Raw genomic sequence first — 57116 nt, 5'->3', positions numbered from 1 at the left:
CAGCGACTTGTCGTGGCCATTGCCCGATTGCTTCACCCCGCCAAGCGGCACCGTATTGTCGGCGCCACCATAGGTGTTGACGTGGACGACGCCGGCCCGGATGGAGCGCACCATGCGATGCGCCCGCGACAGGTTCGCCGTCCAGACGGCCGACGCAAGCCCGTATTCGGTTCCGTTGGCGATGCGGAGCGCGTCAGTCTCGTCATCGAAGGGAATGATCGACAGGATCGGCCCGAAGACCTCCTCTTTGGCGAGTGTCATGCCGGGCTCGACGTCGAAGACCGTCGGCTGCATGTAGAAGCCGCCCGTCTGTTCAAGGATACGCTTGCCGCCGACCCTCAGTCGCGCGCCTTCGTTTATCGCCTGCTCGGCGAAACCGAGGTTTTTTTCGAGCTGGATTTGGCTGGCGATCGCGCCGGCTTCCGTCGACAGCATCAGAGGATCGCCCACCTTTATGTTTGCCGCGATCGCGGCAACCTTCTCGGCGAAGGCTTCGTGGATCGACCGCTCCACCAGCAGGCGCGAGCCGGCGACACAGACCTGGCCGGAGTTGCGGAAGATGCCATAGGCAGACACCTTGACCGCCTGGTCCAAATCCGGCGTATCGGCAAAGACGATGTTCGGCGACTTGCCACCCAGTTCCAGGTAGACGCGTTTGAGATTGGAGCGTGCGGAATATTCCAGCAGTCGACGCCCGACGCCGCCCGAACCGGTGAAAGCGAGCACGTCGATTTCGGCATGGAGACCGATCGCCTCGCCGGTCATGGCGCCCCTGCCCGTCACGACGTTCAGAACGCCCTCGGGTAGCCCGGCCTCGGCACAGAGTTCAGCCAGCCGCAGCAGGGTCAGCGACGCGCCCTCGGCCGGCTTCAGGATGACCGAATTGCCGGCCGCAAGCGCTGGCGCGATCTTCCAGGCGCCGATCATCAGCGGAAAATTCCAGGGAACGATGGCGGCGACGACGCCGACCGGCTCGCGATGGATGAGGCCGAGCACGTTGCCAGCGGTCGGCGCGATCTCGCCATAGATCTTGTCGATCGCCTCGGCATAGTAGCGAAAGGTGCCAGCGGCACTGCCGGGCTCCGCTTTCAGCGCCATCGAAATCTCGGTACCATTGTCGCGCACGCCGAGAACGGCAAGCTCGAGCGCGTTTTTCTCGATGAGTTCGGCGACGCGCAGAAGCACTTTCTTGCGCTCCGCCGGTGCGGCCCTCGACCACGTGCCTTTTTCGAAGGCCGCCCGGGCGGCAAGCGCAGCGGCATCGACGTCGTCGACATCGGCATCGGCGATGGTCGTCAGCCGCGTCCCGTCGATCGGCGAGATGACATCGAGCGTCCTGCCGGACCGGGCCTCGCGCCAATTGCCGCCAATGAAGAGCTTTTGCGGCGGCACCAGATCGTAGCGCAACTGGTCGATTTTTTCCTGCATGTTTCCCGTTCCATTTGTCAGGCGAAGGGGCGGCCGATTGCTCGGCCGCCCCTATCGGATCAGATCTCCTGGCCGGCGCCAAGCCGGGCAAATTCGAGCGGTCGGCCCGATTTGAGCATCGCCGCCAGCGCAAGTCCGATGACGCCGGCAATCACGACAAGTCCGGGCAGGAAGACGGCGAGCAAGCCCGTCGCTCCGGCGAGATCACCGAAGTTGATTGTTATGGCGATGATCACCGCAATCAGGATGACGCCTGTCACGACCGGGATGATCTTGGTCACGAGCGTATTCGATTCCAGCCCCGGATTGCGGTTGAAGAAGGCGACGATGGCAAAGGCGGTAAAGGCCATCAGCACCATGACGGCGAGCGTGCCGACATTGGTGAGCCACGAGAACAGCGCCAGCACCGGATCCTGTCCCGTTGCTGCAAACAGCGCAACGACGAGCGCTGCAGTGATCGTCTGGATGACCGAACCGGCATGCGGGCTATGATAGACCGGATGGGTGACGCCAACGGACGCCGGCAGCAGGCGCTCACGACCGGCCACATAGAGATACCGGGCGACACCATTGTGAAACGCCAGCACGCCGGCAAACAGGCTGGTGACGAAGAGTACATTCATGATCGGCGGCAGCCAGCCGCCGGCATAGCGCTCCGCCAGGCCGAAGAGGAAGGTCGTCGGGTCGGCCAAACCCTGCAGTTCCGGCACCAGCTCGTCGGCACCGGCCGCATTCACCATCAGCCAGGATGTCAGCATGTAGAACACGCCGATGATCAGCACGGAGATATAGGTCGCACGCGGCACGGTTCTGTGGGGATCGCGGGCTTCCTCGCTGTAGATCGTCGTCGCTTCGAAGCCGATGAAGGCTGCAAAGCAGAACAGGATGCCGATCGAGGGAGACCCGGACATGAGGGCCGAAGGCGTGAAGGACGTCATCGTCAGACCGCTGTCGCCGCCCTTGGCGATGATCGCCACGTCGATGGCCAGCACGACGAGATATTCGAGAATGACCAGCACGGTCAGCACCTTCGCCGACAGGTCGACACGGCGGTAACCGAGAACGCCGACGATGGCGATACCGATAAAGGTCCAGACCCACCAGGGCAGGTCGATACCGAGGCCGGCAAAGAGGCCTGCGGTTGCGGCACCGAACAGGCCGAAGACGCCGATCTGCATGGCGTTGTAGGCAAGGATCGCGATCATCGCCGCAGCACCGCCCATCAACCCACCCAGCCCTTGCGCGGTATAGGCGTAGAAGGCGCCGGCGTTGCGGATATGCCGCGCCATGGCCACGTAGCCGATCGAAAACATCAAAAGGATCAGCGTGACCAGCAGAAACGTGCCGGGAATGCCGGCGCCGTTACCGAGCAGCATTGCCAGCGGCACGCCGCCGGCAACCGCCGTCAGCGGCGCTGCGGCCGATACCACGAGAAATGTGACGGCACCGACCCCGAGCGCATTCTTGCGCAGCTGGTTCGCGCCGGTTACGGGCGACGATTGATTGTCCATAGCTTCTTAGCTCCCCTTTTTTTTGCACTATTTGCCTTTGCCTCAGGTCCATCTCTCCAAAGGCATCCTCCGCGAAGCTGCTGCGGACCGCGTTGCTTTTTGTTCTTGGCCGCGCGCAATATTCGGTTCAATATTCAAACCGTTGCTTCAAATATAGACTTGCAAATGGCACGGCAACCTGTCAAGTTATTTCGCATGTTAAGTATCTCTGCCGGATAAAGACACGATACGGGCGGTTAAACCGCCCGGAAATCAGGGGAACAGGCATCGGGATCACTTGCGGCGGCGCTCGGCGACGGAGGACTGGATGAGCACCATCGGTAAGGCACTGACCCTCTTGGACGCGATCTCGCGGCTGGACAAAGAAGTGGGCTTGAGCGACATCGCCAGGCATTGCGCGCTCGACAAGGCGACGGCGCGGCGCTTTCTCGTCGAGCTTGAAAGACATGGATTCGTCGAACAGGATCCGGACACCAAGCGTTATCGCATCGGCGGCGCGCCGGTCCGGCTTGCCCGCATTCGGGAAGCGCGCTTTCCCTTTCTCAAGCTCGCGATTCCGTTTGTAAAAGAGCTTGCCAACGCATCAGGCGAGACCGTGCATCTCTCGGAATTCGTCGCCGGCCGACTGTCGACCGTTCACGTGGAAGATTCGCCGCGGGCGCACCGGGTTATCGTCGATGTCGGAAGCGCGCTGCCCTTCCATGCGACCGCCTCCGGCCACGCCTTCCTCGCCTTCTGCCCGCCAAAACAGGTCGAGGATATCTTGTCGGGGCCGCTTGAAGCCTTCACCGACAACACGATCACGTCGAGAACGGAGCTTCGCCGTCTGCTCGCGGAGACCGCCCAACGCGGCTATTCCATCAGCCAGCAGGGGCTTGAGAGCGGGGTCATCAGCGTCGCCGCCCCCATCCGCGCGCCGAACAGCATGCCGATCGGCGCGATCGCTGTCGCGGCACCGCAGGTGCGCGCAAATGCCGATACGATCGCTGAACTCGGGCCGGCAACGGCAGCGATCGCCAAACGCATCTCTGAGAAATTCTTTGGGTTGGAGCAGGCGACTGCCAATCCGCTGGCAAGGAGGGCCGGCTGATGAATGCGATGAACCGTCTACCCAATATCCTCGTCGTGGGAACGGGAGACACGAAATGCGAAGAGTTGCAATTCATGGCGTCGGTCATCCGCGAGGCAGGCGGCCTGCCTGTCATGATGGACGTCAGCATTCTCGGTGACCCACCCTATGCACCGGAATATTCGCGCCACGATATCGCCGAGGCGGCCGGCACGTCGATTACAGCGATTGCCGCGAGCGGCGACGAAAACAGCGCGATGGCGCTGATGGCCAAGGGTGCCGCAACCCTTGCCCGCACTCTCCACGATGCGGGGCAGGCCGATGGCGTCATCATCCTCGGCGGTTCGATGGGCACCGATCTGGCGCTCGATGTTGCGGCAGCCCTGCCGCTCGGCGTGCCGAAATTCGTCGTCTCGACAATCGCCTATTCGCATCTGCTGCCGCCCGAGCGCATCGCGCCTGATCTGATGATGATCCTGTGGGCCGGGGGGCTTTACGGGCTCAACGGCATTTGCCGGTCGGTGCTTTCGCAGGCCTGTGGCGCCGTGGTCGGGGCCGCGCGTTTCGGCACCAGGCCGGACAAGGATCGTCCGCTGATCGGCATGACCTCGCTCGGGTCAAGCTGCCTCAAATACATGAAATACCTGAAGCCCGAGCTGGAACGACGCGGCTATGACGTCGCGGTGTTTCACGCGACCGGCATGGGCGGCCGCGCCTTCGAGGCGATTGCCGCACAAAACGGCTTCACCGCCGTCTTCGACTTCTGCATCCAGGAGGTCAGCAACCATCACCATGGCACCGTCGTCACCTCCGGTCCCGATCGCCTGGAAAATGCCGGACGCGCCGGAATTCCGCAACTCGTTGCGCCGGGAGCAGTCGACATGGTCGACCTGCCCGCCTGGCAGGCGCTGCCCGCTGCTTTCGCGGATCGGCCTTACCATGCCCACAACCGGCTGCTCGGTTCGGTGACGACATCTCCGGAAGGCCGGCGCGAGATCGCGCGCATCATCGGCGGCAAACTCGCCGACACGAGCGCCGAAGTCGCTTTCATCCTGCCGCTCAAGGGCATTCAGGAATGGGACAAGCCGGAAGAGCCGCTGCACGAACCGGAGGCACTCGACGCCTTTATCGACGAGATGCGCCGCGCCGTGCCGCCATCCGTCAGCCTTCACGAAATCGACAGCCACATCAACGCACCTGAGTTCTCCGCGATGGCGCTCGCCATCTTCGACGACTGGATCGCCCGCGGTGTCATCCCCGGAGGCCGCCCGTGACGGACCGGGCCCTCATCCTCGACTTCGGCGGCGTCGTCACCCGCACCCTGTTTGAAACCCACGACGTCACCGAGCGCGCGCTCGGCCTTGCCCCAGGCAGCCTGACCTGGCGGGGACCGTTCGACACGGCGTCCGATCCGCTCTGGGTCTCGATGCAAAAACGCGAAATCACCGAACGCGACTACTGGATGGAGCGCACACGTGAGGTCGGGCTCCTCGTCGGCGAAGACTGGAGGGATATGAAGACCTTCGTCCAGCGCGCCCGCGGCGCCGAGCCGGAGCTGGTGCTGCGCCCGGAAGCGCGCCATGCGATCCTGCGGGCGCAGAATGCCGGCATCAGGCTCGCCATTCTCTCCAACGAACTCGACCTCTTCTACGGCGTGGAGTTTCGCAAACGTTTCCCGCTGATCGAGCTTTTCGACGTCATCGTCGATGCCACCTACACCGGAATATTGAAGCCGGATCCACAGGCCTACGAACTCGTGCTTTCCGAACTCGGCCTGCCGCGAGAGGCCTGTGTCTTCGTCGACGACCAGAAGAAGAACATCGAGGGCGCCGAGGCAGTGTCTCTTCCCAATGTGCATTTCGATGTCACCAGACCCGCAGAAAGCTACGCCAGAGCCCTCCGGATGCTCGGCATTTGAACTGACCAGGAGCAAGACATGCGCGAAACCAACTTCCTCATCGAGAACAACGCCCGCCACCTCTGGCACCCGATGGCGCACCCCGCCGAAATGCACGCAACGCCGCCGCGCATCATCAATGCCGGCGAGGGCGTGGAGATCGTCGACATCCACGGCAAGAAGGTACTCGATGCGGTCGGCGGCCTGTGGAACGTCAATCTCGGCTATTCCTGCGAGCCGGTGAAAAAGGCGATCCGCGACCAGCTCGACGAGCTGCCCTATTATTCGACGTTCCGCGGTACCACCAATTCGCCGCTGATCGAGCTTTCCTACGAACTCGCCGAATGGTTCAAGGAGGATGGCCTCAGCCGCTCGTTCTTCACCTCGGGCGGATCGGATTCGGTCGAGACCTGCCTTCGTCTCGCCCGCCAGTACCACAAGCTCAACGGCCAGCCGGAACGCACAAAATTCGTCGCGCTGAAGAAGGGCTATCACGGCACCCATTTCGGCGGCGCTTCGGTCAACGGCAATTCCAATTTCCGCCGCAACTACGAGCCGCTGCTGCCGGGCGTCTATCACCTTCCCGCGCCCTATACCTACCGCAACCCGTTCGCGACCACGGACGGCGCCGAGATCGCCCAGGGCATTGCCCGCCTGTTCGAGGACGAGATCGCCTTCCAGGGCGCCGACACCATCGCCGCGCTGATCATGGAGCCGGTGCTCGGTGCCGGCGGCGTGATCGTTCCGCACGAAACCTTCATGCCGCTGATGCGAGAAATCTGCGACCGTCACGGCATTCTGTTGATCGCCGACGAGGTGATCACCGCCTTCGGCCGCACCGGCGCCTGGACCGGTTCGCGCCTCTGGGGCGTCAAGCCGGACCTGATGTCGACCGCCAAGGCGATCACCAACGGCTATTACCCCTTCGGTGCGGTGATGATCTCGGACAAGGTTGCCGAGGCTTTCGAAAGCAATAAAACAGCAGCCGGATCGATCGGCCATGGCTACACCTATTCCGGTCACCCGGTCGGCGCGGCTGCAGCCCTTGCCACGCTCAAAGAAACGAAACGCCTCGATGTCGCGGCCAATGCCGGCGCGCGCGGCGATGAGCTGATCGCCGGTCTGCTGGCATTGAAGGCCAGCCACGAGATCATCGGCGATGTGCGCGGCAAGGGTCTGATGTGCGCGCTCGAGCTGGTGTCGGACCGCGAGAAAAAGTCGCCGGCTGCCAAGGACGTGGTGCAGAAGGTCCAGGATGTGGCCTATGAGGCCGGCGTCATGGTCCGCACATCCGGCCCGAACGTGATCATGTCGCCGCCGCTCGTGATCACCGCCGCGGATGTCACGCGCATTCTTTCGGCTCTCGATGCAGGCCTGAGCGCTGCCGAGGGCAAGTAACATGAGCGATACGGCAGCCCTGCTGGCACGCCGCGAACGGCTGCTCGGCAAAAACATGTCGCTGTTTTACAGCGACCCGGTCCATATCATCAGGGGAGAAGGCGTCTGGCTCTTTGACGCCGACGGCAGACGCTATCTCGACTGCTACAACAATGTGCCGCATGTCGGCCATTGCCATCCGCGCGTGGTCGAGGCGATTACCCGGCAGGCATCGACGCTGAACACCCACACGCGCTACCTGCATGAGGGGATTCTCGACTATGTCGAGCGGTTGACGGCGACCTTCGATGACGGCCTCGACACGGCAATCCTCACCTGCACCGGCAGCGAGGCCAACGACATTGCACTGCGCATGGCCCAGGCCGTCACCGGCAAGACCGGGGTCATCGCAACCGACCACACCTATCATGGCAACACCGCTGCCGTTTCGCAGCTTTCCACCCGGATGCCGCCGGTCGGCGGCTTCGGCGGCCATGTGCGCCACGTGCCGGCACCCGACAGCTACCGGCCGCTCGGCGGTGTTTCCGGCGAAGCCTTTTCGATCGCGTTTGCCGCCGAGGTGGAAAAGGCGATCGCCGATCTGCAGGAAAGCCCGTTTGGCTTTTCCGCCCTGATCATCGACCCGTTCTTCGCCAATGAAGGTTTTCCCGATCTGCCGTCGGGCTTCCTTGACGCGACGGTTGCTGCAGTGCGGAAAGCCGGTGGCGTCGTGATTGCCGACGAAGTGCAACCCGGCTTCGGCCGCACGGGCGAGCATATGTGGGGCCACCAGAAGGCCGGCATCGTTCCCGATATCGTCACGCTCGGCAAGCCGATGGGCAACGGCCACCCGATCGGTGGCGTCGTTGCCGGCAGCGATACGTTGAATGCGTTCCGCAAGGCCTTCCGCTACTTCAACACCTTCGGCGGCAATCCCGTGTCCTGCGCCGCGGCGATGGCGGTGCTCGACGTCATCGACGACGAAAAGCTCATCGACAACGCCTGCGAGATCGGCGCCTATGCCAAGGCCGGCATCGACAGGCTCAGCCACAAGCACGACATCATCGGTGACGTGCGCGGCAGCGGATTGTTTTTTGGAGCGGAGCTTGTGCTCGATCGGGACAAAAAGACCCCGGCCGCCGACCTCGCCACCAAGGTTATCAACGACATGCGCGAGCGTGGCGTGCTGATGGGCAAGCTCGGCATTCATCAATGCGCGACGAAGATCCGCCCACCCATGCCGTTCTCGAAGGAGAACGCCGATCTGATGCTGTCCACCCTCGACGACGTTTTGTCGGGCTTGTGAGCGGACCATGGCCGAGCATCTGCCGCGACGTCTGCTGGAAGGACTTGAGGCCCGGGCGCAGAAGGCTATCGCCCATTGGGGACTTGAGAACGCGAAGCCGACGTTGCTGAAATATCGCGAGAACGCCGTCTTCCGCGTTACGCTTGCCGATGGCGAACCGGCAGCGCTCAGACTGCACCGTCCCGGTTATCACGACGAGTCCGCGTTACGCTCGGAGCTCCAATGGATGACGGCGCTGCGCGACGGCGGCCTTGCGGTGCCGAGCGCGATCGCGGCACTGGACGGCCGCCTTCTCGTGCGTCTCGCCCCGACCGACGATTCCGCCGGTCAGCATGCCGATATTGTCAGCTGGATGCATGGTGCTCCGCTTGGTGAAAGCGGCGTGCCGCTGGCGTATGGCGCTGAGCGGCAGGCGGTCATTTTTCATGCGCTTGGTGCCTTGATGGCCGACATGCACAATCTTGCCGATCGCTGGTCGGTGCCAACCGGCTTCAAACGTGCGTCGTGGGATGCCGAAGGTCTGCTCGGCGAAAGACCGGTTTGGGGACGCTTCTGGGATTGCCAGGGCCTGTCAGACGAACAGAAGCTTGGCCTTGCTGGATTGCGCGACCGGCTGCGACCCATCCTCGAACGAATGTCCGCTGGCGGGCATGATTACGGCCTGATCCATGCCGACCTGGTGCGCGAGAATGTGCTGGTGAGAGATGACGGCGTGGCCTTCATCGATTTCGACGATGCGGGTTTCGGCTTCCGGCTGTTCGATATCGCGACGGCGCTTTTGAAGAATCGCACCGAACCGAACTATGAGGCGATCGAAAGATCATTGGTCGGGGGATATCGGAGCAAGCGGCCGCTGAGCGATGCGGCGCTTTCGACCCTGCCGATTTTCATGACGCTTCGGAGCCTGACCTATATCGGTTGGTTTGCCGCGCGGCCCGAGCTTCCCGGCGCTAAAGCCCGCATCAAACGTTACGCAGATGAGAGCTTGCGCCTGGCGCAAACGCTACCGGTTCCCGCATGAGGTCGGAAAACACCTGCTCAGTCGCCGAGCGTTGCGAGTTCGTCCAGCATGTCGAGCAGCACTTCGACGCGCTCGTGGCCGTAACGCGCCTCGAGCTGATCATAGATCGCCCGGCTTTCCGGGCTGACATCGGCAATGACCCGCATGCCGGCGGGCGCTATCTCGAGCAGCACACGACGGCCGTCATCGGCGTCCTTGTGCTTGGTGATCAGCCCACGCTCCTCGAGCGAGCGGATGATGCGCGTGAGGCTCGGCGCCAGGATGAAAGCCTTGTCGGCCATTTCGGAGGCATCGACCTTGCCGGATTCGGCAAGAATCCGAATGACGCGCCATTGCTGCTCGGTGATTTCGTGACGTGCCAGCATCGGCCGAAAATGCCCCATCACCGCCTCGCGCGCGCGCAGGAGCGCAATCGGCAGCGACCGACGCGTATTGTGGGGAAGAAGGGCGTCCGGCCCAAGTTCGGTGGGGTTTTTCGCACGGCTCATGCCCGATCTATGGGCGATTTTTCGCCTTTTCGCAATTGCTGGCGAAAGTCCGGAGACAGCGAAAGTCGCTTGACACGGAACGACATATTGTTAACATGTTAATTAATAAATCGAAAGGCACTGGGGACGGAAATGCCGCACTTCACGATCGAACATTCCGCCAATCTCGACGAACACGTCGACTTCGATCGCCTGTGCCGCACGATCCACAAGACGATCCTCGACACCGGCCTTTTCGAAATCGGCGCCGTCCGCGTTCGTACCGTCCGCAGCATCCATTATGCCATTGCCGATCTCATGCCAGAGAACAGCTTCATCGACATGTCGTTCCGCATCGGCCTTGGTCGCTCTGACTCCGAAAAGCAGGCGACCGGCAAGGCCATCTTCGACGCCGTCACACAAGAACTCGCCGACCTTTTCGCCACGCCCCATTTCGCCCTCAGCCTGGAGATCCGCGAGATCGATCCTGACCTTAGCTGGAAGAAGAACGCGATCCACCCGCGCCTTCGCCAGAAGGGCAACTGACACCGGCAAAAGACGGCACGACATTTCTGCGCCCGCACGAGCGGCAGCGCACCACGATTGGAGAATGACATGTCCAGACTCGACGAGAACATCGCAAAGGCGGAAGCCTATCTCGCCCGCTTCCGCACGCACGGGGTCTTGAACCACATCAATGGCCAAGCCGTACCGGCGCTGGATGGCGACAGCTTCGAGACGATTTCTCCCGTCGACCTGAAGACGCTTGCCACCGTTTCGCGCGGCAAGGCCGCCGACATCGACCGCGCCGCCCGCGCCGCCAAGGAGGCTTTCCCGGCCTGGGCCGCCATGCCGGGCGACGCCCGCAAGAAGCTTCTGCACAAGATCGCCGACGCCATCGTCGCGCGCGCCGAAGAGATCGCCTTCGTCGAATGCATGGATACGGGACAGTCGCTGAAGTTCATGGCCAAGGCCGCGCTGCGTGGCGCGGAGAACTTTCGCTTCTTTGCCGATCGCGCACCTGAGGCCCGCGACGGCAAGGTGCTTCGCGCCGATAACCAGATCAACATGACCACGCGCGTGCCGATCGGTCCGGTCGGCATCATCACGCCGTGGAACACGCCGTTCATGCTGTCGACGTGGAAGATCGCGCCGGCGCTCGCCGCCGGCTGCACCATCGTCCACAAGCCGGCCGAGTTCTCGCCGCTGACCGCCCGCCTGCTTGTCGAGATTGCCGAGGAAGCCGGCCTTCCCAAGGGTGTCTGGAACCTCGTCAACGGTTTCGGCGAGGACGCCGGCAGGGCGCTCACCGAGCATCCCGCCATCAAGGCCATCGGCTTCGTCGGCGAAAGCCGCACTGGCTCGCTGATCATGAAGCAGGGCGCCGACACGCTGAAGCGGGTGCATTTCGAACTCGGCGGCAAGAACCCCGTCGTCGTCTTTGCCGATGCCGATCTGGAGCGCGCCGCCGATGCTGCGGTCTTCATGATCTATTCGCTGAACGGTGAACGCTGCACCTCCTCTTCCCGCCTGCTGGTCGAGGACAGCATCTACAACAGCTTTACCGCTCTGGTGGCCGAAAAAGCCAGGCGCATCAGGATCGGCCATCCGCTCGATCCGGAAACCGTCGTCGGGCCGCTGATCCACCCGGAGCACGAAAAGAAGGTGCTCGACTATATCGGCATCGGCCAGAAGGAAGGTGCGACGATTGCCGCCGGCGGCGCGAAATTCGAAGGCCCTGGTGGCGGCTGCTACGTCCAGCCGACGCTCTTTACCGGCGCTAACAATTCCATGCGGATCGCGCAGGAGGAAATCTTCGGGCCGGTCCTGACCGCCATTCCGTTTAGGGATGAGGCCGAGGCGCTGGCGCTCGCCAATGACGTTCAATACGGGCTCACCGGCTATCTCTGGACCTCCGACGTCACACGCGCTTTCCGCTTCACCGATCATCTCGAGGCCGGGATGATCTGGGTCAATTCGGAGAATGTCCGCCATCTGCTGACGCCCTTCGGCGGCGTCAAAAGCTCCGGCATCGGCCGCGACGGCGGCGACTGGTCGTTCGATTTTTACATGGAAACCAAGAACATCGCGTTTGCCAGTTCGGCGCATGCGATCGCCAAGCTCGGCGGCTGAGCGCGAGACACAACCGCGCCGCCCAAACCTGGAGGAGACAACATGCCCATACCGAAACCGAACCTCTACCCGCCCTTCAACATCGTGCGGCTGAGCCATGTCGAGCTCGCCGTTACCGATCTCGCCAAGTCGCGCGCCTTCTATGTCGACGTCCTGGGGCTGCAGGTGACCGACGAGACTGCCGACACGATCTACCTGCGCGCCATGGAAGAGCGCGGGCATCACTGCATCGTGCTGAAGAAGGCGGCAACCGCCGAGGCCCGTGACCTCGGCTTCAAGGTCTTTGGCGATGAGGACCTCGATAAGGCGGCGCATTTCTTCCGGCAGAAGGCGCTGCCGGTCGAATGGATCGAGCGCCCTTATCAGTCGCGCACTTTCCGCACCCGCGATCAGCAGGGCATTCCACTCGAATTCTATTCGAAGATGGACCGCCTGCCGCCGATCCATCAGAAATACGCGCTCTATCGCGGCGTGAAGCCGCTGCGCATCGACCACTTCAACTGCTTCTCGCCCAATGTCGACGACGCCGTCGCCTTCTACAACGAGATCGGCTTCCGGGTTACCGAATACACGGCCGACGAAGAGACCGGCCGTCTCTGGGCGGCCTGGACCCACCGCAAGGGCGGCGTGCACGACATCGCCTTTACCAATGGTCGCGGCCCGCGTCTGCATCATACTGCCTTCTGGGTGCCGACGCCGCTCAACATCATCGACCTGCTCGACCTGATGTCGACCTCCGGCTGGCTCGCCAATATCGAGCGCGGTCCCGGCCGTCACGGCATTTCCAATGCCTTCTTCCTCTATGTCCGCGATCCCGACAACCACCGCATCGAGATCTATTGCTCGGACTACCAGACTGTCGATCCGGATCTCGAGCCGATCAAATGGGATCTCAAGGACCCGCAGCGCCAGACGCTCTGGGGCGCCCCGGCGCCACGCTCCTGGTTCGAGGAAGGCAGCCAGTTTGCCGGCGCCGAGACGGTAGAGTCGGCGTTGAAGGCGCAACCTATCATCGCCCCGTAAATCGGGGCATGAAAGGTCGGACGCCGGCACAAGAGGACCGGCACCCAATGGTGTGAGGGGAGGAACGGAATGGACGAGAAGACTTTCGGGGAGTGGTCGCTGAAGGCGGCGGAATGGGGATCGGCCTATCGCGCGTCGTTGCGCGACAGGCCCGTTCGCGCCCAGACGGCACCCGGCGCAATCTCCGCCCAGATCCCGAGCAAACCGCCCCAGACCGGCGAGGACATGGCGGCGATCTTCGAGGATTTCGAAAACATCATCCTGCCGGGCATGACCCACTGGCAGCACCCGCGCTTCTTTGCCTATTTCCCCGCCAACGCCGCCCCCGTCTCCGTCATCGCTGAATATCTGGTGACGGCGATGGCTGCCCAATGCATGCTATGGCAGACCTCCCCCGCTGCAACCGAGCTTGAAACCAAGGTACTCGACTGGTTGCGCCAGGCGATCGGCCTTCCCGGCGGATTTTCCGGCGTCATCCAGGACTCGGCCTCCTCCGCCACACTGTCAGCCGTGCTCGTCATGCGTGAGCGCGCCTTGAACTGGAAAGGCAACAGCCAGGGCCTGAGCGCGCACGCTCCCTTGCGCATCTACTCCTCGGACCAGGTCCACACCTCGATCGACAGGGCGATCTGGGTGTCGGGCATCGGCGAGGAAAACCTCGTGCGCATACCGGCGACCGGGTCGCTGCAGGGCATGGACGTCGAAGCACTCGAAGTGGCAATTCTGCGGGACAAGAACGCGGGCCTCCTGCCAGCCGGCGTCATCGCCTGCACCGGCGGCACCAGCACCGGTGCCTGCGATGATATCGCCGAAGTCCTGCGCGTCGCCCACAAGCACGGCCTCTACGTCCATGTCGATGCGGCATGGGCGGGATCGGCGATGATCTGCGAAGAATTCCGCTCGCTCTGGGCTGGCGTCGAAGCGGCGGATTCGGTCGTCTTCAACCCGCACAAATGGCTGGGCGCCCAGTTCGACTGCTCCGCCCATTTCATCCGCAATCCTGATGATCTCGTCCGAACGCTGGCGATCCAGCCGGAGTATCTGAAGACCCACGGCCGCGACGGCATCATCAATTATTCCGAATGGACCATCCCACTCGGGAGGCGCTTCCGCGCCCTGAAGCTGTGGTTCCTGCTGCGCTTCCACGGGCTGGATGGTTTGAAGACGATGATCCGCAACCATGTCTCTTGGGCGAGCCGGCTTGCCGAGCGCCTTGGCGCAAACGAAAACTTCGAAATCGTCACGGCCCCGCGCTTCTCGCTGTTTTCGTTCCGCCATCGCGGCGGCGCCGACAGCGACGCCCACAACATCGCGCTCGTCAACGCGATCAACGACGATGGCCGGATCTACCTGACCCAGACACGGGTCGACGGCCGCGTCGCCATCCGCTTCCAGGCGGGCCAATTCGACATGACCGAGGACGATGCCGATGTCGCCTTCGACGTCATAACCGAGGTCGCGGCGGGGGGGTCAAACCGGTGATAGGCGGCATCCGGCACGCAAGCCACGTGGTTGCGATCCCGGATTACAGCACCGAAGCATTCAATGAGATCGAACATGTCTGCCCGTCGGCATCACCCGAACGGGACGGAGGATTGAAATGACATTTGCGAAATTCGCGACCTTTTCCGCGGCCGGCGGCCAGGGATATGGGCTTGTTACCGATCACGGCATCGTCGATCTATCTCGGCGCTACGGCTCGAAATGGCCGACGCTGCGCGAAGTCATCGCAGACGGCGCCTTGACCAGGCTTGCCGACGAAGCCGCCGCCCTCGCCCCGGATTGGTCACTCGCCGATATCCGCTTCGAAATCCCGATTCCCGCACCGGAAAAGATCATCTGCGTCGGCGTCAATTTTCCCGACCGCAACGAAGAGTACCGGGATGGCCAGGTAGCACCCTCCAACCCGTCGCTGTTCATTCGTTTCCCGCGCTCTTTCACCGGCCACGATCAGCCGCTGATCCGCCCGCCCGAAAGCCCGCAGCTCGACTACGAGGGCGAGATCGTCATCGTCATCGGCAAGGGCGGCCGGCGCATTCCCGAAGCCTCGGCGCTCGACCATATCGCGGCACTGTCGCTCTCTAACGAAGGCACGATCCGCGACTGGGTGCGACACGCCAAGTTCAACGTCACCCAGGGCAAGAACTTCGACCGCACGGGCTCAATCGGGCCATGGCTGGTTCCCTTCACCGACGAAGCGCAGCTGGCCGATATCAAGCTGGAGACCCGCGTCAACGGTGAACTCCGTCAGCAGGACCGCACCAGCCGGATGATCTTCTCCTTCCGCAAGATCATCAACTACGTCTCGACCTTCACGACGCTGGTGCCCGGCGACGTGATCGTGACGGGAACGCCGACCGGTGCCGGCGCCCGCTTCGACCCGCCGATCTGGCTGAAACCCGGGGACGTCGTCGAGGTCGAGGCCGATGGCATCGGCCTGCTTCGCAACCCGATTGCCGATGAGGCCTGAACCATGCTGAACGCCAACGAAGTTGCCGCTGCCGCAAGGACACTCGACGAGGCGGAAGCGAGCCGCCTCCAGACCGGCCTCTTCTCCCTGAAGCATCCAGGCATGACCATGGACGACGCCTATGCGGTGCAAGCGGCCTGGGTGAAGCAGAAGATCGCCCGTGGCCGCAGGGTCATCGGCTGGAAGATCGGGCTCACGTCAAAGGCAATGCAATATGCGCTGAACATCGATATTCCCGATTCCGGCGTGCTGTTCGACGACATGATGTTCGAGGACGGCGCGACGATCCCTGGGGATCGTTTCATTCAGCCGCGCATCGAGGCCGAGATCGCCTTCGTCATGAAGGCGCCGCTCGCCGGCCCCAATGTCAGCGTCTTCGATGTCCTCAACGCCACGGACTACGTCACCCCGGCGCTTGAGATCCTCGACACCCGCATATTGCGTGTCGATCCGGAAACGAAGTGGGCCCGAACCATCGTCGATACCATCTCCGACAACGCCGCCAATGCCGGCATCGTCATTGGCGGCCGTGCCATGCGGCCGCAGGATGTCGACATGCGCTGGATGGGCGCCATCGTCTCACGCAATGCCGAGGTTGAGGAGACCGGGCTTGGCGCAGGCGTCCTCAACCATCCGGCACGCGGCATCGCCTGGCTTGCCAACCGGCTTGCCAGCTACGGCGACCGTATCGATGCCGGGCAGATCGTACTTGCCGGCTCGTTCATCCGCCCCGTCGAGGCCCGCCATGGCGACACCATCGTCGCCGATTTCGGACCTCAGGGAACCGTCAGCTGCTTCTTCGAATAGGGTGCGCCCATGCCTGCTCCACGCAATATGTTCAAGCTTGCGCTTGCCGAAGGACGGCCGCAGATCGGTCTTTGGCTGGCACTCGCCAATCCCTACACGGCCGAAATCTGCGGTGGCGCCGGCTTCGACTGGCTGCTGATCGACGGCGAACATGCCCCGAATGACGTGCCGCTGATGATGGCACAGTTGCAGGCGCTCTCCGGTTCGAACAGCCATGCGATCATCCGGCCGCCGATGGGCGAGGCCTGGCTGATCAAGCAGCTCCTCGATATCGGCGCGCAAACGCTGCTGGTGCCGATGGTCGAGACCGGTGAACAGGCCCGCGCTTTGGTCCGGGCCGTGCGTTATCCGCCCCACGGCATGCGCGGCGTCGGTGCAGCACTGGCGCGTGCGTCCGCCTTCAACCGCATTGCGGATTATCTCCCGACCGCCAACGCCGAGATCTGCCTGCTGCTGCAGGTGGAAAGCCGTGCGGGACTGGCGGCGCTTGACGACATTGCTTCGACCGAAGGCGTCGATGGCGTCTTTATCGGCCCGGCGGACCTGGCCGCCGACATGGGCTTTCTCGGCCGGCCGGGCGCGCCGGACGTGCAGCAGGCGGTCGAGGCCGCGCTCGCGCGCATCCAGTCGCACGGCAAGGCTGCCGGTATCCTGACCTCAGACACCGCGCTCGCCAAACGCTACCTCGAACTCGGCGCGCTCTTCGTTGCAGTCGGCAACGATGTCAGTCTGCTCGTAGGAGCGACCAGCCGCCTGCGTGCGAGCTTTTCCGAGCACGTAGCAGTGCCGACTGCGGGAGCGAGTGCATCCGAAGTCGGCTATTGAGAGGCAACGACGCCCATTACAGCGCCGCGCGCCAAATACGGCGCGCTAAGGACGCTGTAACACTATAAATTTGCTGCATAATTCCTTAAATCAATTCCGATTTAAGGAATTATGCAGCAATCAATGCGCCTTCGATCGCAGATGGTCGAGCGTCCGCGCCACGCCCGCTTCAAGATCGATGTGCGGCGCAAGGCCGTAGGATGTCTGAAGCGCCGTGTCGCCGCAGCGGAAGAACACGCCCTCGGGTTTGTCCGACCGGCCGCTTATTTTCGGTTCCCAACCGATGCCTCGGCTAACCAGCCGGGCGAGTTCGATGAAAGAAGTGGCGATGCCGGTGGAGATGTTGAGACATGCACCGTTCTGCAGCCGGGAAAAGGTCTTCCAGACGAAGTCGACGCAGTCCGAGATATGGATGAAGTCACGGCTTTGCCGGCCGGAGCCCCAGACGAAAACCTCTTCCGCTCCGCGCTCTTCGATGAGACGTCTGCAGATCGCCGGAAACGGGTAGCTCAAGTCCTGATCCTCGCCGTACCCGCTGAACGGGCGATAGGCGACCGCCCGTCCACCATAGTTTTCGACATAAAGCTTCATCAGATATTCGCCGCTGAGCTTCGCCCAGCCATAGCTCAGATCTGGAACGCCGATCGTATGTTCGAAATCGATCATGTCCTCGCTGAGTTTGCGATACCCTTCCGGGCGCTGCAGACTCACGGGATAAGCGGCGCTGGAGCTGAAATATATGACAACTCCCGGGCGCGTGCGCGCAGCCCAGCGCCACATATCGGTATCCACCGCGAGATCCTCGGCGACGAGAAGCGTCTGGGTTTCCAGCATGACGCGGCCGCCGACCATTGCCGCCAGGTGAAACACCATGTCGAAACGATCATCAGTGCGATCGAAATACCGGCGGCAGTCCTCCTCGATGAGGGAGAAGCCGCCCTTTGGCGGGTTCGGCCAATCGGCGGGGCGCATTGCCCCGGTTCCGCGCGCAAGAGAATCGACGCAGACGACATCGACGCCCTCCGATATCAATCGGCCACAGAGATGGCGTCCTACAAATCCGGCTCCGCCGGTCACCAATGCGCGCGCCATCCCGCTCCCTTTCAGATCCGACCGGCCATTTCGAACTCTTGTCGGGCGGGCCGCCCTATTGCCTCTTTCAGCTTGTCATGCGTCACGAATTTGAGCTTGCCGGAGTAGATGTCGATTATCCGCTGGCGCCATTCGTCCCTCGAGGGCGCGACCCTCTTGCCATAGGCGAAAGCCCCCCTGCTCAGGTGCCGCACCAGACTGTCGCTCTCCATCAGCGCCATTGTCTCGGCGAGAGACCGCGCATTGCCGCTCTCGAACACCAGCCCGGCCTGGTGCTCCTCGATCTCCGTGGCAATTAGCGCATTGCTGCTGGCGATCACCGGTATCCCGGACATCAGCGCCTCGGCAGCCACCAGACCATAGGGTTCGGGCATCCTTGACGGCATGAAGAAATAGCGCGCCCTCGATGCGACGGCGGAAACCTCATCGTCATCAAGCCAGCCTGGAACATGGCAGTGCGGAAGAGCCCGCTGTATCTCCTGGAGCAAAGGCCCTCGGCCGATCAAGGTCGCCGCCTTGCCCGTAGCGTTGAGCGCCTCGGCGAGGGTCCGAACACCCTTTTCCACCGACATGCGACCAAGAAACATGGCGCGTTCGTTTTTCCAGGCCTCGACCGGGGATTGCGTGAGCGGCGTCGACGGGGTGCGCAATGTCAGGAAGTTTCGAAGGGGCCCCTCGCTTAGGTATGGCTCCATGCCCTCATGGGCCAGAATGACGCCGACGCGCGCCCAGAAGGCCGCGCCCGCAGTACTCTGGGTCATCGACCGGGCAAAGCGCCACAGCTTGTGAAGGTAGTTGCGCTTGTCGCAGGCGCTGGCAAGGCAACCGGCAGACAGCGGTTTTTCAGCGCAGATATCGCCCCTGCCATAGTGAACATAGGCGCCGTTCGGACAGGTCAGGAAAAAATCATGCGCGGTGACGATGACCTGGGCTTCACTGCGTGCCAGCGCGTGAAAGATCGAGGGCGACAGGATCTGCGACCAGCCGTGAACATGAACGACCGTGTCGTTCCCGCTCTTGAGCAAGCGGCGCAAGGCACGATAGGCCCGACCGTTGAAATTCCTGTCGAACAGGTTTGTGAAATGGACGCCGTCGCGCAAAGGGCGCTCGCCAAGCGCTTCCACCTGCACGCCCGGGAATCGGGAGCGAATGCCTGCGCCGTCGTCACCGACCAGAACGGCACAGTCGAGCCCCGCCGCAACACCAGCCTCAACGCATTGGAGCGCAACCTTGGTCGCACCGCCCAGGGCCTCCGACACGTCGTTGACAACGATAAGCCGCATGATACTCGCCTCTCGGAGACTTTAACTGCGCGACCTGGGTTTCCGCCATTTGGCCACCTGTCATCGCCGGTTTGCAAGATATCAATTTGTGGTAGACGCTGGGCGCCAACGAGTGGGTCGAGACTGCGGGAAACATCAAACGACGGCAACCGGCGTCGACGGCACGTCCCCGTTCCCCGATACAACTGCTCATGCAGCTGAGGAAGGGACTCCGACGCTTGTTGCAGTCATGGCGATTGTCCTGCCGTGCGCAGATTTCCGGCCGCGCTCCGGCTTGCTGCTCTTACTTCGCGAGAACGTAAACGCCATAGAGCAGGATGAGCGCTGCGGCGCCGACGGCGGCAATCAAACCCACGCGCTTCTCGATGAAATGGCGGACGGATTCGCCGTGCCGGCGAAGCACCGCGGCCAGGATGAAGAATCGCGCGCCACGTGTGATCACCGCCGATGCGATGAACATGCCAAGGCTGACATTGGCGGCCCCAGACAGGATGGTGACGACCTTCATCGGCGGAACATGCGCCAGCCCTGACGTCACCAGCAAGAGCACGAGCGCCTCCATATCGACCGACGAGCGCATCGCTTCGAACGCATCGATCTTGCCGTAGAACTGCAGGATCGGACGGGCGATCGCATCGAAGACATAACGTCCGAGGAACCAGCCCGCGATGCCGCCAAGCACCGAGAAAAGGGTGGCCAGGAAAGCATAGCGATAGGCTCTATGCGGCTTTGCCAACGCCATCGGCAGAAACAGGACGTCGGCAGGAACGACGAAGACGGAGCTTTCGACGAAGGCGACAAGGGCCAGCCACCAGGTCGCCGACTTCCGGCCAGCGAGGTCCATCGTCCAATTGTACAAACTGCGAAGCATGGAAAATCCGGGCGTTCATCGGGGCGTCCCGCGTGGGACCTTGGCGGGAAGCGTGCCAATCCCCGGGGCCGAGGACAGAGGCTGAGCACGCATCGATGTGATGCTTCGACTACCAAACGGGCGGATTTTTGTCTGCCGGGAAATAGCACCGGAGCAACTTCAGGTGCGGGTCCATTGGCCCGACCGCTGACAAGCCTTTCCGTTACTGGTGCCCATGCCCGGGGCCAATCGGCGGCGTCGGCATTATCGCCTTCAATTTCCATCATGAAACTTTTATTGTTTCATGATATTGCCAACCTCATTCATGCAACATATGAAGATACGATACGCACACAAAGAGGCTCGATATGACCTACGACGCAATCATCCTTGGCGGCAGCTACGCCGGGCTTTCCGCCGGTCTTCAACTCGCCCGCGCGCGCCGCAAGGTGCTGGTTGTCGACACCGGCTTGCGCAGAAACCGTTTCACCCGGACATCGCACGGCTTCCTGACCCAGGATGGCAGCACTCCGGCGCAGATCGCCGCCGACGCCCGCTCACAATTGATGGAATACCAGACGGTCGAATGGCTGCAGACGGAGGCCACAAATGCCGAACTCGTGCAGGATGGCTTCAAGGTCGCCCTGCGGCATGGCTCCGAAGCCATTGGGAAACGGCTTGTCCTCGCCACCGGCGTCACCGATGTCCTGCCGGAGCTTGCGGGCCTTGCCGAACGCTGGGGCAGCAGCGTCTTCCACTGCCCCTATTGCCATGGCTACGAACTCGACGAGGGCAGGATCGGCGTGCTTGCGACATCGCCCCTTTCGATGCATCAGGCGCTGATGCTGCCGGACTGGGGTCCGACCACCTTCTTTCTCAACGGTGCATTCGAACCCGATGCAGACCAACTGCAGCAGCTTGCACGGCGCAATGTCGCGGTGGAGCGAGGGTTGATCGACAGGCTCGACGGCGAGCGCGTCGACGTTGTCCTGCGGGATGAGCGGATACTGCCGATGGACGGCATATTCACCACCACCAGGACGGTGGTCTCGGCGCCATTTGCCGAACAGCTCGGCTGCGGATTCGACGACGGCCCGCTCGGACGCTACATCCGAACCGACGCCATGAAGGCAACGACGGTTCCCGGCGTCTTCGCCTGCGGAGATGCGGCAAGGCCGACGGGGTCGGTCGCATTGGCGGTCGGAGACGGCGCCATGGCCGGGGCCGCCACCCACCCGTCGCTGATGTTTGACTGACGGGCCGGGCGCAGGCCCCGACATCACGCACTGGACAATCGAACCGCGGGCTCCCCTGGCCCGCACTTTCCATGATATCAGATGCAAAACAGGGAAGGTTGCAATTGCGACAGGACGGACGACTCTCACGACTGCTGCATGTGTTGCTGCACATGGAGAAGCACGCCGACCCGATGACATCCGAGACGATCGCCAGGATGCTCGGCACGAACTCCGCGGTCGTGCGCCGGACGATGGCCGGACTTCGCGACGCCGGTTACGTGTCGTCCGAGAAGGGCCATGGCGGCGGTTGGACGTTGTCGCGCCCACTTTCCGATATCACCCTCCTTGACGTCTATCGAACCATCGGCAGTCCCGGCTTCTTCGCCATGGGTGTCGCAACCGACGAGCCGCAATGCCTGGTCGAACAGGCCGTCAATTCGGCGCTGGAGCGAACGCTCAATGAGGCCGAGACCCTGCTGCTTGCACGCCTCGGTGAGATTGCCATTTCTGATATCGCCGCCGAATTCGAGAGGCGCTATGGCGCTGTCATGAGCGGCAAGTTGCCGTCATGTGCAAACCACCCGGTTAAATCGGACTGAGAGCGACACCGCCACGCCGGTTGTCCTGGTAAGATGAGCGTGCGCTAGGTTCGCTGCGCGTCGCAGCCGGTCGCGCCGGATGCGATATAGGGAATCCGCCTTGCCAGACCTTCAGCAAGGGGTCGATCGTAAAGATTGTATTCAATCTTTTCCGGTAAGTTTCCGTTAGCAATTTCACATCAACGGGGTCCCGGCGGCACTGTTCCTCGCCGTCGACAATGTTTTGCGTACGGGTGCTCATGCGTTTATCAGCTGTGCCAGCAATGTTCCTTGCCTGCCTGGCTTTGGCAGGCTGCACGTCCAGTTCGACGCTGGACACCATCGTGCCGCAGCAGCCGTCGCGCGAAACGACGAGCTCTGTCGTGCCCTCATCTCCCGTGCCTTCGGCCAATGTCGGCGTCGCGGCGGCGCAAACAGCCCCGCCGCAGGAGATGCTCGCCTGGGCCGGACCAGTGCCGGAACCCGAAGCCTTCCGGCCGGAGGCAAGGACGGCCGACACGCCCTTGCCGCTGGAGCGGCCCGTCGCCGTGATCCCGCCGGCAACACCGGCGGTCCTGACCACGCCGGGAACGCGCACGCAGATCTACGGGCGCCGCTTCCGCGACGCCAAGCCGATCAATTTCGGGCGCGCATCGCCGCGCAAACTTGCCGTCCATGGCGTCGACGTGTCGCGCTGGCAGGGCGATATCGACTGGGCCAAGCTGCGCACGCAGGGTGCCAACTTCGCCTATATCAAGGCGACTGACGGCGGCGATCACCTCGATCCGATGTTTAAGAAGAACTGGCGCAAGGCAAAGGAAGCCGGGCTGAAGCGCGGTGCCTATCACTTCTTCTACTGGTGCCGGACTGCCGGCGAGCAGGCCGACTGGTTCATCCGAAATGTTCCGAGAGAAGCCGGCGCGCTGCCGCCGGTGATCGACGTCGAATATAATGGCGAGTCGAGCTGCAAGAGGCGCCTGTCGCGCGCCCGCGTGCTGGAAAAGATGCAGGTCTTCATGGACAAACTCGAGGCGCATTACGGCCAGCGCCCGATCATCTACACCGCCCCGGATTTCTATCGCGATAACCTGACGGGCGAATTGCTCGACTATCCGTTCTGGCTGCGCTCGGTGGCAGCCCATCCCTCCAAGAGATATCCGGGCCGGAAATGGGTCTTCTGGCAGTATTCGGGCTCCGGCCTCTCGCATGGCGTCGAAGGCAAGATCGACCTCAATGTCTTCCACGGCAACGAGAACGAATGGCAGAACTGGCTTGCCAGACGCGCGAGCTAGACCCCAGACGCGCGAGCTAGACCATTGTGACGGATCGGGCGCGCCTGGAGTGCGCCCGGGTCGACTGATGTCTGTTTCACGATTGCGTTAGCCGCGAGCCGAAGCCTGCGAGATGGCGCACCTATGCGCTTCACCCGTCCCGCCATGTGCGGGGTGGCTCGACGCCGACCGGGCCCAACTCCAAATTCTCAGTGATCGCTCCCTGCCTTGCATAAAGGCCGCGCCAAAAGAAAAAAGCCTGCCGCGGGAGGAGGTGCGGCAGGCTTTCTAAATAGACTGAATGGCAACCGGGAGGAGGAGTGTCGCCATTCCGGCAAGCGCTCGTTGGGAGGAGGAGAAAGCGCCTGCACTATCGAAGTTCTGCGGGAGGAGATGCATCGCTTCGATGAGTTGACTATACAAGAAACCGCCCGATTTCGTAGATCGAAGTTCGCAGACCAGCCATGCGCTCAGCGCCGGTCGGACGGGCTCATCGGGCCTTGAAGCGTTCGAAAGCCGTCAGCCGCACCATGGGCGGATCGGCCTCGCTCCAGCGGTAGATTTCGGTTCTGAGGTAGCGAAGCTCCTCGTCCAGCCCGTCTTCAGCGATCTCGATCCACCAGGATTTGGGGCGCCCGTCGCTGCCGTCGGACCAGCGGTAGCCGCGGCCCTTCAGGTGATCCTTCATCTCGAAGGGGCTGTTTTCCGCGTAAAGGCGGACGCGTGACCGCTGGCTTGCCGCATAGAGTTCGGCAAAGGGTGTCTGATGCGGCTGATCGGCGGGGCCGGCGATCACCTCAAGCAGAGCAAAGCAATCGTCGACGGCGCGATGGCCGTCATGGAAATATCCCGCCTGACCGATGAGGTAGCCGAGCTTCGTGCCCTCGAAACCACGGTCGCTCCAGCCGATCTCCGAGACCGAGCAGGCCCAGGCCTTCTTCTCGAAAATCGGCGAGAAGACCTCGCAAAACGGCCGGTCGAACCCGGCATTGTGGGCGATGATCAGATCGGCGCGTTCGATGATTGTCTGAAGCCGGACGAGGTCGATCGTCTCGCCGGCGACCATTTCGTCGGTAATGCCGGTGATGCGCGTGATTTCGGCAGGAATGGGTCCGCTCGGCTGCCGCAGACCGCCATACACGTCGATCACGTCGCCGATGGCCCCATGCGCGTCGAAGGTGAACGCGATGACGCCGATCTCGATGATCTCGTCCTTGCGATGGTTGAGGCCCGTGGTCTCGGTGTCGAGGATGACGCCGACGAGCGGAAACTCCGCTCGCGGCTCGGCCACGACGGGACGCGCCTCGAGCTTTTGCAGAACGCGGTAGCGACCCGTCGCCTCCAGATGATCGACCATGGCCCCGGCGCTCATGCCGACAGCCGCGCGTTGGGACGTGCGCTTGGAGCGTGTACCCTTCTCGTCCGGATCGGACGAAACAAACATGTCGTATTGCAATGCCATCAGCCCTTCTCCCGGAACTTTTGGTGAAAGGGAAGACCGAGCGCCCATCGCGCCATCACTTTCCCGCTCTGTCAACAGACCTCTGGCGAGAGGGCCGGATTTAACCCGGGAAAACCTGTCATCGGGCGATCACGCCGCAAGCGACGATCGACGTGGGACGGGCGCCATCTGCGGCGCCCGGGATGGTCTCAGTTAGCCTAGCGCCGCAACAGCCTCGATCTCAAACAGCATGCCATCGAGCGCCAGCCGTGGCACCGGGATCAGCGTGCATGTGGGCTTCGCACCTTGACCCAGCGCCGCCTCCAACTCTGCGCCGAAGACATGCAACCGTTCTTCGGAGTGATCGACGATCAACACCGTCAGCTTGACAACGTCGCTCGCATCAGCGCCGGCCGCGGCAAGTGCAGTACGCAGATTGCCGAGCGCCTGCCTGACTTGCAGCCGGAAATCCGGATCGAGGGTCCCGTGCTCGTTCTCGCCTCCCTGGCCGGCGATAAACACCAGCCGCACACCGGCCTCAACCAGGCCGACATGGGAATAGCCATTGGCCGATGCGTCATAGAGCCCGGCAGGATTAAAGAGGCGAACAGGCGACTTCGAGGATGTAGACGACATTGTTTTGCTTTCCGTTTGTTACGTGAAGAAGCCGTGGAAAGCGCCATTTGCAGGATCGTTAACGTAGAAGGTCGACGTGCTGCATGGCGCTTTCCGGCTCCATATCTCTTTGACGATACGGCAACGCATCCCGTGACGCGGTCAGCGGATTTATTTTGAGCGCCAGCGTTGGCGGTTTGGCGCGCAAGCGGGGTCGCTTGCCGGAAACGCCAAGCCGGCGGCCTTGATTGCCGTAGCGGCAATGGCGTAGCTAGAGGCCGTCGGTTCGACATATCGGTCCAACCGTCTCCGCATCACGGCAAAAGGTGCCCCATGAACGAAGAACCGAAAATCGTCCTGTCCCCGCTCTCGCAGGAATTCTCCCGCGACGGCATCACTGTCACCGTCGAAATCTCCCGGATCGAGGACGGTAGCGAATGGGCGCTCGAAGTCATCGATACCCAGGGCATGTCGACGCGCTGGGAGGACCTGTTCCCGACGGATGCCGCCGCGCTCGCCGAATTTCTCAGCGCCGTCGAGCAAGACGGCATGTCCGTGTTCGTGATGCCCTCGGCGCTGCACTGACAGGTCTCAGTATAATTCCAGGATTTCAGGAAGGCCGCCTCATCCGCGAGTGCTATGTTCATTCGGCTCATCCCGCCTTGCAGCTCTCTCACGCCAGCCGCTCGCTCAAGGCAGACGTGCGAAGGCGGGTCGTGTTCAACAGGCCGGCCGCCTGGATCAGCGGGTAAGCGGCAGCCGCTATGTGCGAATTGATCCGGTGCAGGTCGCCAATGACATCGATGAACAGGGCATTGCTTCGCAGATTGACGCCCTTTTCCATGCCTTCTCGGCCGAGGTGCTCGTTGATCGCGCGCTCCTCGAGGACGCGGAAGCGATCTTTCTGGGATGCCAGACGGGCGGCCGCGCCGATGTCGCGTGACGAAAGCGCCGCCGGCACCAGCCGCAGCGAGGTCGCGATCTCCTCGCAAAGGACGTCAAGGGCCTGGCGCTGGCTCGGCGCGAGCTGGATGTCCTGCTTGATCTTTGCCCGGATGCGGTCGGCCAGATTGAGCTTGATCACATCGCCTGCATGCTCGAGATTGCTGGCGAAAAGCATGATCTCGAAGGCGCGGCGGCTATCGCCGCCCGACAGCTCGCCCTGAGCCAGCCGGCCGAGATAGGCATGGACCGAGCCCATGTAGGTACCGAGCTTGAGATCAATGGCGTTGACCTCCTTCAATGCCTCCAGTCGGTTGGAGGACAGCGCCGTCAGCGACGTCAGGAACATGCGCTCCAAGAGCTCACTCATCCGTACGGTTTCCATCGTCGCATTGGAAAGCGCGATGGCCGGCGTCGCCAACGAAACGCTGTCGAGATAGCGTGGGGACGCTAAGGGATCATCGGCGGCTTGGGCATTCGGGATCAGCCGATCGACGAGGCGCACGACGACTGGGGAGATCGGCAGGAACACGGCTGCCACCGCCAGGTTGAATGCGGCGTGCAGCCCGACTGCAACATGCAGGGGATCCATCGGCAGGCGCGCGGCGAGATCGATGATATGCCGCGCCAGCGGCAGCAGCGCGATTGCAAGAAGCCCGCGGCAGAGCAGATTGGCGGCCGGAAGCTTGCGGGCGACGGACGGCTGGTCGAGGGTCGCGCTGACGGCCGGCAAGCCGCCACCGAAATTGACGCCGAGGATCAAGGGCACGGCGCCGGCCACCTCCAGACTGCCGTTGGTCAGCAGCGAAGCGATCAACAGAATGACCGCGAGCGTTGAATGACAGAACCAGGCGAGGACCGCGCCGACGAGCAAACCGAGAACCGGTTCGTTGGCGATCGCCCCGAGAACATCGTGAAACAGCGTGGCCTCGCGCAGGGGAGCGGTGGCCGAAACGATGACCTTCAACGCCAGGAGCATGAGGCCGAGCCCCATCATGATGCGGCCGGCGTTTCGCGGGCGAAACTCGCTCGACGCACCGAAGGTGAGATAGCCCGCAAACAGAAAAAGCGGCGCCATGGTCGTTGCGCCAGCGACGAACCCGATGCAAAGAGGCCGGAGACGAGCGCCGAGCCGATATCGGCGCCGAGCAGCACCGCAAGGCCCGTCGCCGCCCCGATGGCGCCGGCACCGGCCAGGCCCGCGATGATGAAGGCCAGGGCCGTGGCGCTGCCGAGAACGGCGGTGGCGGCGATGCCGCCACCGAATGCGGTCAGCCGGTTGGACAGGCGCTGCTCGACGAACCGCTGCAGCCGATCGCCCCATCCGCGCATGACGCCGGTTCGAACCATCCGCACGCCCCAGAGCAGGAGCGCCACGCCGCCGAGCAGTTCCACAATGACAAACGTTCCAGAATTCATGTTCAGCGTGGCCCTTCCGCTCGTAGCGTTCAATCGGCGACGGAAATATCGGGAGCGACAGATCCGATGTTGTAGCCTTCGAGCTGCGCTGCAGATCGGTCCGCGACGGGAAAGTTCAGGATGGTTGCCGTGCCGGGCGTGACGGGAACGACGCGGGAGGGCGGCAGGTCCAGAAACTCGTGGCAGGCTGCCCGAATGACCCCACCATGGGCGACCACCAAGAGGTCGCCTTCCGTCCGCGACATCCAGTCGCGAACCCCGTCGGCGACACGGTGGCGAAAGGCCATCCAGGTTTCGGCATTGGCGGGCGTGAAGGTGCCGGCGCGCCAGGCGGTGTAGTCTTCCGGGCGCTCGGCGATCAGCTCCGGTTTGCGCCGCCCCGTCCACTCGCCCATGTCGAGCTCGCGAAACCGCTCGTCGGACGGCGCATCCGGATGTCCGATAAGCGCAACGGTCTGGCGCGTCCGGCCGAGGTCCGATGCGATGATGCGGGCAGGTCGCAGCGCCTTGGCATAGGGGCGGAAACGCCGGACCTGGGCCACGCCGCGTTCGGACAGCAGCGAGTTGTCCTGGCCCTGGAGGCGTTGCTCGGCGTTCCACTCGGTTTCGCCATGGCGCATGAGGATCAGCCTCATTGAGTTATCCTTTCTCCGCTGACGGCAAAGACTGCGTCAGGGGTCCGTATGAATGACAGTGTGACGGGGTCGCCAGGCATCGCACTGAAGTAGCCTTCCGCCATGCCGGTGATGCGAAGCTCGCCGAGCATGGCCGTGACCATCGTGCGTCCGGCAATCGGTGCGGCTTCGGCAAAACGCGCGGTGACCGATGGTTTGTCCGCCACCGCACCGACACAAACGTCTTCGGCGCGATAGAGAAGCTGCACCTCCGCATGGCCCGGAGCGATCGAGCCCGAGACCAGTGGCGTATCGCCGAAAGCGAACATTTCCCCTACCCGCTGCGCCGGCAGCAGGTTCGCCGGCGGTGTCCCGAGAAAAGTGGCGACGAAGGTCGTTGCCGGATTGCGCAGCAGATCGATCGGCTTGCCGAACTGCTCGACACGACCATTGTTGAGCACGGCAACATGCGTCGCCATCGTCATGGCTTCCACCTGATCGTGGGTTACATAGACTGACGTGGCGCCCGTGGCCCTGTGGATGCGCATCAATTCGCTGCGCATCTCGATGCGCAGCTTGGCATCGAGGTTCGACAGCGGTTCGTCGAACAGAAGAATGCTCGGCTCCGGAGCGATCGTGCGGGCGATCGCCACACGCTGCTGCTGGCCGCCGGAAATTTCCGCCGGATAACGTTCGGCGAGCGCACCGATCCCGAGCAGGGCCAGAACCTCCTTGACGCGGCGATCGCGTCTTTCACGAGGCCATCTCGCAACCTTGAGCGGCCAGGCGATGTTGCCGGCGACCGTCATATGCGGCCAAAGGGCGTAGCTCTGGAAGACGAGGCCGGCGTTGCGGCGGCCGGCATCGGCGATGACGCCGCCGGCACCACTCGACACCGTCTGGCCGACAAAGGCGATCTCGCCTTCGCTCGGGCCTTCCAGCCCCGCCAGCATGCGCAGCAATGTCGACTTGCCGCAGCCAGACGGGCCGACGAGCACCAGGAACGATCCTGCCGGAACCGAAATGTTGACATCCTTGACCGCCGTGAAGGCGCCAAATCGTTTGACGAGGTTGCGGATCTCGATGGCGTCCGCAGCACCGGTTGCAAGTGCGTTCATGACTCTTTCCATTTCTGGACGCGGTTCTGGAGGCTATGGGCCAGAAACGAGGCCGCAAGGCAGACGATAAGGATGACGAGGGTGATGGCGTTGGCAAACTGCATGAAGCCCTCGGCGGCATAACGATAGGCGACCATGCTGAGAACCGGCGAGGTCGCCGTGAACAAGAGCACGACCAGCGAGAGATCGCGCACCATCTTGACGAAGACGAGCATTGCTCCGGCGAACAGTCCACGGATCGCCAGCGGGAAGATGATCGCAAACAACCGGCGAAGCGGGCCCGCCCCGGTCAGCCGCGCGCTTTCCTCGATGTCCGCGGAGATCTGGCCGAGAACCGATCGGCCGGACTGCACGGCAAAGGGGAGATTGTGCGCGGACGCCGCGATCACCAGCAGCGCAAAGGTGCCGTAAAGCGAAGGCAGCGGACCGATCGGCGCACCGAAGAGAGCGATATAGGCAGCTGCAAAGGCGATGCTCGGCACCAGAAGCGGGACGAAGGCAAGCTGGCTGAGGATCGTGGCAAGCAGGCTGCCCCTTCGCTGGACGATCGTATAGGCGAGCGCCAGCCCGAGCAGCATCGTCGTCAGCGCGACGACAAGCCCGAGGCGGATGGTGTTCCAGATGGCATCGATAAGAACAGGATTGCGGAAGATTCCCGCCTGCCCCTGTGCAATTTCGCCACCGCCTTCACCGATCCAGAAATGCAACGTCCAGTTCGAGAACAGGGCACCGCTTTGAGGCGCAAGGCTGGACGCCGCGAGCACCAGAACCGGCGTCACGGTGGCTAGAAGGCCGATGGCAACGGCGATCGCAAAGAGCGGCCAGCGCCAGACGCCAAGGGGAAAACGTTTCGTGCGACCGCCCTTACCTGTGACCGTAATGAAGGCCTTGCGGCCCGAGACGATGCGATCCGACATCCACAGGAACAAGGCCGAGACGGTGATCAGCAGCAGCGCAAGCACGAAGCCGCGCTCGTTCTGGCCGGTCTCGATCATGCCGAAGAGGCGGGTCGAAAGCGTCTGCATGCGCACCGGCAGTCCAAGGAGCGCAGGTGCTGCAAAGTTGGCAACGGCACCGGCGAAGGTGAGCGAGGCTGCTGCGATCAGGGCCGGCGTGACGACAGGCAGGATGATGCCGAAGAAGATGCGAGGACGCCTGGCGCCGGCCATCTGACCCGCTTCAACGAGGTCGGCCCCAACCGAACTCAAGGCAGCGGCGATGATCGTATAGGCCAGCGAATAATAGTGGGCGATGAGCACGATCGCGGTCGGCACCAGCCCCCAGGCGAGCCAATCGGGAATGGCCAGGCCATTGGTCTCGAAGAAGCCGGCGGAACCGCCGAGCCGGGAGTTTCGAAACAGCGTTCCCCAGGCGAGCGCCGCCGCGAAGCTCGGGATCATATAGGGCAAGGTCGCCATCAGCCCAAGCAGGCGGCGCCCGGGCACGTCAGTGAGCACCACCAGCCAGGCCAGGAACCCGCCAAGGATGAGACAGCCGCTGGCAACGCCGAAGCCGAGAACCATGGTGTTGAAGAGCGGCCGCCACCAAAGATTGAAGGACAGCGGGCTGACGAGGACCGCCTGCCAGGCCTCGATCCCGGCTGGGGTGAGCGTCGATAGAAGAATGCGGACAAGAGGCGCCACCACCAGAACGGCGACTATGGCAACGAGGATTGCCGGCATGATGAAGCCTGATCGGAGCAGCCGGCTACCGCCCGATGGCGCGAAGGTCGATGTGGATGTCATTTGCGAACCTCGGCGCTTGCCAGCGCATGCATAGCAGCGCCGGCAAGCAGCCCGTTATTGGAGCGTGATGATGAGATCGGAGACGCGCCCACGGGCAGCAGCGGTCTTGGCCGGATCGATGGTCCAGGCCTTCAGCTCATCAAGTTTCACCGAGTCCGGATGGTGGGCGATGGTCGTGCGCGTGGCATAGTCGCCAGGAACGTTGAAGGGTTCGAAACCGGCGCCTCCCGTCGGCGTGTCGTCGCCGAACATGAAGTCGATCAGCAATCTGGCGGCGGCCGGATGCGGCGCCTTGTCGGCAATCGTCAGCACCGCGGGAAACAGAATGCCGTTGGCCGGCTCGACATTGTTGGCGACCTGCAGCGCCCAGCCCTCCTTCCCGTTGTCACGGCGGTCCGAATAGGTGCCGAAGCCGACGGGCGGGTTCTTGGCATTGGCGTCGCCGACGGACTTGTTGAGCACGTCGCTGTTGGGAACGAGGATCAGGTCGTTGGCAAAGAGGTCCTTGATGAACTGCTCGCCGGCCCCCTGAAGTTCGGCATCGACAACGATGTCCTTGCCGAACTGCGCCTTGTAGGCGGCGGCCATCTCATCCGGATGCAGGGCGATCTCGGTCAGGAGGTCGAGCAGTTCGCCGCGCTGGCTCGGATCGACCATCAGCACCTTGCCCTGCCACTCCGGCTGGGTCAGCTGCCACAGGTTGGTGACGGGTGAACCGCCGGGAAAGGCCTTCTCGTTGTACATCAGGACCTTGGTCGAGAGACGCTGGGTGAGCAGCGGTCCCTTGTAGCGATCGTCGATCTGCGCCGCGACGCGCGGCGGCACATAATTGACGATGCGCTTGGCTTCGAGAAGTTTCCTGAAGACCACGGGCGTGTCGGCAATGTAGAGCACGTCGACGGCATGTACGCCCGCCTGCTGCTCGGCTTCCAGACGGGCGATCTGTTTTGTCGAGCTCATGTCGAGACCGATCAGGTCGACGCCCGGATAGGCTTCCTCGAAAGCTTTCTCGATCTTGGCGATCCGGCTCGACAACGAAAAGACGGTAACGCTGCCTTCCTTCTGCGCGAGCGGCAGCAGCTGTTCGGGCGTCATGCTATCCAGATCTGCCGCCATTGCTGCCGTAGGCAACACGACGCAGGCCGCGAGTGCGGACTTCATTAGTCGCTTCAACATGGTTTCCTCCTCCATTTTTCCCCAGTCAATCGAAGTCGTTGAACAGCTCCGATAGTTTCTCCAGCCTGCCGATCACCTCGCGCTCATGCCGCCCGGCGATCGTCAGAACGATGCCGTTGACGATGGCAAAGGGGATGGTCGGGGTCTGAAACTCGCTTCCCGAGCGCCCCCGCGGCGCTGCGAGCATCAGGTCCGCAACCGGCTCCATCAGCGGTCCTGCAAGGTCCGAAATCAAAATCGTTCGCGCGCCGACGCGCCGGGCATGCTGCACCAGCGGCGCGTAGCTTTGCGGCTGCTTGCGAAAGGCGAGAGCGATGATGATGTCGCTCTTGTCCATGCTGACCATGCGCTCGGCGATGTCCCGGCCGCGCCCGGTCAGCGCGATCGTCGTCATGCCGAACCGATCGAGCCGCCGCTGCAGAAACCCGGCGACGGACTGCGCATGTCCCTGGCCGAACACGAACACCCGGCGCCCCTCGAAGATGATGTCTGCGGCCCTGTCCACATCGCTTTGCGGCACCGAGCGGGCGAGCGTCTCCAGAGCGGAAATTTCGGCGGCAATCAGGTCGGTCAGATAGTCGCCGTGCTCGACCTTGGCGACCGAGCGGCGCATGCGGGTCGCGGCATCCTGATCGTCCAGCACCTCGCGCTGCAACTGCGCGCGCAGATCGGGAAAGCCCCGGTATCCCAGCTTCTGCGCCAGACGGGTGACCGTCGCCTCATGAACGCTGGCGCGCTGCGACAGCTGCGGGCCGGACAGGAAGGCAGCCTCCGCCCGGTTCTCGAGCATCGTCGCGATCAGCTTCTGATCCGCCTCGGTCAGCCTTTTGGATTGTGCCTTTATGCGGTCGATCAGTGTCATGGCGCTCTACAGGTTTCTTTGCATGACACATCGTTCAAGCAAACCAATTTGCAGTCAAGGCAACGTTCGCAAGAATCTTTGCAAAGGCCTGCAATGCAAAGACTGGCACTTGAAAAACAGAGGATTTTCGGGGGTTTCCCGGAAATATCGGGCGGATTTCGGACCAAAAGCGGCACCGAACTGCAGCTTCCGGCAGTGCCGGAGATAACAACGAAAAATCTTTGCAAAGGTCCGCAAGGGAATTGCCGTTGCCACAGCGTCCGCGATGGTGCTCGGCGGCGGCGACATCGCCATCCTGTTTTAGAGCAAGATCTCCATCATCCTCTGGGTCCTCGCGATCGCAATGGCAGTGCTGCCGCTCGTCGCGGGACGGCCGTTCAAGATCCGGCGCACTTGTGAAGGCCGCCAGCACCGAGACGTCTGCCTAGCGAACATGTTCCCAGCTGGCCGCCTTCAAGATGCAATGGCGGTCAGCGGGGATAGCTTCTCGCAAAGGCGGCTTGGACATCGCTGACGCCGCCGGATGGGGGCGGCGTCAACAAAGCGCTTCGCACCGCTCAAGCCTCGAAATCGCCGAACACGTCCTGCAGCCGCGTCAGCATACCGACGCGTTCGCTGACCTCGTCGCCGAGAACGACGATGATATTGCTGAGCATCAGGTCCATGACCGCAATCGTCGTGGCCGCGCCGTCCCATAGGGGGCCGTGCGAACCCGGGACAACGAGGCAGATGTCCGACACTTCCGCTGCCCAGGGGCAATATTCGTCGGTGTAGAGGATGACCTTGACGCCCGCTCGGCGCGCCTCCATGGCGAGCGGCTTTGCCTTCGCCGCAAAGCGCCGCACATCGTGCAGGAAGAGCACGCGCCCTTCCACCGACCCATCGAGCAGTTCCGAATAGGTGCCGTTCAGGCCATCGACGAACTGCACCCGCGATCGGGTGTAGGAGAGCTGGCTTGCGAAATACTGGGCAATGCCGCGCACATTCTGATAGGCGGCGACATAGACCTCGCTGGCACCAATCAGCGCGTCGATCGCCTGCTGCCATTCCGGCGAGGTCGTCAGCTCGTAGACCATACCGAGATTGTTGATCTGCTCCTGGATCAGCCCGGCGAGCAGCTTGCCCTCGCGAATGTCTTCGCGCAGCCGGTCGACCGGTCCCTTCACCTGCCAGGCAGGGTTGGAATTGCCGCGCCGCAGCTCATGCTTCAGTTGGTCGAGCCCGTCGAAACCCATGCGCCGGAGGTAGCGCCCGACGGTCATCGGCGACAGCTCGAGACGGCTCGCGATCGATTTCGCTGTTTCGAACGGGATCTCGGCTAGGTTGCGCTCGATGTAATGGGCGATGAGCTTGTCGGATTTCGACCGCCTGAGTTCCTCGCTCTGCACGAGCTTCAGGATTCGTTGTGCCACGTCCCCTCCCCGGAGGTATTTCCGCCCGCTTACAGCGCCGCGCGTCAAATATGACGCGCAAAGGACGCTGTAACGCTTTTAACTTGCTGCATAATTTTATCCGTAAATCGGATCCGATTTACGGAATTATGCAGTAGGCGGGCGGAATTGCCGATCTGAACCGCCTTTACTGCGCCGTCTTCACCTTCGTCCAGACGCGATCGAGCTGGCGCACGCCGGAGCCCAGGTCCTCGAAGATCTGGAGCCGTTGCATCGTTTCGGGCGTCGGATTGATCTCCTTGCTATTCTTGATCTGGTCGGGGGTCAATTGCCGCGCCGGCACGTTGGCGGTGCCGTTGGTCTGCTGGGAGACGTTGAGCGCCGCCACTTCAGGGCGGGTGTAGAACTGTAGGAACTTGATGGCGTTTTCCTTGTTCGGCGCCGTCTTCAGCACGCAGATATCCTCCTGATACATGGTCGCGCCTTCCTCAGGGATCACGTAGCCGAGATCCTTCTGGTTGGAGAAGACGTCGACCATCGCGCCGACGAAGAAATGCCCGGCCGCCACGTCTCCGGACTGCACCATCGGCCGGGTATCGTAGGTGAAGGCCGCGACGTCCGGCTTCATCGCGATGATGGTGTCAGCGGCCTGCTGCAGCTCAGCGGGGTCGGTCGAGTTGACCTTGTGGCCATTGAGGATCAGCCCGACGGCCAGAACCTCGCGCATGTCGTCGAGCAGGGTGAATTTCAGACCCTTCTCCTTGACGGTGGCGATCAGGTCCTTCCAGCCGATGACGTCCTTGCCGAGGACCCTGCGGTTGTAGACGATGCCGACCGTTCCGAAGGCGTAGGGCAGGCAATACTCTCCCTTGGGGTCGCTCTTTGCCCTCAGGAACGCCGGGTCGATGTTCTTGAAACCTTCATAGGCATTGATGTCGGTCTTCTCCAGCAGGTCGAGCTTGGACATGATGTCCTGCATGTGCACCGACGGAAAGACGACGTCATAGCCGGTCGCGCCGCCCTGGATCTTCGCCAACATCTCCTCGTTGGAGGAATAGGTGGAAAGATTGACCTTGATCTGCGTCTCTTCCTCGAACTTCTTCAGGACCGCCGGGTTGATGTATTCGCCCCAGTTGTAGATGTTGAGCTCGGCTGCATGGCCGAGACCCGTCGTGGCGATCAGTGCGGACAGCGTGAATGCAGCGGCCCGCGCGGAGCCGAAGAGTTTGGCCCTGGTTGCCCGGACGACGCGGCTTGCTTTTGTCATAGATAGTCTCCTCTGATGGTTCATAGGGCTTGGCACCCCTGGATCGGACCGTTCCCTGGTCCTTGCCCGGCTCCGGCTTCTGCGGCCGTTGACACCGATGAACAAATGGTATCCATATATCCAAAACGCACAAGCGTTATTTAAATAACATTTTGGGGAATGACAGATGCAGGATTCCATTGTCCGGCTGGAGGGGGCGAGCAAAACCTTCGCCACCCCGGAAGGCGGGAGCGTGACCGCGCTTGACGCCATCGATCTTCAGGTGCGGCGCAACGAGTTCCTGACGCTTCTCGGGCCATCCGGTTGCGGCAAGACCACGCTGTTGCAGGTGATCAGCGGCTTCGTCGAACTCGGCGGCGGGCGTATCCTGATCGACGGGGAGGACATGACCGACAGGCCGCCCTACCGCCGACCCGTCAACACCGTGTTTCAGAACTACGCGCTCTTTCCGCATATGACCGTCGGCGAAAACACCGCCTATGCGCTGGAGGTCGCCGGCGTCGCCAAGGCCAAGCGGCGCGAACAGGTGGCAGCGGCACTGAAGATGGTGGGTCTCGAGGGCATGGAGGGCCGACGTCCGCGCCAGCTCTCCGGCGGCCAGCAGCAACGGGTAGCCCTTGCCCGTGCCATCATCGCGCGTCCGAAACTGCTTTTGCTCGACGAGCCGCTTTCAGCCCTCGACAAGAACCTGCGCCAGGCCATGCAGATCGAACTGAAGACGCTGCAGCACGAGCTCGGCATCTCCTTCATCTTCGTGACGCACGACCAGCAGGAGGCGCTGACCATGTCGGATCGCGTTGCGGTTCTCTCCGGTGGGCGCATCCAGCAGCTCGATACGCCGCGGGCGATCTACGACCATCCGGTCAACAGCTTCGTCGCAACCTTCATCGGTGCGAGTAATCTCTTCGACGGCCGGATCGATGGCGACCGGTTGATGACGAGCGACGGCACGGAGATCCGCCATCGGCGGACGCCATCAGCGGCGTCGGGCGCAGCGACGGCGCTGATCCGGCCCGAGCAGTTCTTTCTCGAAGATGGAGATGAGCGGTTTCCCACGCTCGACGTCGACCTCGAGGCGATCGTGTTCGTCGGCTCGACGTTCGAGCTTTTCGGCCGCACGCGGGCGGGGAGAAAGATTATCGCCGAGATCCCGGCCGGCCGACGCAACTTGATCGGCGACATCGAGCGGACGCGCCGCGCCAGGCTGGCCTACGATCCGGCAGCCGTTCACCTCATTCAACCATGCGCGGAGGCGTGACATGTCGATCGCCAGTCGTCGCCGTGTCCAGCTCGCCGTTCTGCTCGGTCCCGTTTCCCTGTTCCTTGCCGTCTTCTTCCTCGGTCCGCTCGCCATCATGATGGTCACGAGCTTTCTGGCGCCCGGCCTCTACGGCGGCGTGGAGTGGACCTTCTACCCCCACAACTTCGGCCGCATCCTCGGCTTTGCCGATCCGATGTTCGAGGATTTCGATCCCGTCTATATCGCCATCTTCATCCGCTCGGTGAAAATCGCGGCACTCACCGTTTTTGCCGCGCTGCTGGTCTGCTATCCCGCAGCCTTCTGCATCGCCCGCCTTTCGGAGCGCTGGAAGAACTTCTGCCTGTTCCTGATCACTCTGCCCTTCTTCACCAGCCTGATCGTTCGCCTGTTCGTCTGGGTGCTGATCCTGCGCCAGACCGGGCTCGTCAACGAGATGCTGCTGTCGAGCGGACTGATCGCCCGGCCGCTGGACCTGATCTATACGGACGGCGCAATCATTCTCGGCATGGTCTATGTCTTCATTCCGTTCATGTTCATGCCGGTCTATGCCAGCGTCGAGAAGCTGGACTGGACGCTGGTGCGCGCCTCGCTCGATCTCGGCGCCGGGCCGATCCGCACCTTCTGGCGCATCATCCTGCCGCTGACAGCCCCCGGCATTGTTGGCGGCGCGATCATCGTTTTCATTCCGGCACTCGGCAACTTCGTCGTTCCGGCCATTCTCGGCGGCGCCAAGGTGATGATGCTCGGCAATCTCATCGAGCAGCAGTTCCTGGCCGCCCGCAACTGGCCGTTCGGCTCTGCGCTGGCGATGATGGTCATGAGCGTGATGCTGGTGCTGCTGCTCGTCTATGTGCTCGCATCGGGCCGCCGCGGCGCCGACGCCACGCTTAATCGCTGAGGTCGCCCAATGAAGATCGCTCGCTCCCTCTTCCGCGGCAGCCTCCTGGCCTACACCGCCCTCTTCTTCGCCTTCATCTACATCCCGCTGGTGGTGATCGCCGTCTATTCATTCAATTCGAACCCGGTCAACATGATGACCTGGACCGGATTCACCACCGAATGGTACGCTCAGGTCCTCGGCTTCAAGACGACGGTTTCCGAAAACGCGCTCTATATCGAATCGACCGGCCAACTCATCCAGGCCGTGTGGAACAGCCTCGTCATCGCCACCTCCACGACACTGATCGCCACCGTCTTCGGCACGGCGATCGCGATCGGCCTCTATCGCTTCAATTTTCTCGGCCAGCGCTTCTACCGGGTGATCATGTTCATGCCGATGTTGATGCCCGACATCGTGCTCGGCATCGCGCTGCTGATCTTCTTCGTCAATTCGGGCATCAGCCTCGGCCTGACGACGATCATCATCGGGCAATGCACCTTCCTGATTTCCTATGTCTTCATCGTCGTCTCGGCGCGGCTGGCCGGCATGGACCGTACGCTCGAAAACGCTTCGGCCGACCTTGGCGCCGACGAATGGACGACCTTTCGGCGCGTGGTGCTGCCGCAGCTTCTGCCCGGCATCGTCGGCGGCGCGCTGCTCGCCTTTATCATCTCGATGGACGATCTGGTGATCACCTACTTCATCGCCGGCGTCGACGTGACGACGCTGCCGATGTTCATCTTCGCCATGCTTCGGCGCGGCATCAAGCCGGAGATCAATGCGATCGCCGTGATGATGCTGACTTTCTCCTTCGTCGTCGCCTCCCTTGGCCTCTACCTCCGCTTCCGGCAGAAATGATCATGGACAACAAACGCAAACCCGCCCCTCAAGCACGCGCCCGGGACCTCGGCCTGCCGTTCAAGGGCCGCACCGGCCCCTTCAACGCCATCACCGATATCGAGGGGGTCGCCGTCGGCTTCCACACGATCTCTGAAGACGTGCCGCGCCCTGGCCGCAAGCGCCCGGTCAGAACTGGGGTCACCGCCATCCTGCCGCATGCGGGCTCAGCCGTGCCCGTTCCGGTCTATGCGGGCGTGCATCGCTTCAACGGCAATGGCGAGATGACCGGAACCCACTGGATCGAGGATGGCGGCTTCTTCCTCGGGCCCGTGATGATCACCAATACCCATGCGGTCGGCATGACCCATCACGCCACGATCAAGTGGATGCTGGAGCGCTATGCCTCCACCTATGACAGCGACGATTTTCTCTGGATCATGCCGGTGGTCGCCGAAACCTATGACGGCGTATTGAACGACATCAACGGCCAGCCGATCGGTGAAGCGGAGGTCCGCGCAGCGCTCGATGCCGCCGTTGGCGGACCTGTCCAGGAAGGCAATTGCGGCGGCGGCACCGGCATGATCGCCTATGGCTTCAAGGGCGGCACCGGCACCGCCTCGCGGATCGTCGCGTTCGGCGGGAGGGACTACACGATCGGCACGCTCGTGCAGGCAAATCACGGCCAGCGGGACTGGCTGACGATTTGCGGCGTCCCCGTTGGCGAACACATGCGCGACGGCACGCCACAGAGCCAGATGCAGGAGCGCGGCTCTATCATCGTCGTGATCGCCACCGATCTGCCCATGGCCCCGCATCAGCTGCAACGCCTCGCCCGTCGAGCCGCGATCGGCATCGGCCGCAACGGCACGCCCGGCGGCAACAACTCCGGCGACATCTTCCTGGCCTTCTCCACCGCCAACCCGCAGCCGATGGCACATCGCGCCCCGCCGCGCCTCGCGCTTGAGATCGTCAATGACGAATTGCTCGACCCGGTCTATCTGGCAGCGGTCGACAGCGTCGAAGAGGCGGTGGTCAACGCCATGCTTGCGGCCGAAGATTCTGGCGGCACCGCCCATGACCGCTTCAAGATCGAAGCCATCAAGCATGGTCCGCTTGTTGAGGTCATGCGCCGATACAGGCGCTGACGCCGGCCGCTCAGGACCGACTTGAAGTGGGAGCGCAACTGGCGCTCCTTGTCATTTGCGGCAACGCGAATGGCCGATTTGTGTGTCGCCTATTTCTTGTGCAACTGATCAACGCAAGATCAGATGCCGTTAAACGGCGCAGCGAATGCGTATATAATGATCAACAATTCGCTAATATTTCGTCTTGACGGGATACAAACTGCATGTAACCCTTAAAAACTATGGGAGGACGCGTAGCATAAAAATCACCTTTGGAGATTAAAGCTATGGCTTCCAATACTAACAAAGACATTTCTGCAGCTCATACTAAATCCGTAAGAATTTTATCTTTAGGCGTGCTCGGCGTTGTCGGATCGACATTCATGACAACGATTGCGCCGCCGGTCTTCTCGTCATCGACAACGCGCGCCGTCACCAATGCCCCGGTCGTTTCGATCACCTCGCCGATCGGCGGGCGCGTGGTCGAGGTCAATGGTGGTGCAGACGGCGACGGCCGGCTTGCGACGATCGAAAACGACCGCGTCGACCGCTCGACCTTGATTGGACTGACGATCGAGCTGACCTCGCTGCAGAACGATCTGGCGCTCAAGCAATCCATTCTTGAGGACTATTTCCGCCGCATCGCCGATCTGGAGCAGGACTTGAGCCGGCAGCAGGCGGCGATCGTCATCAAGTCCGACAACGAGCTGCGCAATGCAGAGGCCCACCTCGAAATCGTCAGCCTGTCGTCCGCAAACGAAAAGAAAGCCGCGGAACGCAAGCTCGGCCTCGTGAAAAAGGGCGTTCTCGCCGGCAACAAGGATGAGCTTGCCAATACGCTGAAACTTCAGGACACGAAGATCGTGGCGGCCAGATTGAGGGTCGAGATGTTGAGTGCGGATCTCGGCAACGCCCGCTCGGGCATCTTCGTCGGCGGCGAACAACAGTCTCTGCAGGATCTGCAGCGCGAAATCCGCAATGTGAGGGCCGACCGCACTCAGATCGGCATCCAGGCTGCGACCATCAAGGTCCGCATCGATCAGTTGAAGGCTCTAGCGAAAGTAGAAGAAGAACGCATCGCCAAGCTCGTTCGCGCCGATGTGGCGATCTCCGGGCAGGCCAAGCTCTTCAAGACCGTGGCACAGGTGGGCAAACAGGTGAGCGGCGGCGATACGCTGGCGGAATCCGTCAACTGTGCCGACGCCTTCGTCGTTGCCATCTTCTCCGAGCGGCAGGCGCAAAGCCTGTCTTTAGGGTCGAGCGTGACGGTGGTGGCCGACGGCTGGGACGGTCCGGTTCCTGGCCGCGTCGAGCGGCTGGTGCCAAAGACGACGGAACGGGTCGATCTCGACTACGCCGTGCCATTCCCGCCGACGGAACGGCGCGAACTCTACGCGTTCATAGCGCCCGATACAGCGCGTTCGGACAATGGGGCCGTCGACAAATTCTGCAGCGTCGGCACTTGGGTTACCGTCAGCATGCCGAAAACCTGGGTCGTCTGGACCCGCCGACAGTTCGACAACACGTCGAGCGCGCTCGCCGGCTATGCCGGCCAGCTCCGGCAGCAACTGGCGGCGCTTACGGGCGCTCCCGCCGCGGACCCAGGCGAGCAGGCGAAGATCACGCGTGTTTCGCCCCGCAGTGCCCGCCTGGCCGCCGCCACCACGTTGGCAGTGGCGATGAAGCCCGACAGCGTTCGCATCAACGAGAAAGCGCTCTGACCCTTTGTGAGGTTTTCGCTGGTGTCTCGCTCACCCCTTATCCTGGCGTCACGGGCCATGGCGCTCGCGTGCCTCGCTTCTTTCGCCTCACCCGCCGCAGCCATTGACGGCGAGGCGCAAGAGCTTTGCGATGCCATGGCAGCCGTTCAACGCGACACGGTCGGGCAGCCTCCGACCGCCGGTTTCATCCCAAGTTATCGGCCGGGGTCGGACGAAACGGCCTTGCCGCAGCCGCTGACCACGGCGGCGTTCACCTATGACAATGCGCTTGCAGCCATGGCTTTCCTTGCCTGCGGCAGGATTGCTGCAGCCAGATCGATCGGCGACGCATTGCTGGCCGCATCGAAGACGGATCGGCAGTTTCGCGATGGCCGCCTGCGCAACGCCTACCGGGCCGGTGCAATCGCCGAGCCGGCCGCCCTTCCCGGTTGGTGGGACGCCGATGGCGGCCATTGGGCCGAAGACGAATATCAGGTCAGCACCGCCCTTGGGAATGTCGCCTGGGCGGCACTTGCCCTGCTCCAGCTTCATACGCGCACGCAGGAGCCCGCCTATCTCAAGGGTGCCGTCGATCTCGGCACATGGCTGAAGAGCGGATTTCGTGAAGACAGCGTCGGCCTGACCGGTGGATATTTCGGCTTCGACCCGGTATCAAAACCCATCCCCTGGAAATCGACCGAACACAATATCGATGCGCTCGCGGTCGCCCGCTGGCTCAAATCCCAAACAGCGGACCCGCATTGGGATCCCCTTGCCCGCTCCACGATGCTTTTCCTCGACAGCATGTTTGACGAGACGCAAGGCTTCCTGATCGGCACCGATCCCAGCGGGGAACCGGTGCGCACCGGCATCACCGTTCTCGACGCGCAGATCTGGCCGCTGATGGCCGTGCCTGCAGATGAACGGCCTGCGGAGTGGAATGGTACAACTGCACGCATCGATAGCAAGCTCGCAGTCCCCGGTGGTTATGACTTCAATGATGATCGCGACGGAATGTGGGTGGAGGGGACAGCGCAGGCCGCATTGATGTTTCGCCTGGAAGGCGACGACGCGCGTGCCGAAAGCCTGATAGCAAGCGCACTGGACAATCGCGACGCGGCGTCGGGTTGGCTGTTGGCCACGCGCGAGAAGGACATATCAACCGGCCTTGCGATCGACGCCGCGGGTGTCGGGGGGGAATTTCGCTATTACCGGCGGCCGCATTTGGGCGCCACTGCCTGGGCCGTTCTCGCGGCGACGGGCTTCAATCCCTTCCAACCCAACTGAGCGCTGCCATGTTCTTCCATTTCGATTCCGACCTCACGAGCGTGCTTCTGTTTGATCTCGGTGTCGCGCTTGCGTTCCTGGCGCTTGCCGCCCTGGGGGATCCGCGCAACCGGCTGGAAAGGGTCGCCTTCAGCATTGTGACGGCAGCCTCGCTGACGCTCTATCTATGCTGGCGGCTGCTCGACACCCTGCCCGATCTGGAGCCAACGGCGGAAAGTCTCTGGCCCTATGTTTACTTTTCGTTCGAGGCGGTATCGATCGTCTACGCGGTCGCCTCCGTCCTCATCCTTTGCCGCACCACGGACTGGACGGCCGAGGCGGACGCCGCAGAGAGCGAACTTGCCGCAATCGGCCGTTACCCATCGGTTGCGGTCTTCATCTGCACCTACAACGAGCCGATCCATATTCTGGAAAAATCGGCCGTCTGCGCTAAGGCAATGAATTATCCCGATTTCAAGGTCTACGTCTGCGACGACACCCGCCGCCCCGAAGTCCGGGAATACTGCGAAACCATCGGCGTCAATTACATCACGCGATCGGACAACCGGCATGCCAAGGCCGGCAATCTGAACAACGCGCTGCAGGCGACGAACACGGCGCGACCATCCGAACTGATCATGGTCCTCGACGCGGACTTCGCCCCTCAGGCCAGCTTTCTCAAGCGCGTCGTCGGCCTGTTCCGAAACCAGCGCATCGGCGTCGTCCAGACGCCGCAATTCTACTTCAACGCCGACCCGATCCAACACAACCTGCACATCGCGTCGAGCTTCGTCGACGATCAGCGGGTTTTCTTCGACACGTTCCAACCGGCCAAGGATGCGGTCGAATGCGCCTTTTGCGTGGGAACAAGCTTCGTGGTGCGCAGGGCGCTCGTCAACGAAATCGGCGGCTTCCCGCACGATGCCCTGTCGGAGGACATGCTGCTTACCTATCGTCTGATGGAGCGCGGCTACATCACGAGATGGTTGAACGAAAAGCTCAGCGTCGGCCTTTCCGCCGAGGGCATTCCCGAATACATTACCCAACGAACCCGTTGGTGCCTCGGCACGATCCAGATCGGCCTTCTGAAGGATGGCCCCCTGTGGCGGGGACGTTTCACCCTGCGGCAGCGCTTTCACTATCTGCACGGCTTGCTCTGCTGGCTGTCGAAACCCTTCATTCTCTGCCTGCTTTTCGCACCGTCGATTTACTGGCTCTTCGGTATCTCAGCGCTTCAGGCCGACGAGCTTCTGTTCATGAAGTACGGCATCTCGTCGCTATTGGTGTTCTGGATCTACGCATCCTGGGTCTCGGGAAAGCGCACGTTGCCGCTGTTTACCGAGGTGACCCATGCGCTGACGGCGCTGCCGGTCACGCTCACCCTGCTGCAGGCGATCCGTCGTCCGTTCGGCCGGCCGTTCAAGGTCACGGAGAAAGGCGGCGACCGTGCGCGCATGCGCGTACACATGCCGACGGCCTTCTTCTTCGGGCTGGTGACGGTGCTCTCCTGTCTCTCAGTCCTGCAGACGGTGCTCGCCTGGAGCGCGCCCACGGATTTTTCCGAGCGCGAAATCCTCAATCTGGTCTGGTCGCTCGTTTCGATGACCATCGCCTTCGTCAGCCTGCTCGTCTGCATCGAGCTGCCGCGATACGGGCAGGAAGAGGTTATCGACGTGTCACTGGACGGCCAATACAGACAGGCGGGGCAGACTGTCGACGTCGCCATACGCGGCCTGTCGGCGGACCGTGTGCGCATACCTGGTCTCGAGCTGGCGAGGACAAATGATGCAGCGGTCTATCTGCCTCAGGTCGGCTGGATCCGCGTTGCGGAAATCCATGAAGCCGGCGACGGATTGACGATCCTGCCAACACTCGAACAGCGCAACGGCATCCTGCGCCTGTTGTTCGGCGTCTCCCGCGCCCAAGTTGCCAACCGAGGCAGCCTGCGCGCGTCGATGACCGGCCTGTTGCGACGCGCCTTCATCGGCTGAACCTTGTCGGCAACCATGAGACGGCTGCAACGTCTCTCACCCCAGAACCGGCCGATAGTGCAGGATGAGGAAGCCTTGGCATGGCGAGGCGCTCTCACCACAGCACCGGCATCCCGCACTCGCCCTCTATCCTGCCTGCCGGAACGCACGGCGATTGCGGCCAAGAGCGATCGACTCGGCCGCATCGAGGATGGAGTCGGTATCGATGCCGAAATGCGCGTAGAGGTCGGCGATCGTGCCCGTCTGCCCGAAATGCTCGACGCCGAGTGAGACCGTCCGGTGGCCATGCACCGATCCGAACCAGCCGAGGGTGGCGGGATGACCATCCGTCACGGTAATGATCTCGCAACCATTGGACAGCGGCGCCAGCAGCGCTTCGATGTGGCTTTCGGCGCCGTGATGGCCGTGACGGCGGGCCCGCTGGGCCGCAGTCCACCCGGCATTGAGCCGGTCGGCAGACGTCACCGCCAGCACCGCGACATCGCGATGACGCTCCGCAAGCCGCCCGGCCGCCACCAACACTTCAGGCGCGACGCAACCCTGATAGGCCAGCACCAGCTGGGTGTTCGGTCGCGGCTCGCGCAGCCAGTAGGCGCCGTCGATCACCCCCTGGCGGAAGGCGGCATCCTCGCGGCGCTGCATCTGTTCCAGCGGGCGGGTCGTCAACCGGAGATAGACGGAGCCCCCGGTCGTATCGCGCAGCCACGTCCGTTCGTCGTGAACGGCATCGCCGTCGCGCTGCATATAGTCGAAGGACCAATCCATGATCACCGAGAGTTCGTCGAGATAGGCGGGCTCGAAACTGGCAAGGCCGTCCTGACTCATGCCGATCAGCTGCGATCCGATCGACTGGTGGGCACCGCCTTCCGGCGCCAATGTGACACCCGACGGGGTGCCGACGATCATGAACCGCGCATCCTGATAGCAGGCATAATTCAAGGCATCGAGTCCGCGCGCCACGAACGGATCGTAGACAGTCCCGATCGGCAGCAGGCGTTCGCCGAACACTGAATGGGAAAGACCGGCTGCGCCCAGAAGCAGGAAGAGGTTCATCTCGGCAATCCCGAGCTCGATATGCTGACCACCGGGACCGAAGGCCCACTTCTGCGCCGAGGGAACTTTCTCGTCGCGAAACGTATCGGCCTCAATGTCGCGGGCGAAAAGGCCGCGCCTGTTGACCCAGGGGCCGAGATTCGTCGAGACGGTCACGTCAGGCGCCATTGTCACGATGCGCGCGGCAAGCGCATCGTCGCGCTGAGCCAGGGCATCGAGGATCTTGCCGAAGCCCGCCTGGGTTGAAAGCTCACGATCATCGAGGAGAACCGGCCCAGCAGATTGCACCGGTTCAGACTTGTATCGCCGGGTGCCCTTGGCAAAGAACGGCACGCTCTTCAGGAAGGTCTTCGCGGCGTTGGCATCGGGTACCGCCGCAAACTCCTCCCACTCCTCTCCGGCCCGAACCCCAACCTGCTGCTGGAAATCCTGCATCTGCGCCTTGGTCATCAGGCCGGCATGGTTGTCCTTATGGCCGGCAAGCGGCGTTCCCCAGCCCTTGATCGTATAGGCGAGAAAGACCGTCGGGCGATCATGGTCGACGCTGGCAAAGGTCTCGGCAAGCGTCTGGATGCAGTGGCCACCGAGATTGCTCATCAGTTCGGACAGTTCGTCGTCGCTGCGCGATGCGAGCAGCTTGCTGACATTGCCCTGGTCGCCGATCTCGTCCTGCAGCCGCTTGCGCCAGGCACTGCCGCCCTGGAAGGTCAGGGCCGAATAGAGCTGGTTCGGGCAGCGGTCGATCCAGGCGCGCAGCGTCTCGCCGCCCGGCTCCTTGAATGCCGCTTCCTGCAAGGCACCATATTTGACGACCTTCACGTCCCAGCCGAAAGCGGTGAAGATGGCCTCGATCCGCTGCCACAGGCCTTCGCGAACGACACCGTCGAGGCTCTGACGGTTGTAGTCGATCACCCACCAGGTGTTGCGCAGATCGTGTTTCCAGCCCTCCTGCAGGCACTCGTAGATATTGCCTTCGTCGAGCTCCGCATCACCGACGAGCGCGATCATGCGCCCGTCGCTGCGCTTTTGCGCCCAAGGCTTCGACGCGATGTAGTCCTGAATAATCGAGGCGAAGGCGGTGATGCCGACGCCCAGACCGACGGAGCCGGTCGAAAAATCGACGTCGTCGATATCCTTGGTGCGGCTCGGGTAGGATTGCGCGCCACCGAAACCGCGGAAATTCTGAAGCTTCTCGCGCGTCTGATTGCCCATCAGGTATTGGATGGCATGGAAGACCGGTGCGGCATGTGGCTTCACGGCCACCCGATCCTCCGGCCGAAGGATGTGGAAGTACAGCGCCGTCATGATTGACGTGATCGAGGCAGAGGACGCCTGATGCCCGCCGACTTTCACCTCGCCTTTTTCCCGGATGTGGTTGGCGTTGTGGATCATCCAGCATGCATGCCAGAGAACCTGTCTCTCCAGATCCTTCAGGCATTTCAGCGTAGCGGTCGAAAGAATCTGCTCTTCCATGTCGGCTCCTCCCAGAACGAGGAAACGCTACACCCGGCGGCACGAAATATCCGATCTATCTTTATTGGAAATTTTGCCATTACCGGCAATACTGACCGCCGAGACGCCATTTTGGGAAATTTCATGCCGAAGAAACAGCCGAGCTTTGACGCCGCGACGATCCGCATCCTCGACCTTCTGCAGCAGAACGCCGAAATCAGCACAGCGGAGCTTGCCGATGCAACCGGGCTTTCAGCCTCTCCCTGCTGGCGACGCGTCAACGAACTCAAGGAGAGTGGGGTCATCAAGGGCTCGGTCGCACTCGTCGATGCCTTCGCCCTTGGCCTCGCCGTCAACGTGTTCGTACACGTGTCGCTCAAGCAGCAGGACCGCGCCTCGCTCGATGTTTTCAGCGCCGCCATCAAGACGAAACCGGAGATCGTCGAATGTTACCTGATGACGGGAGAATCGGACTACATGCTGCGCGTCGTTGTTGAGGACCTGATGAAATATCAGGCGCTCGTCGTCGACTTCCTGACGACGATCCCCGGCGTCTCCAGCATCCGCTCGAGCTTCGCACTCAGCCAGATCAAATATACGACCGCGCTGCCGACCGAGCATTTGCGCCACGCTTGAGCGCTCCCGGCCAGGCTGCTCCTAACTCTTGAGGTAGCTGAGCACAGCATCAGCGATGAGCCCCTTGTGCCGTTGCATCGTCTCCGGCTCCGAAAGGTCGCGCCGAAAGATCGTGCCGAACGTATAGCGGTTCGAGACACGAAAGAAGCAGAACGCGCTGATCAGCATGTGCACGTCGATCGGATCGGCCCTGCGTTGGAACACGCCCTCGGCGACGCCGCGCTCCAGAATGCCGGCGATGGTTTCGATGACCGAGACATTGAGATCGCGGATTGCCTCCGAGCGCATCATGTGGGCGGCGTGATGGATGTTTTCGATGCTGACCAGGCGCACAAATTCCGGGTTGGCCTGATCGTGGTCGAAGGTCGTTGAGATCAGGGTGCGCAGCGCCTCTTCGGGCGCGAGGCTCGACAGCTGCAGATCGGCCTCGAGCGTCCGGATTTTGCGGTACGACCGTTCGAGTACGGAGAGATAGAGCCCCTCCTTGCTCTCGAAATAATAGTAGATCATCCGCTTGGAGGTTCTGGTCTTTTCGGCGATCGCGTCGACACGGGCCCCGGCGAGACCATGGGTCGCGAACTCGTCCGTCGCGACGATGAGGATGTCCTCCTTCGTGCGCTGTGGATCGTTCTTGCGTCCGTTCTCTGCTCGCGCCGCCATGCCCCGTCGCTTCCTCCGCCCTTGATTTTCAATGCGAAACGGCCGCAGCCGTCGCGCTTCGGCCGCGGCTCCACTCCGCGACCTGCCCCAAGTCTTATTGGGCTTGCTCGCTTCTTTCAAGACATGCCGCTTGACATTCGAACTAGTTAGTACATTTTGAAACGGCATTCCGGTCGCTTGGAGGAGAGGTCGGCATGCCAGCCTTGCGAGCAGCGACGTCCTGATCGAAGACGGACGTCAAAGACCGCAAGACGCGGTTGATCGCCTGGGAGGAGCGAAATGAACAGGATAATCGAATTCTGCTTCCTGATGCTGAAGGTCGCCATCGCGCTTCTGCTTGCGGGCATGGTCGTGCTGGTCTTCGGCAATGTCGTGCTGCGCTATGCCTTCAATGCCGGCATCACCTATTCCGAAGAACTGTCGCGCATCTTCTTCATCTGGCTGACCTTTCTCGGCGCGGTCATCGCCATGCGGGAACATGCGCATCTCGGTGTCGACTCGCTGCTGCGCCGATTGCCGCCGCTCGGCGCAAAAGTCGCCATCCTGAGCGGTCAAACACTGATGCTGGGCGCAACGTGGTTGATGATCAGCGGCAGCTGGACGCAAACGGTGATCAACCTGCATGTCGCAGCACCCGCAACCGGCATTTCCATGGGCTTTTTCTACGGCGCCGGCCTCGCCTTCGGCATTCCCGCCTTTCTGATCATCCTGTGGGACGCGTTTGGCGTTCTCACCGGCCGCATCGATGTGACGACGACCGAGTTCGTACGCGATAGCGAGGATCAGGCCGTCCTCGACGACCATCCCGCACCTTCGCTCGCCCATCCGACCGTAAAGCCCTGAGGAGACGACGATGACCGTTACAATTTTCCTCGGCGCCCTGCTTGGTCCGATGGCGCTTGGCGTGCCGATTGCCTTCGCGCTGATCATCACCGGCGTCGCGCTGATGATGTATCTCGGCCTCTACGACGCCCAGATCGTTGCCCAGAACGTACTGAACGGCGCCGACAGCTTCCCGCTTATGGCGGTTCCGTTCTTCATGCTCGCCGGCGAAGTGATGAACACCGGCGGCCTGTCGCGGCGCATCGTCGACCTGGCGATGGCTATGGTCGGCCATATCCGCGGCGGGCTCGGTTTCGTCGCCATTTTCGCCGCCTGCGTCCTGGCGAGCCTCTCAGGCTCGGCCGTAGCCGACGCGGCAGCGCTCGGCGCCCTTCTGCTGCCGATGATGCTGAAGTCCGGCCACGACCCGGCGCGCGCCGGCGGGTTACTCGCCTCCGCCTCGGTCATCGGTCCGATCATTCCGCCATCGATCGGCTTCATCCTCTATGGCGTCGTCGGTGGCGTCTCGATCACCAAGCTGTTCCTCGCCGGGATTTTTCCCGGCCTGATGATCGCCGCCGCGCTCTGCATCACCTGGATGACCGTCTCGAGGAAGGAGCAGCATCAACTGCCGCCGCGCCAGAGCGGCGCCGTCAGGATGAAGACCTTCATCGACAGCCTTTGGGCGCTGTTCCTACCGGTCATCATCATCGTCGGGTTGAAGTTCGGCGTGTTCACCCCGACGGAAGCCGGCGTGGTGGCGGCCGTCTATTCGCTGTTCGTGTCGATGGTGATCTATCGCGAGCTGCCACCGGCCAAGCTGTTCCAGGTCTTCGTGGCCGCGGCGAAGATCACGTCGATCGTCATGTTCCTCGTCGCCTGCTCGGCCGTGTCGGCCTGGCTGATCACGGTGGCCGACGTGCCCGGCGACCTCGCCGCCCTCGTCGAGCCGCTGATGGACAACCAGACGCTCTTGCTGCTGGCGATCATGGCGCTCGTCGTCGTCGTCGGCACCGCCATGGACATGACGCCGACCATTCTGATCATGACGCCGGTGCTGATGCCGATCATCAAGCAGGCGGGCATCGACCCGGTCTATTTCGGCGTGCTGTTCATCATCAACAACTCGATCGGCCTGATCACCCCACCGGTCGGCACGGTGCTCAACGTCATCTGCGGCGTTTCTAAATTGACGATGGAAGACCTCATGAAGGGCGTCATGCCGTTCCTGATCGCCGAACTGATCGTCCTGTTCCTGCTCGTGCTGTTCCCGCAACTGGTGACCGTGCCGGTCTCCTGGTTCGGGCGATAGGCCCGGCAACGCCTGCAAAGTTTAACCGGCCGGCGGGAGAACCCGGCCAATTCTGGGAGGAAAACATGTTCAACAGACTGATGAAAATGGCGCTCGGGCTTGCCGTGCCTGTGGCGCTGATGGCGGCAAGCCCGGCGCTCGCCGAGATCCGCGAACAGCAGCTCAAGTTCGCCGCCGCCAACAACAAGGGCCATCCCCAGGTCATGGGCATGGAGAAATTCGCCGAGCTGGTGAAGGAGAAGAGTGGCGGCAAGATCGAGGTCAAGCTGTTTCCGGGCGGCGTGCTCGGCGGCGACGTGCAGACCGTATCGGCGCTGCAGGGCGGCGTGATCGAAATGACGGTCTTGAACGCCGGCATTCTCGCCGGCAACGTCAAGCAATTTGGCGCCGTCGACCTGCCCTTCCTTTTCAACAATGGCGAAGAAGCCGACCAGGTGATGGACGGCGCCTTCGGCACCAGCCTTGCCAACCTGTTGCCCGACACCGGGCTCGTTGGGCTCGGCTATTGGGAGCTGGGTTTCCGCAATCTCACGAACAACCGCCACCCGGTCACCAAGCTCGAGGACATCAAGGGCCTGAAGATCCGCACGATCCAGTCGCCGATCCCGATCGAGCTGTTCAACAATCTCGGCGCCAATGCGGTGCCGCTGCCCTATACCGAGCTCTATACCGCGCTCGAAACCGGCACGGTCGACGGCCAGGAAAACCCGGCGGCCAACATTCTCAACGCCAAGTTCTATGAGGTGCAGAAGTACATGACGGTGACCCGTCATCAGTACAACCCGCAGATCGTGCTCGTCAGCAAGAAGTTCTGGGACGGCCTCAACGATGAAGAGAAGGCGGTGCTGCAGGCCTCGGCCACCGAAGCCCGCGACTATCAGCGCCAGGCCTCGCGCGAGTTCGACGCCAAGGCGATCGCCGACATCAAGGCGACCGGCATGGAAGTCAACGAACTGTCGCCGGAGGAAACGCAGAAGCTGCGCGATGCCGTCAAGCCGATGATCGAGAAGTTCAGCGTCGAAATCGGTGCCGATACCGTCGCAGCACTCTTCAAGGAGCTTCAAACGCTTCGCGGCCAGTAAGCCTGCCGCCGGCTCGCAATGGCTGCGGGCCGGCAACCACCCCAATGATGAAAGCCGTCGAGATGACCGAGACCCTTCTCAAGCCGTTGAAAGCCGGATTGATCGGCGCCGGCATTCAAGCCTCGCTGACACCGGCCATGCACATGCGCGAAGGTGCGGCACAGGGCCTGGCCTATGAATACGAGCTGATCGACCTGAGCCAGCGCGGTGCCAGCCCGGACGACCTGCCGCAGTTGCTGCGGGAGGCCGAACAGCGGGGCCTTTGCGGATTGAACGTCACGCATCCGTGCAAGCAACTGGTCATCCCGTTCCTCGACGAGTTGTCGGATGAAGCCCGGGATCTCGGCGCAGTCAACACGGTGGTGCTTAAGGCAGGGCGCCGCATCGGCCACAACACCGACTGGTGGGGATTTGCCGAAAGCTTTCGCCGCGGCCTGCCCGATGTGGCGCTGTCGAACGCGGTGCAGCTCGGCGCTGGCGGCGCCGGCGTTGCGACGGCCTATGCGATCCTTTCGATGGGGCTAACCTCACTCACGGTTTTCGACCGGGAAAGGGAGCGCGCGGAAGCCCTGGCATCCAGCATGTCGGCGCTGTTTCCGCGGGCGAGCATTGTTGCCGGCACCGACCTTCCATCGGCGATGAAATCGGCGGACGGCCTCATCCACGCAACGCCGACCGGCATGGCGAAATACCCCGGAATGCCGCTTCCGGCCGCGTTGCTCGCACCGCGCCACTGGGTGGCCGAAGTCGTCTATTTCCCGCTGGAGACCGAACTTTTGGCCGAAGCCAGACGGCGCGGCTGCAACACGCTCGACGGCGGCGGCATGGCGGTGTTTCAGGCCGTCGGCGCATTTCGCCTGTTTACCGGCCGAGAACCGGATGCGGCGCGCATGCTCCGCCACTTCAAGGCGCTGACCGCCTGACAACGGAGGAACCCCGGATGAAGACCTCGATCGCAACCGTCTCGCTGAGCGGTGACCTGCGCAGCAAGCTGGCGGCCATAGCAAAAGCCGGCTTCGACGGCGTTGAGATCTTCGAGAACGATTTTCTCGTTTTCGACGAAAGCCCGCGCCAGGTCGGCCAGATGGTGCGCGACTATGGACTGGAGATTTCACTCTTCCAGCCATTCCGCGATTTCGAGGGCATGCCGGAGCCGCTCAGAAGCCGGACATTCGATCGGGCGGAACGCAAGTTCGACCTGATGCAGGAGATGGGGACCGATCTGGTGCTCGTCTGCTCCAACGTCTCTCCCGCCGCAATCGGCGGTCTCGATCGGGCCGCCGCTGATTTTCGCGAGCTTGGCGAACGGGCGGCCAGACGGGCCTTGCGCGTCGGATACGAAGCGCTCGCCTGGGGACGTCACATCAACGATCACCGCGACGCCTGGGAGGTGGTACGCCGCGCCGACCATGCCAATGTCGGCCTCATTCTCGATAGCTTTCACACGCTCGCGCGCAAGATCGACGTCAACTCCATCCGCTCCATACCGAAGGAGAAGATCTTCATCATCCAACTGGCGGACGCACCGCTGATCGACATGGATCTGCTTTATTGGAGCCGGCATTTCCGCAACATGCCGGGCGAAGGCGACCTGCCCGTCCTCGAGTTTATGAAGGCCGTGGCAGCCACCGGCTATGACGACTATCTGTCGCTCGAAATCTTCAACGACCAGTTTCGCGGCGGCTCGGTGACGGCGATCTCCGTCGACGGCCAGCGCTCGCTGCTCTATCTCGGCGATCAGGTGCGGCGGGCTGGGCCGGAAATCGCCCTGCCCGTTCCCGAAATGCCGGCTCGATCAGCCGTCGAAGGCATCGCCTTTATCGAATTCACCATTGACACCGACGAAGCACCGCAGCTCGAGGCGCTGATCCGCACGCTCGGCTTCCGCATGGCCGCGCGGCACAAAACGAAAAGCGTCACCGTTTTCCAACAGGGCGATATCAGGCTGGTGGTCAACACGGAAAGCCGCGGCTTTGCCAACTCCTCCTACCTCGTGCACGGCACCTCGGCCTATGCGATGGGCCTTCTGGTCGACGATGCCCGGGCCGCGCACCGGCGGGCGCTGGCACGCGGCGCGGAGACATTCGCGCAGCCGGTGGACGAGGGCGAAATCGAAATGCCTGCGGTCCACGGCGTCGGCGGCGGCATCGTCTACTTCCTCGATCGCAACAGCGACCTTGGGACCATATGGAATGTGGAGTTCGACTCTGTGGACGACCCGGCGACGTCGGCCGGACTGTCATCGATCGACCACATCGCCCAGACGATGCCCTACGACGAACTTCTGACGTGGCTGCTGTTCTACACCTCATTGCTGGAAGCCCATAAGACCCCGCTGGTCGACATCATCGACCCCTCGGGCATCGTGCGCAGCCAGGTGGTGGAAAACGCTTCCGGATCCCTGCGCATCACGATGAACGGCGCCGAGAACCGCAACACGCTTGCCGGGCGTTTCATCGCCGAGACCTTCGGCTCCGGCATCCAGCATCTTGCCTTCAAGACGGACGATATCTTCAGGACTGCAGACGCGCTTGCGGCGGGCGGCTTTGTCTCGCTGGCGATCTCACCCAATTACTACGACGATCTGGAAGCTCGCTTCGGCCTCGATCCGCATTTCACCGAACAGCTGAAAGCGAAGAACATCCTCTATGACAAGGACGAGCACGGCGAGTATTTCCAGCTCTACAGTCCAACCTTCTCTGGCGGCTTCTTTTTCGAGATCGTCGAGCGGCGCGGATATCGCGGCTATGGCGCGGCAAACGCGATCTTCCGGATCGCCGCGCTTCGCAAGTCTCTGGAACCGGCCGGCATGCCCCGCGCGTGAGCATCAGCGGCACGCCTGCCAGGCAGCCACGATCAAAAGCAGGCATTGACCTCTGAATAGGGCGTGGCGAATTCAAAGAGCGGTTCGGATCGACCATCGGCGAGGAAGTTAGCTGCCAATGCGGATGCGTGTTCCCAAAGCGTTTGGGAGATCCATGAGCCGACGCTGACCCGACGAACGCCGAGCGTGGCGAGTTCGCTCGCTGGCGGCAGACCGGGCCAGGCTACGACATTCAGCAACAGCTCGGTGCCGGCTGCAATCTGCGCAATGTCGTCTCGGTTGGTAGCGCCGAGCACGAACAAGCCGTTGGCACCTGCCTCCTGATATTGCCTTGCGCGTGTCAGGACCTCGTTCACGCGTAAGTCTTCAGGGACAAGGTTTCGCGCATAAACGTCAGTGCGCGCATTGACATAAAGCCCGACACCAAGTCGCTCTGCGGCCTCCCGGACCTGCTCAATCTTCCGGCAGAGGACGTGCGGCGAAGCGCCGCCATCCTGAATATTGAACCCGACCGCGCCGGCCCCGATAAACCGGGCCGCCGTTTCGGCAATTCTGTCGCTTTCTTCCGTGTAACCGGCTTCGATATCGACGCTCAACGGCACCGTGATGACCCTGGCGATCGCCGCGATCGTTGAGAGATGACGATCCAGCGGAAGGGCATCGCCATCGCGATAGCCGTGCGACCACGCGACACCTGCGCTTGTCGTCGCGATCGCGCGAGCGCCGAGCCGCTCGATCAGAAGGGCGCTGCCGGCATCCCAGGCGTTGGGCAACCGCAACGGTTCCGGCTGACGATGAAGAGCGCTGAAGATTTCGGCTTTGCTGTTGCTGGACAAGATGGCCTCCATTGGAAAGCCCATCTCTCGCAATTGCGATCTCTGAAGATAATAGCTAAAAATTTTCGGCAATCATTCCTGGAGAGACACAATGGAGGAACCCGCCCTTCACCTGGTGCAGGCCTTCGTTGCTGTGGTCAGACACCACAGTTTTGCCAAGGCGGCCCAGGAACTCAAAATGACGCCATCGTCCGTCAGCCGGTTGGTCAAGACGCTGGAAAGACAGATTGGTGTCCTGTTGATCAACCGGACGACGAGGGCAATGTCACTGACGGATGCGGGACAACGCTACTTCAGCGACAGCGCCTCGGCTCTGGAGCAATTGCGCCAAGCACACCAGCGGGCGCGCAATGAACGGGACTTGCCGAGCGGAACACTCAAGCTCAGCGTATCGGTGTATTTCGGACGATATCACGTCGTGCCGCATCTAGCCGCCTTCCTGGCCGCATATCCTCGCCTTCAGCTCGACCTCCTGATGACGGATCGATATGTCGATATCGTCGCCGAAGGCGTGGCGGTGGCGATCCGCATCGGCAACCTCCAAGACTCGACCTTGATCGCGCGCAAACTCCCGAGCGACCGCAGGATCCTTGTGGCGGCGCCACACTATCTGGAGAAGCATGGTGCGCCGGCCGGTATCGAGGCGCTTAAACAACATGAGTGCGTCGTATCGACGGCCAACCATGACGGCGAGCTTTGGAGGTTGTTTGGACCGGAGGGGGAGCACGCGTTCCGTCCCCAGGGCAGGATGCGCGCGGACAACGGAGACGCCGTCCATCAACTGGCGATCGATGGTCAGGGCATAGCGTTTCACTCCGCCGTGACGATGGCCGAGTCCATGCGCCTGGGCAAACTCGTCCAGATCCTGCCTCGGTGGACCGGGAAAGAAACGGGTGTCTATTGTGTTTTCCCTTCGCGCCCGATCGGTCCCGCCGCCAAAGCATTTGTCGATTTGTGACGCGATGGAGTACCGAAACAGGATCGACCTTGGTAGACCACCTGGCGACAGGGACGACCTAGCAGCCTGTCGGACTGGGTATTTGCGAGATAGACGGCGTACGGGCCGCGTTGCCTTGGAGAACGCAGGCGATTGCTTTGGCTGGTGTTGTCGTCAACAGGCAGGTTTTAGACAGTTTGGAGT

52 protein-coding genes (1 of these 52 running past the window's edge) are annotated in these 57116 nt (G+C 62.4%); 31 read left to right on the top strand and 21 right to left on the bottom strand.

What is annotated here, in order from left to right:
• Positions 1–1428, bottom strand: partial view of an aldehyde dehydrogenase gene (locus AC244_RS23670; RefSeq protein ID WP_053251276.1) — the 5' portion only. 51 nt of this gene lie to the left of the window's left edge; 1428 of the gene's 1479 nt are visible here — the first part of the coding sequence; the start codon lies at positions 1426–1428; the stop codon falls past the left edge of the window.
• A 59-nt stretch (positions 1429–1487) separates the two neighbouring features.
• Complete coding sequence (locus AC244_RS23665) at positions 1488–2939, bottom strand: APC family permease (protein ID WP_053251275.1); 1452 nt, start codon at positions 2937–2939, stop codon at positions 1488–1490.
• 307 nt (positions 2940–3246) lie between these two features.
• On the opposite strand from AC244_RS23665, the gene AC244_RS23660 reads away from it, so the two are divergent.
• From AC244_RS23660 to AC244_RS23635, 6 genes are read left to right on the top strand one after another with little or no spacing between them, the layout of a single operon-like run.
• Positions 3247–4029, top strand: a complete 783-nt coding sequence (locus AC244_RS23660) for an IclR family transcriptional regulator (protein WP_053251274.1) — start codon at positions 3247–3249, stop codon at positions 4027–4029.
• Positions 4029–5282: a Tm-1-like ATP-binding domain-containing protein gene (locus AC244_RS23655; protein ID WP_053251273.1), complete on the top strand. Its 1254-nt coding sequence runs from the start codon at positions 4029–4031 to the stop codon at positions 5280–5282. Before AC244_RS23660 ends, AC244_RS23655 begins: the two co-directional genes overlap by 1 nt.
• Positions 5279–5926 (top strand): HAD family hydrolase, encoded by a 648-nt coding sequence (locus AC244_RS23650; protein WP_053251272.1) that lies wholly within the window; start codon positions 5279–5281, stop codon positions 5924–5926. Before AC244_RS23655 ends, AC244_RS23650 begins: the two co-directional genes overlap by 4 nt.
• An 18-nt stretch (positions 5927–5944) precedes the next feature.
• Positions 5945–7303, top strand: a complete 1359-nt coding sequence (locus AC244_RS23645) for an aspartate aminotransferase family protein (RefSeq protein WP_053251271.1) — start codon at positions 5945–5947, stop codon at positions 7301–7303.
• A gap of 1 nt (position 7304) precedes the next feature.
• A complete protein-coding gene (locus tag AC244_RS23640) occupies positions 7305–8588 on the top strand; it encodes an aspartate aminotransferase family protein (protein ID WP_053251270.1) in 1284 nt (427 codons plus the stop codon).
• 7 nt (positions 8589–8595) lie between these two features.
• Positions 8596–9609: a phosphotransferase enzyme family protein gene (locus AC244_RS23635; protein ID WP_053251269.1), complete on the top strand. Its 1014-nt coding sequence runs from the start codon at positions 8596–8598 to the stop codon at positions 9607–9609.
• A gap of 17 nt (positions 9610–9626) precedes the next feature.
• Here AC244_RS23635 and hpaR read toward each other — a convergent pair whose 3' ends face one another.
• Positions 9627–10097 (bottom strand): homoprotocatechuate degradation operon regulator HpaR, encoded by a 471-nt coding sequence (gene hpaR / locus AC244_RS23630; RefSeq protein WP_053251268.1) that lies wholly within the window; start codon positions 10095–10097, stop codon positions 9627–9629.
• Positions 10098–10229: 132 nt separating this feature from the next.
• On the opposite strand from hpaR, the gene AC244_RS23625 reads away from it, so the two are divergent.
• The 7 genes from AC244_RS23625 (at position 10230) to hpaI (ending at position 17334) form a co-directional block, all read left to right on the top strand.
• The gene (locus AC244_RS23625) at positions 10230–10622 is read left to right on the top strand and encodes a 5-carboxymethyl-2-hydroxymuconate Delta-isomerase (RefSeq protein WP_053251267.1); all 393 of its coding nucleotides are present in this window, start codon (positions 10230–10232) and stop codon (positions 10620–10622) included.
• Positions 10623–10691: 69 nt separating this feature from the next.
• Complete coding sequence (gene hpaE, locus AC244_RS23620) at positions 10692–12209, top strand: 5-carboxymethyl-2-hydroxymuconate semialdehyde dehydrogenase (protein ID WP_053251266.1); 1518 nt, start codon at positions 10692–10694, stop codon at positions 12207–12209.
• Positions 12210–12251: 42 nt separating this feature from the next.
• The gene (hpaD, locus tag AC244_RS23615; protein WP_053251265.1) at positions 12252–13232 is read left to right on the top strand and encodes a 3,4-dihydroxyphenylacetate 2,3-dioxygenase; all 981 of its coding nucleotides are present in this window, start codon (positions 12252–12254) and stop codon (positions 13230–13232) included.
• Positions 13233–13301: 69 nt separating this feature from the next.
• Entirely contained in the window at positions 13302–14714 is a 1413-nt protein-coding gene (locus AC244_RS23610) for a pyridoxal phosphate-dependent decarboxylase family protein (protein WP_053251264.1), read from the top strand.
• Between the two features lie 118 nt (positions 14715–14832).
• Complete coding sequence (locus tag AC244_RS23605; RefSeq protein WP_053251263.1) at positions 14833–15702, top strand: fumarylacetoacetate hydrolase family protein; 870 nt, start codon at positions 14833–14835, stop codon at positions 15700–15702.
• Positions 15703–15705: 3 nt separating this feature from the next.
• Positions 15706–16509, top strand: coding sequence for a 2-oxo-hept-4-ene-1,7-dioate hydratase (hpaH, locus tag AC244_RS23600; protein ID WP_053251262.1), 804 nt, complete (start codon positions 15706–15708; stop codon positions 16507–16509).
• 9 nt (positions 16510–16518) lie between these two features.
• Positions 16519–17334, top strand: coding sequence for a 4-hydroxy-2-oxoheptanedioate aldolase (gene hpaI, locus AC244_RS23595; RefSeq protein ID WP_053251261.1), 816 nt, complete (start codon positions 16519–16521; stop codon positions 17332–17334).
• Between the two features lie 120 nt (positions 17335–17454).
• Here hpaI and AC244_RS23590 read toward each other — a convergent pair whose 3' ends face one another.
• The 3 genes from AC244_RS23590 to AC244_RS23580 form a co-directional block, all read right to left on the bottom strand.
• A complete protein-coding gene (locus AC244_RS23590; protein ID WP_053251260.1) occupies positions 17455–18426 on the bottom strand; it encodes an NAD-dependent epimerase/dehydratase family protein in 972 nt (323 codons plus the stop codon).
• 11 nt (positions 18427–18437) lie between these two features.
• Entirely contained in the window at positions 18438–19709 is a 1272-nt protein-coding gene (locus AC244_RS23585) for a glycosyltransferase (RefSeq protein ID WP_063934139.1), read from the bottom strand.
• A gap of 283 nt (positions 19710–19992) precedes the next feature.
• A complete protein-coding gene (locus tag AC244_RS23580) occupies positions 19993–20580 on the bottom strand; it encodes a YqaA family protein (protein ID WP_053251259.1) in 588 nt (195 codons plus the stop codon).
• A gap of 347 nt (positions 20581–20927) precedes the next feature.
• Here AC244_RS23580 and AC244_RS23575 point away from each other — a divergent pair, with 347 nt between their 5' ends.
• From AC244_RS23575 to AC244_RS23565, 3 genes are all read left to right on the top strand, one after another.
• Positions 20928–21815: an NAD(P)/FAD-dependent oxidoreductase gene (locus AC244_RS23575; protein ID WP_053251258.1), complete on the top strand. Its 888-nt coding sequence runs from the start codon at positions 20928–20930 to the stop codon at positions 21813–21815.
• Positions 21816–21919: 104 nt separating this feature from the next.
• A complete protein-coding gene (locus AC244_RS23570) occupies positions 21920–22396 on the top strand; it encodes an Rrf2 family transcriptional regulator (RefSeq protein ID WP_053251257.1) in 477 nt (158 codons plus the stop codon).
• Between the two features lie 239 nt (positions 22397–22635).
• Entirely contained in the window at positions 22636–23667 is a 1032-nt protein-coding gene (locus AC244_RS23565) for a GH25 family lysozyme (protein ID WP_053251256.1), read from the top strand.
• 469 nt (positions 23668–24136) lie between these two features.
• On the opposite strand, the gene AC244_RS23560 is transcribed toward AC244_RS23565, so the two are convergent.
• A complete protein-coding gene (locus AC244_RS23560; RefSeq protein WP_053251255.1) occupies positions 24137–25108 on the bottom strand; it encodes a 3'-5' exonuclease in 972 nt (323 codons plus the stop codon).
• A gap of 192 nt (positions 25109–25300) precedes the next feature.
• The gene (locus AC244_RS23555; RefSeq protein ID WP_053251254.1) at positions 25301–25723 is read right to left on the bottom strand and encodes a RidA family protein; all 423 of its coding nucleotides are present in this window, start codon (positions 25721–25723) and stop codon (positions 25301–25303) included.
• A 312-nt stretch (positions 25724–26035) separates the two neighbouring features.
• Between AC244_RS23555 and AC244_RS23550 the strand changes: the two genes are divergently transcribed.
• Positions 26036–26287 carry a hypothetical protein gene (locus AC244_RS23550; protein WP_053251253.1) on the top strand — a complete coding sequence of 84 codons (252 nt, stop codon included), beginning with the start codon at positions 26036–26038 and terminating at the stop codon, positions 26285–26287.
• An 88-nt stretch (positions 26288–26375) separates the two neighbouring features.
• Here the strand turns inward: AC244_RS23550 and AC244_RS23545 are convergent, their stop codons facing one another.
• The 10 genes from AC244_RS23545 to AC244_RS23505 all read right to left on the bottom strand — a co-directional run bounded on the left by AC244_RS23545 (position 26376) and on the right by AC244_RS23505 (position 36236).
• Complete coding sequence (locus tag AC244_RS23545; RefSeq protein WP_082367076.1) at positions 26376–27722, bottom strand: Na/Pi cotransporter family protein; 1347 nt, start codon at positions 27720–27722, stop codon at positions 26376–26378.
• On the bottom strand, positions 27638–28063 hold the full coding sequence (locus AC244_RS23540) for a hypothetical protein (protein ID WP_053251251.1): 426 nt from the start codon (positions 28061–28063) through the stop codon (positions 27638–27640). The genes AC244_RS23545 and AC244_RS23540 overlap by 85 nt, the downstream gene beginning before the upstream one ends.
• 29 nt (positions 28064–28092) lie before the next feature.
• On the bottom strand, positions 28093–28698 hold the full coding sequence (locus AC244_RS23535) for a histidine phosphatase family protein (RefSeq protein WP_053251250.1): 606 nt from the start codon (positions 28696–28698) through the stop codon (positions 28093–28095).
• Positions 28695–29795, bottom strand: coding sequence for an ABC transporter ATP-binding protein (locus tag AC244_RS23530; RefSeq protein ID WP_053251249.1), 1101 nt, complete (start codon positions 29793–29795; stop codon positions 28695–28697). Before AC244_RS23530 ends, AC244_RS23535 begins: the two co-directional genes overlap by 4 nt.
• On the bottom strand, positions 29792–31540 hold the full coding sequence (locus tag AC244_RS23525; protein ID WP_053251248.1) for an ABC transporter permease: 1749 nt from the start codon (positions 31538–31540) through the stop codon (positions 29792–29794). Before AC244_RS23525 ends, AC244_RS23530 begins: the two co-directional genes overlap by 4 nt.
• 54 nt (positions 31541–31594) lie before the next feature.
• Positions 31595–32713, bottom strand: coding sequence for an ABC transporter substrate-binding protein (locus tag AC244_RS23520; RefSeq protein ID WP_053251332.1), 1119 nt, complete (start codon positions 32711–32713; stop codon positions 31595–31597).
• A gap of 28 nt (positions 32714–32741) precedes the next feature.
• On the bottom strand, positions 32742–33578 hold the full coding sequence (locus AC244_RS23515; RefSeq protein ID WP_082367075.1) for a MurR/RpiR family transcriptional regulator: 837 nt from the start codon (positions 33576–33578) through the stop codon (positions 32742–32744).
• Between the two features lie 34 nt (positions 33579–33612).
• Complete coding sequence (locus AC244_RS36665) at positions 33613–33990, bottom strand: hypothetical protein (protein WP_152976072.1); 378 nt, start codon at positions 33988–33990, stop codon at positions 33613–33615.
• Positions 33991–34135: 145 nt separating this feature from the next.
• Positions 34136–34990, bottom strand: coding sequence for a MurR/RpiR family transcriptional regulator (locus AC244_RS23510; protein ID WP_053251247.1), 855 nt, complete (start codon positions 34988–34990; stop codon positions 34136–34138).
• A 166-nt stretch (positions 34991–35156) separates the two neighbouring features.
• A complete protein-coding gene (locus AC244_RS23505; protein WP_082367074.1) occupies positions 35157–36236 on the bottom strand; it encodes a spermidine/putrescine ABC transporter substrate-binding protein in 1080 nt (359 codons plus the stop codon).
• 166 nt (positions 36237–36402) lie between these two features.
• Here AC244_RS23505 and AC244_RS23500 point away from each other — a divergent pair, with 166 nt between their 5' ends.
• The 7 genes from AC244_RS23500 to AC244_RS23470 all read left to right on the top strand — a co-directional run bounded on the left by AC244_RS23500 (position 36403) and on the right by AC244_RS23470 (position 45298).
• On the top strand, positions 36403–37494 hold the full coding sequence (locus AC244_RS23500) for an ABC transporter ATP-binding protein (protein ID WP_053251246.1): 1092 nt from the start codon (positions 36403–36405) through the stop codon (positions 37492–37494).
• A gap of 1 nt (position 37495) precedes the next feature.
• A complete protein-coding gene (locus tag AC244_RS23495; RefSeq protein WP_053251245.1) occupies positions 37496–38395 on the top strand; it encodes an ABC transporter permease in 900 nt (299 codons plus the stop codon).
• Between the two features lie 9 nt (positions 38396–38404).
• Positions 38405–39235 carry an ABC transporter permease gene (locus tag AC244_RS23490; RefSeq protein ID WP_053251244.1) on the top strand — a complete coding sequence of 277 codons (831 nt, stop codon included), beginning with the start codon at positions 38405–38407 and terminating at the stop codon, positions 39233–39235.
• Positions 39236–39237: 2 nt separating this feature from the next.
• Positions 39238–40362, top strand: a complete 1125-nt coding sequence (locus tag AC244_RS23485; protein WP_053251243.1) for a P1 family peptidase — start codon at positions 39238–39240, stop codon at positions 40360–40362.
• A 362-nt stretch (positions 40363–40724) separates the two neighbouring features.
• Positions 40725–42062, top strand: a complete 1338-nt coding sequence (locus AC244_RS23480; RefSeq protein WP_053251242.1) for an HlyD family efflux transporter periplasmic adaptor subunit — start codon at positions 40725–40727, stop codon at positions 42060–42062.
• 135 nt (positions 42063–42197) lie between these two features.
• Complete coding sequence (locus tag AC244_RS23475) at positions 42198–43328, top strand: hypothetical protein (RefSeq protein ID WP_234717011.1); 1131 nt, start codon at positions 42198–42200, stop codon at positions 43326–43328.
• A gap of 8 nt (positions 43329–43336) precedes the next feature.
• Positions 43337–45298: a glycosyltransferase family 2 protein gene (locus tag AC244_RS23470; RefSeq protein WP_053251240.1), complete on the top strand. Its 1962-nt coding sequence runs from the start codon at positions 43337–43339 to the stop codon at positions 45296–45298.
• Between the two features lie 126 nt (positions 45299–45424).
• Here AC244_RS23470 and AC244_RS23465 read toward each other — a convergent pair whose 3' ends face one another.
• A complete protein-coding gene (locus AC244_RS23465) occupies positions 45425–47824 on the bottom strand; it encodes a transketolase-like TK C-terminal-containing protein (protein ID WP_053251239.1) in 2400 nt (799 codons plus the stop codon).
• Between the two features lie 123 nt (positions 47825–47947).
• On the opposite strand from AC244_RS23465, the gene AC244_RS23460 reads away from it, so the two are divergent.
• Entirely contained in the window at positions 47948–48439 is a 492-nt protein-coding gene (locus AC244_RS23460; protein ID WP_053251238.1) for an Lrp/AsnC family transcriptional regulator, read from the top strand.
• A gap of 21 nt (positions 48440–48460) precedes the next feature.
• Here AC244_RS23460 and AC244_RS23455 read toward each other — a convergent pair whose 3' ends face one another.
• On the bottom strand, positions 48461–49099 hold the full coding sequence (locus AC244_RS23455) for a TetR/AcrR family transcriptional regulator (protein ID WP_053251237.1): 639 nt from the start codon (positions 49097–49099) through the stop codon (positions 48461–48463).
• A 279-nt stretch (positions 49100–49378) separates the two neighbouring features.
• Here AC244_RS23455 and AC244_RS23450 point away from each other — a divergent pair, with 279 nt between their 5' ends.
• From AC244_RS23450 to AC244_RS23430, 5 genes are all read left to right on the top strand, one after another.
• Positions 49379–49942 (top strand): TRAP transporter small permease, encoded by a 564-nt coding sequence (locus AC244_RS23450; RefSeq protein ID WP_053251236.1) that lies wholly within the window; start codon positions 49379–49381, stop codon positions 49940–49942.
• 10 nt (positions 49943–49952) lie between these two features.
• Positions 49953–51233 (top strand): TRAP transporter large permease, encoded by a 1281-nt coding sequence (locus tag AC244_RS23445; RefSeq protein WP_053251235.1) that lies wholly within the window; start codon positions 49953–49955, stop codon positions 51231–51233.
• A gap of 65 nt (positions 51234–51298) precedes the next feature.
• Entirely contained in the window at positions 51299–52315 is a 1017-nt protein-coding gene (locus tag AC244_RS23440) for a TRAP transporter substrate-binding protein (protein WP_053251234.1), read from the top strand.
• A 62-nt stretch (positions 52316–52377) separates the two neighbouring features.
• Positions 52378–53238, top strand: a complete 861-nt coding sequence (locus AC244_RS23435; protein ID WP_053251329.1) for a shikimate dehydrogenase — start codon at positions 52378–52380, stop codon at positions 53236–53238.
• A 17-nt stretch (positions 53239–53255) separates the two neighbouring features.
• Positions 53256–55139, top strand: a complete 1884-nt coding sequence (locus AC244_RS23430) for a bifunctional sugar phosphate isomerase/epimerase/4-hydroxyphenylpyruvate dioxygenase family protein (protein WP_053251233.1) — start codon at positions 53256–53258, stop codon at positions 55137–55139.
• 32 nt (positions 55140–55171) lie between these two features.
• Here the strand turns inward: AC244_RS23430 and AC244_RS23425 are convergent, their stop codons facing one another.
• Positions 55172–55975, bottom strand: coding sequence for an isocitrate lyase/PEP mutase family protein (locus AC244_RS23425; protein ID WP_053251328.1), 804 nt, complete (start codon positions 55973–55975; stop codon positions 55172–55174).
• A gap of 91 nt (positions 55976–56066) precedes the next feature.
• On the opposite strand from AC244_RS23425, the gene AC244_RS23420 reads away from it, so the two are divergent.
• Entirely contained in the window at positions 56067–56933 is an 867-nt protein-coding gene (locus AC244_RS23420) for a LysR family transcriptional regulator (RefSeq protein WP_053251232.1), read from the top strand.
• Positions 56934–57116: the final 183 nt, after the last annotated feature.

The organism is Ensifer adhaerens, assembly GCF_001270265.1.
Lineage (GTDB): Bacteria > Pseudomonadota > Alphaproteobacteria > Rhizobiales > Rhizobiaceae > Ensifer > Ensifer adhaerens_B.
Note: the sequence above shows the minus strand (reverse complement) of the source record. Positions and strands in the feature narration are given on the sequence as shown.

Coding starts and splice junctions, on each gene's coding strand:
- AC244_RS23665 (WP_053251275.1), bottom strand. CDS start 2,939: ATGGACAATCAATCGTCGCCCGTAACCGGCGCGAACCAGCTGCGCAAG.
- AC244_RS23660 (WP_053251274.1), top strand. CDS start 3,247: ATGAGCACCATCGGTAAGGCACTGACCCTCTTGGACGCGATCTCGCGG.
- AC244_RS23655 (WP_053251273.1), top strand. CDS start 4,029: ATGAATGCGATGAACCGTCTACCCAATATCCTCGTCGTGGGAACGGGA.
- AC244_RS23645 (WP_053251271.1), top strand. CDS start 5,945: ATGCGCGAAACCAACTTCCTCATCGAGAACAACGCCCGCCACCTCTGG.
- AC244_RS23640 (WP_053251270.1), top strand. CDS start 7,305: ATGAGCGATACGGCAGCCCTGCTGGCACGCCGCGAACGGCTGCTCGGC.
- AC244_RS23635 (WP_053251269.1), top strand. CDS start 8,596: ATGGCCGAGCATCTGCCGCGACGTCTGCTGGAAGGACTTGAGGCCCGG.
- hpaR (WP_053251268.1), bottom strand. CDS start 10,097: ATGAGCCGTGCGAAAAACCCCACCGAACTTGGGCCGGACGCCCTTCTT.
- AC244_RS23625 (WP_053251267.1), top strand. CDS start 10,230: ATGCCGCACTTCACGATCGAACATTCCGCCAATCTCGACGAACACGTC.
- hpaE (WP_053251266.1), top strand. CDS start 10,692: ATGTCCAGACTCGACGAGAACATCGCAAAGGCGGAAGCCTATCTCGCC.
- hpaD (WP_053251265.1), top strand. CDS start 12,252: ATGCCCATACCGAAACCGAACCTCTACCCGCCCTTCAACATCGTGCGG.
- AC244_RS23610 (WP_053251264.1), top strand. CDS start 13,302: ATGGACGAGAAGACTTTCGGGGAGTGGTCGCTGAAGGCGGCGGAATGG.
- AC244_RS23605 (WP_053251263.1), top strand. CDS start 14,833: ATGACATTTGCGAAATTCGCGACCTTTTCCGCGGCCGGCGGCCAGGGA.
- hpaH (WP_053251262.1), top strand. CDS start 15,706: ATGCTGAACGCCAACGAAGTTGCCGCTGCCGCAAGGACACTCGACGAG.
- hpaI (WP_053251261.1), top strand. CDS start 16,519: ATGCCTGCTCCACGCAATATGTTCAAGCTTGCGCTTGCCGAAGGACGG.
- AC244_RS23590 (WP_053251260.1), bottom strand. CDS start 18,426: ATGGCGCGCGCATTGGTGACCGGCGGAGCCGGATTTGTAGGACGCCAT.
- AC244_RS23585 (WP_063934139.1), bottom strand. CDS start 19,709: ATGCGGCTTATCGTTGTCAACGACGTGTCGGAGGCCCTGGGCGGTGCG.
- AC244_RS23580 (WP_053251259.1), bottom strand. CDS start 20,580: ATGCTTCGCAGTTTGTACAATTGGACGATGGACCTCGCTGGCCGGAAG.
- AC244_RS23575 (WP_053251258.1), top strand. CDS start 20,928: ATGACCTACGACGCAATCATCCTTGGCGGCAGCTACGCCGGGCTTTCC.
- AC244_RS23565 (WP_053251256.1), top strand. CDS start 22,636: ATGCGTTTATCAGCTGTGCCAGCAATGTTCCTTGCCTGCCTGGCTTTG.
- AC244_RS23560 (WP_053251255.1), bottom strand. CDS start 25,108: ATGGCATTGCAATACGACATGTTTGTTTCGTCCGATCCGGACGAGAAG.
- AC244_RS23555 (WP_053251254.1), bottom strand. CDS start 25,723: ATGTCGTCTACATCCTCGAAGTCGCCTGTTCGCCTCTTTAATCCTGCC.
- AC244_RS23550 (WP_053251253.1), top strand. CDS start 26,036: ATGAACGAAGAACCGAAAATCGTCCTGTCCCCGCTCTCGCAGGAATTC.
- AC244_RS23545 (WP_082367076.1), bottom strand. CDS start 27,722: ATGGCGCCGCTTTTTCTGTTTGCGGGCTATCTCACCTTCGGTGCGTCG.
- AC244_RS23540 (WP_053251251.1), bottom strand. CDS start 28,063: ATGAATTCTGGAACGTTTGTCATTGTGGAACTGCTCGGCGGCGTGGCG.
- AC244_RS23535 (WP_053251250.1), bottom strand. CDS start 28,698: ATGAGGCTGATCCTCATGCGCCATGGCGAAACCGAGTGGAACGCCGAG.
- AC244_RS23530 (WP_053251249.1), bottom strand. CDS start 29,795: ATGAACGCACTTGCAACCGGTGCTGCGGACGCCATCGAGATCCGCAAC.
- AC244_RS23525 (WP_053251248.1), bottom strand. CDS start 31,540: ATGACATCCACATCGACCTTCGCGCCATCGGGCGGTAGCCGGCTGCTC.
- AC244_RS23515 (WP_082367075.1), bottom strand. CDS start 33,578: ATGACACTGATCGACCGCATAAAGGCACAATCCAAAAGGCTGACCGAG.
- AC244_RS23505 (WP_082367074.1), bottom strand. CDS start 36,236: ATGACAAAAGCAAGCCGCGTCGTCCGGGCAACCAGGGCCAAACTCTTC.
- AC244_RS23500 (WP_053251246.1), top strand. CDS start 36,403: ATGCAGGATTCCATTGTCCGGCTGGAGGGGGCGAGCAAAACCTTCGCC.
- AC244_RS23495 (WP_053251245.1), top strand. CDS start 37,496: ATGTCGATCGCCAGTCGTCGCCGTGTCCAGCTCGCCGTTCTGCTCGGT.
- AC244_RS23490 (WP_053251244.1), top strand. CDS start 38,405: ATGAAGATCGCTCGCTCCCTCTTCCGCGGCAGCCTCCTGGCCTACACC.
- AC244_RS23485 (WP_053251243.1), top strand. CDS start 39,238: ATGGACAACAAACGCAAACCCGCCCCTCAAGCACGCGCCCGGGACCTC.
- AC244_RS23480 (WP_053251242.1), top strand. CDS start 40,725: ATGACAACGATTGCGCCGCCGGTCTTCTCGTCATCGACAACGCGCGCC.
- AC244_RS23475 (WP_234717011.1), top strand. CDS start 42,198: ATGGCAGCCGTTCAACGCGACACGGTCGGGCAGCCTCCGACCGCCGGT.
- AC244_RS23470 (WP_053251240.1), top strand. CDS start 43,337: ATGTTCTTCCATTTCGATTCCGACCTCACGAGCGTGCTTCTGTTTGAT.
- AC244_RS23465 (WP_053251239.1), bottom strand. CDS start 47,824: ATGGAAGAGCAGATTCTTTCGACCGCTACGCTGAAATGCCTGAAGGAT.
- AC244_RS23460 (WP_053251238.1), top strand. CDS start 47,948: ATGCCGAAGAAACAGCCGAGCTTTGACGCCGCGACGATCCGCATCCTC.
- AC244_RS23455 (WP_053251237.1), bottom strand. CDS start 49,099: ATGGCGGCGCGAGCAGAGAACGGACGCAAGAACGATCCACAGCGCACG.
- AC244_RS23450 (WP_053251236.1), top strand. CDS start 49,379: ATGAACAGGATAATCGAATTCTGCTTCCTGATGCTGAAGGTCGCCATC.
- AC244_RS23445 (WP_053251235.1), top strand. CDS start 49,953: ATGACCGTTACAATTTTCCTCGGCGCCCTGCTTGGTCCGATGGCGCTT.
- AC244_RS23440 (WP_053251234.1), top strand. CDS start 51,299: ATGTTCAACAGACTGATGAAAATGGCGCTCGGGCTTGCCGTGCCTGTG.
- AC244_RS23435 (WP_053251329.1), top strand. CDS start 52,378: ATGACCGAGACCCTTCTCAAGCCGTTGAAAGCCGGATTGATCGGCGCC.
- AC244_RS23430 (WP_053251233.1), top strand. CDS start 53,256: ATGAAGACCTCGATCGCAACCGTCTCGCTGAGCGGTGACCTGCGCAGC.
- AC244_RS23420 (WP_053251232.1), top strand. CDS start 56,067: ATGGAGGAACCCGCCCTTCACCTGGTGCAGGCCTTCGTTGCTGTGGTC.